The sequence below is a fragment of the Methylobacterium sp. WCS2018Hpa-22 genome, from assembly GCF_031843785.1.
In the GTDB taxonomy this organism is placed as follows: domain Bacteria; phylum Pseudomonadota; class Alphaproteobacteria; order Rhizobiales; family Beijerinckiaceae; genus Methylobacterium.
On sequence record NZ_JAVTJA010000001.1, the window covers coordinates 57511 to 114205 of the forward strand.

Annotated in this window: 50 protein-coding genes and 2 pseudogenes (2 of these 52 running past the window's edge); 12 read left to right on the forward strand and 40 right to left on the reverse strand. The window is 68.5% G+C overall.

The annotated features are described in order from the left end of the window. Window positions 1-848, forward strand: the 3' portion of a protein-coding gene (locus RQI43_RS00245) for a hypothetical protein (RefSeq protein ID WP_207411886.1). It extends 151 nt beyond the left edge of the window; 848 of the gene's 999 nt are visible here — the last part of the coding sequence; its start codon lies off the left edge, out of view; it ends in the stop codon at window positions 846-848. Window positions 849-877: 29 nt separating this feature from the next. Here the strand turns inward: RQI43_RS00245 and RQI43_RS00250 are convergent, their stop codons facing one another. Continuing rightward, complete coding sequence (locus RQI43_RS00250; protein ID WP_056425364.1) at window positions 878-1228, reverse strand: hypothetical protein; 351 nt, start codon at window positions 1226-1228, stop codon at window positions 878-880. A gap of 148 nt (window positions 1229-1376) precedes the next feature. Here RQI43_RS00250 and RQI43_RS00255 point away from each other — a divergent pair, with 148 nt between their 5' ends. Next, a complete protein-coding gene (locus RQI43_RS00255; protein ID WP_405030526.1) occupies window positions 1377-4250 on the forward strand; it encodes an EAL domain-containing protein in 2874 nt (957 codons plus the stop codon). Window positions 4251-4633: 383 nt separating this feature from the next. Here RQI43_RS00255 and pufC read toward each other — a convergent pair whose 3' ends face one another. From pufC to RQI43_RS00315, 12 genes are all read right to left on the reverse strand, one after another. Beyond that, on the reverse strand, window positions 4634-5728 hold the full coding sequence (pufC, locus tag RQI43_RS00260; RefSeq protein WP_311273827.1) for a photosynthetic reaction center cytochrome PufC: 1095 nt from the start codon (window positions 5726-5728) through the stop codon (window positions 4634-4636). Beyond that, window positions 5725-6702 carry a photosynthetic reaction center subunit M gene (gene pufM, locus RQI43_RS00265; RefSeq protein ID WP_056425355.1) on the reverse strand — a complete coding sequence of 326 codons (978 nt, stop codon included), beginning with the start codon at window positions 6700-6702 and terminating at the stop codon, window positions 5725-5727. The genes pufC and pufM overlap by 4 nt, the downstream gene beginning before the upstream one ends. A gap of 73 nt (window positions 6703-6775) precedes the next feature. Beyond that, window positions 6776-7600 carry a photosynthetic reaction center subunit L gene (pufL, locus tag RQI43_RS00270; RefSeq protein WP_311273828.1) on the reverse strand — a complete coding sequence of 275 codons (825 nt, stop codon included), beginning with the start codon at window positions 7598-7600 and terminating at the stop codon, window positions 6776-6778. 266 nt (window positions 7601-7866) lie between these two features. Next, a complete protein-coding gene (pufA, locus tag RQI43_RS00275) occupies window positions 7867-8055 on the reverse strand; it encodes a light-harvesting antenna LH1, alpha subunit (protein ID WP_018043293.1) in 189 nt (62 codons plus the stop codon). A 14-nt stretch (window positions 8056-8069) separates the two neighbouring features. After that, window positions 8070-8297, reverse strand: coding sequence for a light-harvesting antenna LH1, beta subunit (gene pufB, locus RQI43_RS00280; protein WP_018043292.1), 228 nt, complete (start codon window positions 8295-8297; stop codon window positions 8070-8072). 170 nt (window positions 8298-8467) lie between these two features. Continuing rightward, window positions 8468-8719 carry a hypothetical protein gene (locus tag RQI43_RS00285; protein ID WP_405030537.1) on the reverse strand — a complete coding sequence of 84 codons (252 nt, stop codon included), beginning with the start codon at window positions 8717-8719 and terminating at the stop codon, window positions 8468-8470. A 122-nt stretch (window positions 8720-8841) separates the two neighbouring features. Next, window positions 8842-10308: a chlorophyllide a reductase subunit Z gene (gene bchZ / locus RQI43_RS00290; protein ID WP_311273829.1), complete on the reverse strand. Its 1467-nt coding sequence runs from the start codon at window positions 10306-10308 to the stop codon at window positions 8842-8844. Then, entirely contained in the window at window positions 10308-11885 is a 1578-nt protein-coding gene (gene bchY, locus RQI43_RS00295) for a chlorophyllide a reductase subunit Y (protein ID WP_311273830.1), read from the reverse strand. Before bchY ends, bchZ begins: the two co-directional genes overlap by 1 nt. A 5-nt stretch (window positions 11886-11890) precedes the next feature. Next, window positions 11891-12877 (reverse strand): chlorophyllide a reductase iron protein subunit X, encoded by a 987-nt coding sequence (locus tag RQI43_RS00300; RefSeq protein ID WP_056425345.1) that lies wholly within the window; start codon window positions 12875-12877, stop codon window positions 11891-11893. Then, window positions 12874-13809 carry a chlorophyll synthesis pathway protein BchC gene (bchC, locus tag RQI43_RS00305; RefSeq protein ID WP_311273831.1) on the reverse strand — a complete coding sequence of 312 codons (936 nt, stop codon included), beginning with the start codon at window positions 13807-13809 and terminating at the stop codon, window positions 12874-12876. Before bchC ends, RQI43_RS00300 begins: the two co-directional genes overlap by 4 nt. Before the next feature lie 100 nt (window positions 13810-13909). Continuing rightward, the gene (locus RQI43_RS00310; protein ID WP_311273832.1) at window positions 13910-15064 is read right to left on the reverse strand and encodes a methyltransferase; all 1155 of its coding nucleotides are present in this window, start codon (window positions 15062-15064) and stop codon (window positions 13910-13912) included. Window positions 15065-15301: 237 nt separating this feature from the next. Then, a complete protein-coding gene (locus RQI43_RS00315; RefSeq protein ID WP_311273833.1) occupies window positions 15302-16171 on the reverse strand; it encodes a polyprenyl synthetase family protein in 870 nt (289 codons plus the stop codon). A gap of 86 nt (window positions 16172-16257) precedes the next feature. Between RQI43_RS00315 and crtD the strand changes: the two genes are divergently transcribed. Together crtD and RQI43_RS00325 are read left to right on the forward strand one after the other, a co-directional pair. After that, window positions 16258-17808, forward strand: coding sequence for a 1-hydroxycarotenoid 3,4-desaturase CrtD (gene crtD, locus RQI43_RS00320; RefSeq protein ID WP_311273834.1), 1551 nt, complete (start codon window positions 16258-16260; stop codon window positions 17806-17808). Further along, window positions 17766-18665 carry a carotenoid 1,2-hydratase gene (locus tag RQI43_RS00325; protein WP_311273835.1) on the forward strand — a complete coding sequence of 300 codons (900 nt, stop codon included), beginning with the start codon at window positions 17766-17768 and terminating at the stop codon, window positions 18663-18665. Before crtD ends, RQI43_RS00325 begins: the two co-directional genes overlap by 43 nt. Before the next feature lie 45 nt (window positions 18666-18710). Here the strand turns inward: RQI43_RS00325 and RQI43_RS00330 are convergent, their stop codons facing one another. Both RQI43_RS00330 and RQI43_RS00335 read right to left on the reverse strand, forming a co-directional pair. Then, window positions 18711-19112 carry a hypothetical protein gene (locus RQI43_RS00330; RefSeq protein ID WP_311273836.1) on the reverse strand — a complete coding sequence of 134 codons (402 nt, stop codon included), beginning with the start codon at window positions 19110-19112 and terminating at the stop codon, window positions 18711-18713. Window positions 19113-19500: 388 nt separating this feature from the next. Further along, a complete protein-coding gene (locus RQI43_RS00335) occupies window positions 19501-19929 on the reverse strand; it encodes a helix-turn-helix domain-containing protein (protein ID WP_311273837.1) in 429 nt (142 codons plus the stop codon). A 76-nt stretch (window positions 19930-20005) separates the two neighbouring features. Between RQI43_RS00335 and RQI43_RS00340 the strand changes: the two genes are divergently transcribed. Beyond that, entirely contained in the window at window positions 20006-20884 is an 879-nt protein-coding gene (locus tag RQI43_RS00340) for an SDR family oxidoreductase (protein WP_311273838.1), read from the forward strand. Between the two features lie 656 nt (window positions 20885-21540). Here the strand turns inward: RQI43_RS00340 and RQI43_RS00345 are convergent. The 5 genes and pseudogenes from RQI43_RS00345 to RQI43_RS00360 form a co-directional block, all read right to left on the reverse strand. Beyond that, window positions 21541-21693: a hypothetical protein gene (locus RQI43_RS00345; RefSeq protein ID WP_311273839.1), complete on the reverse strand. Its 153-nt coding sequence runs from the start codon at window positions 21691-21693 to the stop codon at window positions 21541-21543. Beyond that, window positions 21690-22793, reverse strand: a complete 1104-nt coding sequence (locus RQI43_RS00350; protein WP_311273840.1) for a phytoene/squalene synthase family protein — start codon at window positions 22791-22793, stop codon at window positions 21690-21692. Before RQI43_RS00350 ends, RQI43_RS00345 begins: the two co-directional genes overlap by 4 nt. Next, window positions 22774-24303, reverse strand: a complete 1530-nt coding sequence (locus RQI43_RS00355; RefSeq protein ID WP_311273841.1) for a phytoene desaturase — start codon at window positions 24301-24303, stop codon at window positions 22774-22776. Before RQI43_RS00355 ends, RQI43_RS00350 begins: the two co-directional genes overlap by 20 nt. A 157-nt stretch (window positions 24304-24460) precedes the next feature. Further along, window positions 24461-24535 (reverse strand): annotated as a pseudogene (locus RQI43_RS24515) (KGG domain-containing protein); the annotation flags it as partial. Beyond that, window positions 24536-24724, reverse strand: a pseudogene (locus RQI43_RS00360) (general stress protein); the annotation flags it as partial. Between the two features lie 276 nt (window positions 24725-25000). Between RQI43_RS00360 and RQI43_RS00365 the strand changes: the two are divergent. After that, window positions 25001-26266 (forward strand): cytochrome P450, encoded by a 1266-nt coding sequence (locus RQI43_RS00365; RefSeq protein WP_311273843.1) that lies wholly within the window; start codon window positions 25001-25003, stop codon window positions 26264-26266. A 96-nt stretch (window positions 26267-26362) separates the two neighbouring features. Here RQI43_RS00365 and RQI43_RS00370 read toward each other — a convergent pair whose 3' ends face one another. The 3 genes from RQI43_RS00370 to RQI43_RS00380 all read right to left on the reverse strand — a co-directional run bounded on the left by RQI43_RS00370 (window position 26363) and on the right by RQI43_RS00380 (window position 29149). Beyond that, window positions 26363-27334 (reverse strand): ornithine cyclodeaminase family protein, encoded by a 972-nt coding sequence (locus RQI43_RS00370; protein ID WP_311273844.1) that lies wholly within the window; start codon window positions 27332-27334, stop codon window positions 26363-26365. Further along, window positions 27334-27954, reverse strand: coding sequence for a transcriptional regulator (locus RQI43_RS00375; RefSeq protein ID WP_244477990.1), 621 nt, complete (start codon window positions 27952-27954; stop codon window positions 27334-27336). Before RQI43_RS00375 ends, RQI43_RS00370 begins: the two co-directional genes overlap by 1 nt. A gap of 67 nt (window positions 27955-28021) precedes the next feature. Beyond that, window positions 28022-29149 (reverse strand): threonine synthase, encoded by a 1128-nt coding sequence (locus RQI43_RS00380; RefSeq protein WP_056425302.1) that lies wholly within the window; start codon window positions 29147-29149, stop codon window positions 28022-28024. A gap of 377 nt (window positions 29150-29526) precedes the next feature. On the opposite strand from RQI43_RS00380, the gene RQI43_RS00385 reads away from it, so the two are divergent. After that, on the forward strand, window positions 29527-30396 hold the full coding sequence (locus RQI43_RS00385) for an amino acid ABC transporter substrate-binding protein (RefSeq protein WP_311274090.1): 870 nt from the start codon (window positions 29527-29529) through the stop codon (window positions 30394-30396). Window positions 30397-30556: 160 nt separating this feature from the next. Here RQI43_RS00385 and bchO read toward each other — a convergent pair whose 3' ends face one another. From bchO to bchF, 17 genes are all read right to left on the reverse strand, one after another. Then, window positions 30557-31474, reverse strand: coding sequence for an alpha/beta fold hydrolase BchO (bchO, locus tag RQI43_RS00390; protein WP_311273845.1), 918 nt, complete (start codon window positions 31472-31474; stop codon window positions 30557-30559). 11 nt (window positions 31475-31485) lie between these two features. After that, entirely contained in the window at window positions 31486-33240 is a 1755-nt protein-coding gene (locus RQI43_RS00395) for a magnesium chelatase subunit D (RefSeq protein WP_311273846.1), read from the reverse strand. Further along, window positions 33237-34211, reverse strand: coding sequence for a magnesium chelatase ATPase subunit I (bchI, locus tag RQI43_RS00400; RefSeq protein WP_405030538.1), 975 nt, complete (start codon window positions 34209-34211; stop codon window positions 33237-33239). The genes RQI43_RS00395 and bchI overlap by 4 nt, the downstream gene beginning before the upstream one ends. Window positions 34212-34626: 415 nt before the next feature. Then, window positions 34627-35844, reverse strand: a complete 1218-nt coding sequence (gene hemA / locus RQI43_RS00405) for a 5-aminolevulinate synthase (protein WP_311273847.1) — start codon at window positions 35842-35844, stop codon at window positions 34627-34629. A 222-nt stretch (window positions 35845-36066) separates the two neighbouring features. Beyond that, complete coding sequence (gene puhE / locus RQI43_RS00410) at window positions 36067-36879, reverse strand: putative photosynthetic complex assembly protein PuhE (protein WP_311273848.1); 813 nt, start codon at window positions 36877-36879, stop codon at window positions 36067-36069. A gap of 1 nt (window position 36880) precedes the next feature. Then, a complete protein-coding gene (acsF, locus tag RQI43_RS00415; RefSeq protein ID WP_311274092.1) occupies window positions 36881-37918 on the reverse strand; it encodes a magnesium-protoporphyrin IX monomethyl ester (oxidative) cyclase in 1038 nt (345 codons plus the stop codon). Between the two features lie 50 nt (window positions 37919-37968). Then, a complete protein-coding gene (locus tag RQI43_RS00420) occupies window positions 37969-38268 on the reverse strand; it encodes a hypothetical protein (RefSeq protein ID WP_056425285.1) in 300 nt (99 codons plus the stop codon). Continuing rightward, on the reverse strand, window positions 38265-38738 hold the full coding sequence (puhC, locus tag RQI43_RS00425) for a photosynthetic complex assembly protein PuhC (RefSeq protein ID WP_311273849.1): 474 nt from the start codon (window positions 38736-38738) through the stop codon (window positions 38265-38267). Before puhC ends, RQI43_RS00420 begins: the two co-directional genes overlap by 4 nt. Window positions 38739-38756: 18 nt before the next feature. Further along, complete coding sequence (puhB, locus tag RQI43_RS00430; protein ID WP_311273850.1) at window positions 38757-39443, reverse strand: photosynthetic complex putative assembly protein PuhB; 687 nt, start codon at window positions 39441-39443, stop codon at window positions 38757-38759. Beyond that, window positions 39440-40213, reverse strand: coding sequence for a photosynthetic reaction center subunit H (gene puhA / locus RQI43_RS00435; protein WP_056425276.1), 774 nt, complete (start codon window positions 40211-40213; stop codon window positions 39440-39442). Before puhA ends, puhB begins: the two co-directional genes overlap by 4 nt. Before the next feature lie 2 nt (window positions 40214-40215). Beyond that, complete coding sequence (locus RQI43_RS00440) at window positions 40216-41661, reverse strand: BCD family MFS transporter (RefSeq protein WP_056425273.1); 1446 nt, start codon at window positions 41659-41661, stop codon at window positions 40216-40218. Then, window positions 41658-42533, reverse strand: coding sequence for a magnesium protoporphyrin IX methyltransferase (bchM, locus tag RQI43_RS00445; RefSeq protein WP_311273851.1), 876 nt, complete (start codon window positions 42531-42533; stop codon window positions 41658-41660). Before bchM ends, RQI43_RS00440 begins: the two co-directional genes overlap by 4 nt. Window positions 42534-42546: 13 nt before the next feature. Then, window positions 42547-43440, reverse strand: a complete 894-nt coding sequence (bchL, locus tag RQI43_RS00450) for a ferredoxin:protochlorophyllide reductase (ATP-dependent) iron-sulfur ATP-binding protein (protein ID WP_311273852.1) — start codon at window positions 43438-43440, stop codon at window positions 42547-42549. Continuing rightward, window positions 43437-47147: a magnesium chelatase subunit H gene (locus RQI43_RS00455; protein ID WP_311274093.1), complete on the reverse strand. Its 3711-nt coding sequence runs from the start codon at window positions 47145-47147 to the stop codon at window positions 43437-43439. The genes bchL and RQI43_RS00455 overlap by 4 nt, the downstream gene beginning before the upstream one ends. Next, complete coding sequence (bchB, locus tag RQI43_RS00460) at window positions 47122-48768, reverse strand: ferredoxin:protochlorophyllide reductase (ATP-dependent) subunit B (RefSeq protein WP_056425267.1); 1647 nt, start codon at window positions 48766-48768, stop codon at window positions 47122-47124. The genes RQI43_RS00455 and bchB overlap by 26 nt, the downstream gene beginning before the upstream one ends. A gap of 4 nt (window positions 48769-48772) precedes the next feature. After that, window positions 48773-50056 carry a ferredoxin:protochlorophyllide reductase (ATP-dependent) subunit N gene (locus RQI43_RS00465; RefSeq protein ID WP_311273853.1) on the reverse strand — a complete coding sequence of 428 codons (1284 nt, stop codon included), beginning with the start codon at window positions 50054-50056 and terminating at the stop codon, window positions 48773-48775. Then, window positions 50053-50559: a 2-vinyl bacteriochlorophyllide hydratase gene (gene bchF / locus RQI43_RS00470; RefSeq protein ID WP_311273854.1), complete on the reverse strand. Its 507-nt coding sequence runs from the start codon at window positions 50557-50559 to the stop codon at window positions 50053-50055. Before bchF ends, RQI43_RS00465 begins: the two co-directional genes overlap by 4 nt. A gap of 292 nt (window positions 50560-50851) precedes the next feature. Between bchF and RQI43_RS00475 the strand changes: the two genes are divergently transcribed. From RQI43_RS00475 to RQI43_RS00495, 5 genes are all read left to right on the forward strand, one after another. Further along, window positions 50852-51736 (forward strand): B12-binding domain-containing protein, encoded by an 885-nt coding sequence (locus RQI43_RS00475; RefSeq protein WP_244477988.1) that lies wholly within the window; start codon window positions 50852-50854, stop codon window positions 51734-51736. Between the two features lie 35 nt (window positions 51737-51771). Further along, complete coding sequence (gene ppsR, locus RQI43_RS00480) at window positions 51772-53217, forward strand: transcriptional regulator PpsR (protein WP_311273855.1); 1446 nt, start codon at window positions 51772-51774, stop codon at window positions 53215-53217. A 100-nt stretch (window positions 53218-53317) separates the two neighbouring features. After that, complete coding sequence (chlG, locus tag RQI43_RS00485) at window positions 53318-54241, forward strand: chlorophyll synthase ChlG (protein WP_311273856.1); 924 nt, start codon at window positions 53318-53320, stop codon at window positions 54239-54241. Next, window positions 54241-55584, forward strand: coding sequence for a BCD family MFS transporter (locus RQI43_RS00490; protein ID WP_311273857.1), 1344 nt, complete (start codon window positions 54241-54243; stop codon window positions 55582-55584). The genes chlG and RQI43_RS00490 overlap by 1 nt, the downstream gene beginning before the upstream one ends. Before the next feature lie 5 nt (window positions 55585-55589). Next, window positions 55590-56695 carry the 5' portion of a geranylgeranyl diphosphate reductase gene (locus tag RQI43_RS00495; protein WP_311273858.1) on the forward strand. Its footprint extends 79 nt past the window's final position, so only the first 1106 of its 1185 coding nucleotides appear in the window; its start codon is at window positions 55590-55592; its stop codon lies off the right edge, out of view.

The following is a 56695-nucleotide window of genomic DNA, read 5'->3' on the forward strand; positions in this document are numbered from 1 at the left end:
TGGCCCTGTTCGTCGGCGCGTTGCTTGAGCGGACGATCCTCGGCGAGGCGATGATGCGGTCCCTCGACCGGGTCACGGCCTGGGCGCGGGAGAACACCGAACTGATGTTCCGGGCGGTCTGCGGTGGCTTCTTCGTGTCGCTCTGGTCGCTCGGCGGTATCATCCTCACGCCCGAGCTCACCACCACCAGCACCGCCCTGCCCTGGTTCCAGCTCGCCATCGCGGCGGGGTTCCTGTGGCGGCAGACGATGCCGCTGTCGGCGCTCGGCATCGTCGTCCTGTTCGGGATCGCGGTGGCGAATTACGGCGTCTTCCACCTCGCGGATTATCCCGTCTTCCTCGGCGTCGCCGCCTATCTCGCTTTGACCGGGCTCCGGCGGGAGCTGTTCGGGATCCGGCCCCTCGACATCGTCCGCTACTCGGCGGCGGTCACGCTGATGTGGGCCTCGGTGGAGAAATGGGCCTATCCGCAATGGTCTTACCCGCTCTTCATCGATCGCCCGGAACTGACCATGGGCTTCGACGGTGCCTTCTTCATGAAGGCCGCCGGTGCGGTGGAATTCGCCCTCGCCTTCGGGCTGCTCTGCACGCCCCTGGTGCGCCGCGTTGCGGCGATCGTGCTGGCGGCGGCCTTCGTCTCGGCGATCTTCGAATTCGGCAAGGTCGACGCGATCGGCCATTCCCCGATCATCGTGGCGATGGTGGCCATCGCCGCCGACGACGCCAGGGTTCCGCTGCGGGTCCGCCAGCTCGCGACGATGCCCTTCGGATACGGGGCCGCCCTCGCGAGTTTCATCGGGCTCTATTACGGCGCCCATGCCGCGCTGTCGGCGGCCGGGGCGCTGTAGCCCGGGCCGGCATCCGGGACGCGTCGCGGTCAGTTGCCGTCGACGCGGACCGCCAGCTTCATCTTGGGATGGATGCCGCACAGGACGGCGAAGGTCCCGCTCACGGGGAAGACGATCTCGGCCTTGCCGCCGGGCTCCTGATCGCCGGAATCGTAGCGGAATGTCGGGGAGTCGATATAGGCGTGATGCAGGAGGTCGCCGTCGTCGTTGACGATCTGAACGGTCTCGCCTTTCTTGATGACCAGCGCACTCGGCTGGAACGCCCGCCCCTTCTGCGAGATGCGGTAGACCTGTCCGGCCGCCGAGGCATGGAGGGCAAAGGCGGCGACGCCGGTCGCGACCAAGGCGAAGGCAGCGCTGAATGAAGTGATGCGTCTCATGCAACCTGTAGGTATGATTTTTTGCCCTTTCGCATTTTCACCGGGGCAAGTAAATATGCTGTTAATTGGCAAAGCTGTATGAAGGTTTCAAGCCCAGCTTAACTATTACAGGCGAACAATTTACGATGGGCCGGATGAGACACACTTAATGAATTCTATTCACGGTGGGAAATCCGCCAAGTCGGGCGAGAGGATCTGGCCGAGGCCGGTCGCCACGGCTGTCTCTTTTGCCGGCACTATCCGCGGTCGAATTCTGATCGCGTTTCTCATCATGACCGCCATTACGGGCATTCTCGGCCTCTCGGCGGCCTCGGGGATCCGCCGGGCCGACGAACTCGTGAGCCGGACCTTCGACCAGTCCCTCATGTCGATCAATTACGCGCGGGCCGCCGCCGCCGATTTCGCCAATATGCGCTCCCTGGAATCCCGTCGTCGGATGAGCGCCGATGCCGCCGTGAAGACGCAGCTCGAAGGCCGCCTCGAGACCCTCAGCCGCGTGTTCGCCGAGGATCTCGCCGTGGCGGTCGAGCGGGCCCAGTCGAGCCGCGCGACCCAGGCGGCGCAAGCCGTGGAGCGCTCGGTGAAGGATTGGGACGCCGCCCGCTCCGTCCTCGCCGGCCGCGAGACGAGGGAGGCCGATTGGGACGTCGTCGACCGGCATGCGGCCGCCGCCGAAGAGCATCTCGACCTCTTCATCAACCACACCGCCGGCGACGGTTTCATCTACCGGCAGCAGGCGCGCGCCATCGTCGCCCGCGAGACGCAGATCAACCTGTTCGGCACGCTGCTCGCCCTGTCCATGTCGGCCTTCGTCGCCTTCCTGCTGGCGCGGCGCATCATGCGGCCGGTGGCGGATGCGTCCATGGTCGCGTCGCGGATCGCGGCCGGCGACCTCAGCGTGACGATCCCGTCCGGCAGCGCGGACGAACTCGGCGCCCTCCTCGCCTCCATGGGCGTCATGCGCGACAACATCCGCCGGGCGATGGAGCAGGAGGTCGCGCAGCGTATTTCTGCGGAGGCGCATCTCGCCGACGCCCTCGAGACCTCCCTCGAAGGCATCGTGGTGGTCGATCAATCCGGGCGGATCGCGCTCATCAACGGGCAGGCGGAGGATTTCCTCGGATTCGGTCACGAGCCGCTGCCGCGGGACACCTCGCTCGCCGAGGTCGCCCGCGACGGCAACGCGCTCGCCCGCACGCTCCTCTCCGACGACGACGATTGGGCGGCGCCGCGCGAGACGCAGCTTCTCGACGGGCGCTGGCTCCGGATCAGCCGCAGCCGTACCCGCACCGGCGGCTTCATTGCGGTCTGCAGCGACATCACCCTGCTGAAGGTCCAGGAGGCGCATCTCCAATCGACCAACCTGCGCCTCGACACCGCCCTCGACAACATGTCCCAGGGCCTGTGCCTGTTCGACGCCGAGGGGCACCTCACCGTCGTCAACCGGCGCTATTGCGAGCTGTTCGACCTCGCGCCGGAAGACCTGCCGCTCGGCACGCCCTACGAGGACGTGGCCTCGCTCTACCTGGCCTCGGCCGAGGAGGGCACGGTCTTCGAGATCGAGGGACGGCAGATCTCGGCCGCCGGTTCGGGCTTCCGCCAGATGGGTAACGGACGTGTCCTCGCCGTCACGCACAAGCCCGTGGCCGGGGGCGGCATGGTCTCCACCTACGAGGACGTGACCGAGCGGCGCCAGGCCGATGCCCGCATCGCCTACATGGCCCGCCACGACGTCCTCACCGGCCTGCCCAACCGCGCCATGTTCGGCGAGCGGATCGAGGAGGCCCTCGCCCATCTCGGGCGCGGCGGCATGTTCGCCGTGCTCTGCCTCGACCTGGACCGGTTCAAGGAGGTCAACGACACCCTCGGGCACCCGGTCGGGGACGAACTCCTCAAGGCGGTGGGCAACCGGTTGAGCGCCTGCCTGCGCGAGGTCGATACCGTGGCCCGGCTCGGCGGCGACGAATTCGCCATCATCCTCGCGGGCGTGACCTACCCGGAGGAGGCCACCATCCTGGCGCGGCGGATCGTGGACGTGGTGAGCAATCCCTACGAGCTCGACGGCCAGCAGGTCGCGGTCGGGGTCAGCATCGGCATCTGCCTCGCGCCCGGCGACGGCACCAGCTGCGACAAGCTCCTCAAGAACGCCGACGTCGCCCTCTACCGCGCCAAGGCCGATGGGCGCGGCACCTGGCGCTTCTTCGAGGTGGAGATGGACATCCGGCTCCAGGCCCGCCGCGCCCTCGAACTCGACCTGCGCGAGGCGGTGGCCCAGGGCGCGTTCGAGATGTTCTACCAGCCGATCTACGATTTTCGCGGCCGCCGCGTCGGCGGGTTCGAAGCGCTAATGCGCTGGCATCATTCGGAGCGGGGCCTCGTTCCCCCGGGGGATTTCATCACGGTCGCCGAGGAGATCGGCCTCATCGTGCAACTCGGGGCCTGGGCCCTGCGCACCGCCTGCACCGAGGCCATGCGCTGGCCCGACGGCATCCGGGTCGCGGTCAACGTCTCCGTGGCCCAGTTCCGGGACGGCATCATCATCCATTCGGTCAAGGAGGCGCTGAGCGTCAGCCGCCTCCCCGCCGCGCGGCTGGAGCTCGAGATCACGGAATCGGTCCTGCTCAAGGACAATGCCGCGACCCTCGCCACCCTGCACGCCCTGCGACGCCTCGGCGTCCGGATCGCCATGGACGATTTCGGCACGGGCTACTCGTCGCTGAGCTACCTGCGCAGCTTCCCCTTCGACAAGATCAAGATCGACCAGTCCTTTGTCCGCGACATCACCGCGGCCGACGAATCCGCCTTCATCGTCCGCGCCGTCATCGGCCTCGGATTGAGCCTGCACATGCGCACCACCGGCGAGGGGATCGAGAACGAGATCCAGTTCGAGCGCCTGCGCCAGGAAGGCTGCGACGAGGGCCAGGGCTACTATATCGGCCGCCCCGAGGGTGCCGGCAGCATCCCCGAGGTGCTGGAACGCTGGTCGGGACGCCGCGGAGTCACACAGCACGCCGTGGCCTGAAGGGCTGGTCGGCGGTTCCCGCAACCATGGGGCACGCTCTTCTCCCCTCTCCCGGCCGGGCTACGGCATTCACACATTTCGCATGCTGCGCTGACGAGCCCTCCTCCCCCTTGTGGGGAGGAGTTGGAGGTGGGGGTGGTTGGGCGACCCTCAGGGTGCGGAGGCAAGCGGAGCCACCCCCACTCCTAACCTCTCCCCACAAGGGGGAGAGGGACGCGCTCTGCCTGAAAGAGCAGGTGTGAATCCAGGAGACGTGCGGAGTGAGGGGATGCTCGACCGTGCCCGCTGAGACGGGCTCGCTTGGGACTTGGTGTGGTGCCCGTCCGCGCAAGCAAAAGGGGCGGATCCCAAAGAACCCACCCCTTTTGTCTATCCCCGAAAATCTATTGCGGCGCTGGGGTCGGAGCCGGGTCTGCCGGCGCAGGGTCCGCCGCGCTCGCCGTCTCGGTGGATTTGGCCAGTTCGGGATAGGGCCCGATGACCTGAGCGCCGTTGAGCGGCTTGCTCTGGCCGTTGTGGCAGGTGGTGCAATTCACCTTCGGCACGTCGCCGAGCACGCCGAGGCGGGCCGTGGGGAAGGTCGAGGTCAGCGGCTCGAGGTAATTGCCGTTGATGTCCCGCACCATGCGGATGCCGTGCCAGGCGGTGGTGCGCTGGGGCGTACTCTGCGACCAGTTCGAGATCGCCCTTGTGTTGTGGCAGAAGGTGCAATTGACCCCGAGGCCCTCCGACATGTGGATCATCAGGCCGTAGGTCTTCTCGGCGTCCTGGATCGGCTTGCCCTTGGTGGTGGGAAGCGCCGTGGTGGCGTTCACCCGGATGGCGTTGTTGTCGATGGTCTTGTCGGCGAGGTACTCGGTCAGCGTGTCGTAGGGCAGCGAGGCGAGGCCCACCGAGGCCTTGGCCAGGTTCTGCCCGTTGTTGCGGGCGATGAAGCCGCCGGGCCGGTTCGGGCCGGGATCGGTGAACCAGACATGGGCCGGCACCGGCTGGCCGCGATGGCAGGTGAAGCAGGTGACGCCCGTGCCCCCCACATGGTTGTCCTTCCAGCTTTCGTTGATGTGCTGGGTCATCTGCAGCATCCGGCGGGCGACCTTCTTCTGGTAGAGGCTGTCGTCGGCCATGTTCTCGGTGTTGTGGCAGTAGGTGCAGCCCTGTTCGGGGCTGACCCATTCGGTCATCGAGACCATCAGGCGGTTGAACTCGTTGACGCTGACGTTCTTGAGGACCTGAACATTCTCGTAGGTGGCGCCGGCGAGTTCCTCGCCGGGCTCGGCCGGGTCGGCCGGCGCCGGCGCGACATTGGCCGCCTTCGTCTCGGCCGCCCCGGCGCGGGTATGGATCTGGTCCATCGCCGTGCCGCGAAAGCCGCTTTGCTGAACCGCCAGGGGCGGCCGGTCCCAGTCGGTCAGACCGAACATCGCGACGGTGAGGAAGAAGGCGATCGAGCCAGCGAGGACAGTGAAAAACGTCTTCATGGGACCGCCCCCGGCATGCTCAAGGGATCGACGACCGGCGCATAGACCTGCGGATAGGACGGGGCGACGCCGTGCTTGACCGCCCAGAGATACCAATTGTCGACCACCGTGCCGGTGAGCAGGATGCCGATGCCGCCGGTGAGGGTGGTCAGCACGGCGAACCACCAGGCCCAGCGGTGGACCGATTCCATGGTGGCGTTGAAGCCCATGGTCCAGCGCCAGAACAGGGCGGCGCGCTCGGTGGCGGTGCCGCGATCGACGATTTGGTCGATCTCGCGCTCGCCGCCGAAGCGGCTCACCGCCAGGATGGTGGCGCCATGCATCGCGAAGAGCAGCGTCGACCCGTAGAGGAAGACGATCGAGAGCATGTGGAACGGGTTGTAGAAGAGGTTGCCGTAGCGGAGCGAGAAGGCGGCGGTCCAGTCGAGATGCGGGAAGATGCCGAAGGGCACCGCCTCGCTCCACGACCCCATCAGGATGGGCCGGATGAAGCCGAGGACCAGGAACAGCCAGATCGCGGAGGCGAAGGCCCAGGGCACGTGGGTACCGAGGCCGAGCGCCCGGGCGCGGCGATAGAGCCGCACCCACCACAGCAGGATCGAGGCGGTGAGGAAGAAGCCGGCGATCAGCCACCATCCGCCCTCCTGCAGCGGCGGCAGGATCTTGAGCCCGTATTGCGGTCGCGGCGGCTCCAGGGCGAGCCAGGGCAATTGGCGCACGAACTGGACCGGGTCCCAGTTCACCGAGGCCCACATGTTGAGGCCGACGATCTCGAAGGCGATGAGGAAGCACACGCCCGAGAGGGCGCCGAGATAGCCGATATAGATCGGGCCGACCTGGGCGTTGCCGAACAGGCCGAACAGGTAGCTGTGGAACGGCGTGCCCCAGCGCCGGTCGACATCGACGGGAACGCCGAGTTCCGGAATGGTGGAGCGGACTTGGACCTCGGTGAAGATGTTCTGATAGTAGGCCATGGTCGTCGTGCCCCGCTCAGCAGGTTTCGCAGGATTGGTCACCGGTTTCGCGTCGTGAATTCTGCGGCGCGCGTCAGCGCCAGACCGGGAGATTGAGCCACCAGCCCCACCATTCCGGCCAGCCACGGGTCCAGAACGGGCCGCTGATGATGATGCAGACGGCGCTCCAGAAGCCCGCCGAGAGGGCGAGGAACAGGCCGAGCCGGTGGATGCCGAGCGTGCCGATCGAGTAGCCGATCGTGTCGCGGAAGAAGGTGTCCTCGTGCTCGGGGGTCTTCACCACCTGGCCCTTGCCCGGATTGGTGGCCGAGAGGATCAGGGCGCCGTGCAGGGACAGGGCGAAGGTCGTCGTGAAGAAGAACGACACCGCCAGCATGTGCGCCGGATTGTAGTGGAAGTGCAGGTACTGGTATCCGGTGTTCGAGACCCAATCGAGATGGGAGAGGATGCCGTAGGGGAAGCCGTGGCCCCAGGCGCCCATCAGGAACGGCCGGATCACCACCAGCGAGACATAGGCGAAGATCGCCACCGAGAAGGCGAAGGGCACGTGGTAGCCGATGCCGAGCTTGCGGCAGATCTCGACCTCGCGCAGGGCCCAGGAGACGAACGACCCGATGGCGCAGAAGGTGATGATCTGCCAGAGGCCGCCCTCCTTGAGGGGGGCGAGCGCCAGCCCGTATTTGAGGTCGGGCGGCGCGATGTTGATCTGCCAGATGTTCCAGGTCGGCCCGAGCGCCGCGCCGTAGACGATCAGCGCGGTGCCGAGCACCGAGAAGAACAACGTCGTGACGCCGAAGAACCCGACATAGAACGGCCCGACCCAGAAATCGAACAGGTCTCCACCGAGCAACGTGCCGCCGCGGACGCGGTATTTTCGTTCGAAACTCAGCATCGCCATCGCGAATACCTCCCGGCTTCACAGGTCACGATTCTTGATGGATGGGCGCATCCGTCAGGGTGCGCGTCGTCCCCCTCCCCCTTGTGGGGAGGGGCCAGGGGTGGGGGTGGCGCCGCCAGCCTCCGCAGTAGGAGGGTCGCTCAATCACCCCCACCTCCAACTCCTCCCCGCACCCATCTCGGACTTGCCCGATATGGGCACCTGACATGCGGGTCTCGGGCGAGCCCGAGACCGGAGGGGGAGGAGGGTGATCCCGGCCCGCCCCGTCAGGCGGGCATCGTCGGCAGGACCAGCGTCTGCGCATTGGCGGCGCGCGGGGCCTTGGGGCCTTCCAGCCAGTTGAACCGGTCGGTGCTGAGCAGGATGAAGTGGATCAGCAGCGCCAGGATGAACAGGAAGGTGAAGAGCGCCACCAGCGTGCGGCGCGGGTCGAAGAGAAGCCAGACCTTGTGCATGGGTGCGTTCCTCCTCAGGAGATCATCGAGACGAGGCCGTGCGCGGCGCTCGTGACGGTGTCGAGGGCGGCGTAGCCCTTGGGGCCGGGCAGCCACGGGCGCCACATCCAGACGAGGATATGCGCGACCACGGCGATGGCCGTGAAGATGATGAAGCTCGTCAGGAAGATCGCGTGGAACTCCTTGGCTTCGGGTTCGGTCAGCCCGGACAGGCTGCTCGCCTTCTCGATTCCACTGGACATGATGTGAGCCTCCGCTTTCGTCTGGCCGGGCGTGGTCCACGCGCGGCGGGTGAGGTCGCGGGGGCCGGCAGCGGCGCTCGCGACGGTCGTTCCCCCCTCGTCGGACGGGAGGTCGTTCGGGTTCCGGATCGGGCGGGCATCGGCCCGGGGCGATCCGGCCCCGGAAAGCGTCAGCCCATGAAGACGAAGGGGATCGCCGACTCGGCCATGGCCTTGGCCTCGCCGAAGACCGAGCGCCGGGCGATGAGCCCATGGCCCACCGGAGCCCGGGCCGGGACGAGGCGCTGGAGCGCGGCCGCCGCGAGGAAGAACGGATAGGTCGCCACCAGGAGGAGGCGGAACTGCAGCGCGTGCCGCTGCAGGCGCGTCATCGGACGCGACGGGGCGGGACGCGAAAGGGACTGGCGGGACGGCATGGTCATCGACTGCATGGCGGAAATCTCCTGTCCACGATCCGCGGCGGTCGGCCTCGCGAGAAGGCCGGTCCTCGACGGAAACGGCGCCGCGCCGCTCCAGCCGGAAAGAGGGTGTGGGGCGGGGGCGCTCATGCCGCCGCTCCGAGGGTAAGGTCCGCATGCGCGCGCTCGACCTCGGCCGGGCCGACGCGGTCCTGCCCGGCATTCCGGGTCGCCCGTTCGGCCGCGTCGCGCAGGCGCTTGGCCACCGAGATCCGCACCAGCACCGGATGGGTCTCGACGAGGTCGTCGAGGAGGGTGCGGGCGGCCTCGTCCCAGGGCAGTTCGCGGTGGATTCGCGCCGGCGTCGCCTCGACCCGGTCCATGTCGCGGGCGAGCGGCAGGATGTGGAAGAGCATGTCGAACAGGGCGTTGCAGACCTCCTGGATGAGGTAGGTCGCGCCCGAGAACCCCATGAAGGGCGTGCCGGTATGGCGGCGGATGATGGCGCCGGGGAAGGAGGCCGGCACGAACACCGCCCGCGATCCGCATTCGGCCGCGTACATGCGCTCGTTGAACGAACCGAACAGGACGAGGGGCGGGTTGGCCTTGATCGCGTCCCGCACCGCCGCGTTGTCGGTCTTGGCGCCGGGCCGGCGCGAGATCGCGAAGGTGCAGGGCAGGCCCATCTCGTCTTCGAGGAAACGCCGCACGCCCCGCGCATAGGTGTCGGAGGCGACGATGCCGAAGCTCGCCGTGCCGAAGAAGTCCTGGGTCACCGAGCGCCACAGGTCCCAGACCGGCTTGATCGTGGTGTGGCGCTCGCGCTCGATGAAGGGCTCCGGATCGAGGCCGAGGATCTCACCGAGCTTGCGCAGGAACCGGGTAGTGGCGTGCAGCCCGATCGGCGCCTGCAGGTAGGGCCGCTCCAGGGCTTCGCAGAGCAGGCGGCCGAACTCGCGGTAGAGGCAGATATTGGCATCCGCATTCACGAGTTTGGGCACGTCGGCGAGATGCGAGCCGAGCGGAAAGGCGAGGTTCACCTCGGCCCCGATCCCCTCCACGAGGCGGCGGATCTCGGCGAGATCCGAGGGCATGTTGAAGGTGCCGTAGGCCGGGCCGATGATGTTGACGCGGGGGCGCTCGCCCTCCTTGCGGGGAGGCCTTGCCGGGATGCCCTTCTTGGCGAATTTCCGCGCCCCGTATTCCTGCCAGAGCCAGGACATCGCCCGGTCGGCGGTCTGCCACTGGTCCTCGTCGATGGTGCGCGGCAGGAAGCGCTGGAGGTTGGTGCCCTCCGGGGTCACTCCTCCGCCGATCATCTCGGCGATGGAACCGGTGACGACCACGCTCGGCATGCCCGGATCGAGGGTGGCATGGGCCCGCTTCATCGCGGCCTCGGTGCCGTGGCGGCCGAGTTCCTCCTCGGCCAGCCCGGTGACCACGATGGGCAATTCGTGCGGCGGCAGCGCGTCGGTGTAGTGGAGCACCGAGGTGACCGGCAGGTTCTCGCAGCCGACGGGACCGTCGATGACGACCTGCAACCCCTTGATGGCGGTGAAGACGTAGACGGCGCCCCAATAGCCGCCGGCCCGGTCGTGATCGAGAACGAGCATCAGGCCATCTCCCCGATCGGGTTGTGGGAGGGTTTTCCGCGCGTCGCCGAGGCGACGTTCTGGCGGACTTTCGGCACCTCTTCCCAGATCCCGGCGGCATGGCCCTCGCCGACCCCGTCGAAGAAGTCCCGCATGGCGTCGAACCGGTGCCGGTTGCCGAGCGCCGTGTTGATGACCTTGGCGAGCGACCCGGCGCCGGCGACGCCCATGAGCGGGCGGGCCGAGATCAGGTTGGTGAAGTAGAGAGCGGGGATCGCCCGCTCCTTGGCGGCCTGCACCACCGGCGTGGTGCCGATGGCGAGGTCCGGGCGGAACTCGCGCATGGCGGAGAGGTCGTCCTCCAGCGAGGCGCGGAAGCGCACCATGACGCCGCGTGATTCCAGCCAGTCGCGGTCGGCCTCCGAATAGGGCGTGCGCGGGCAGGCGGTGCCGACGTAGCGCAGGTCCGCGCCGCTCTCGACGAGGAGCCGGCCGACCAGCAGTTCAGACCCCTCGTAGCCCGACAGCGTGATCCGGCCCTTGATAGGCGCGGCGGCCAGCGCCCCCTGGATCAGCGGCAGGAGCCGGTTCTTGGCGGCCTCCACAATGGCGCGCGGCACGGCGCAGGCCTCGCCGATCCGGTCGAGCCAATCGGCGGTGCCGTCATGGCCGACGGGGGCGGAGCCGACGATGGGACGGCCGGCGAGTTCGAATTCGCGGATCGAGGCGGTGTAGAACGGGTGGATCGCCGCCACCGCCGCGCAGTCGAGGGCCGCGTAGAGTTCGCGCCATTCGCGGGTCGGCACCACCGGGCCGGCGCTGAGGCCCAGCGGCTCGAGCAGGCCGCCGATCACCACCGGGTCGGCCGGGAACATCTCGCCGAGCAGCGTCACGCTGGGGCGCTCGGAGCGGCCGAGGCGCGGCGCCTGGACCGGGCCCTGCTCGGCCTCGGAGCGGGCGAATTTCAGCATCGCCCCGGCGAGCACGTCCTTGGCTTCCGCATGGGTCGGCACGCCGAAGCCCGGCACGTCGATGCCGATGATGCGGACACCGTCGATCTCCTTCGGCAGGAGCCGGAGCGGTACGCCGGAGGCGGTGGGGACGCAGAGGTTGATGACGACGACCGCGTCGTAATCGGCGGGCTTGGCCACGTCGAACACCGCCTCGCGGATGTCCTCGAACAGCTTGCCGGTGACGAGGGTTTCGGAATTGAAGGGCACGTAGCCGACGCTGCGCTTCGCCCCGTAGAAATGCGACGTGAAGGTGAGCCCGTAGACGCAGCAGGCCGAGCCCGACAGGATCGTCGCCGTGCGGCGCATGCGCAGGCCGACGCGCAAGGAGCCGAAGGCCGGGCACATGCTCTGGGGCTGGTCGTGCGGCCCCTGCGGGTAGTCTTTTTTAAGTTGCTCCAGCGTCTCCGACATCCCGGCGGCTTCGGCGGCCGCCCGCATCGCGTCCTTGCCGGAATGGCAGCCGAGCCCGTCGGACTGGGTGGCGGCGAGATTGACCGCCTCCGCAGGCAATGCGGCGGGAGCCAGGGTCGAGGCGGGGCGCTCCTTGCGGGCGCGCAGATCGGCGATGTCGAGGGAGACGGCCATGCGCGTCAGACCTCGTCGTAGACGACTTCGAGGGACGGCTTCACGACCTGAACCGTGCCGCACATATCCTCGAAGGTGGCGGGGACCAGGGTGACGCCCCGGCCCACGGCCTCGCCCTTGAACAGGCCGAGGAGCCCGTCCTGGGAGAGCGGCGTCGGGTGGTTGGCCGCGGCGTCGTGGACGTTCTGGGCCAGATCCGCGAAGAGCGAGCCCCATGGGCTCTCGGGCCGGCCGATGATCTCGTAATTCGCGCTCTTCTTGCGGATGTCGTCATCGGCCGGGATGGACGCGAGGACCGGGATGCCCACGGCGGCGGCGAAGGCCTGGGCCTCGCCGGTGCCGTCGTCCTTGTTGATGACGAGGCCGCCCACACCCACGTTGCCGCCGAGCTTGCGGAAGTATTCCACCGCCGAGCAGACGTTGTTGGCGACATACAACGATTGAAGATCGTTCGAGCCGACGACGATGACCTTCTGGCACATGTCGCGGGCGATCGGCAGGCCGAAGCCGCCGCAGACCACGTCGCCGAGGAAGTCGAGCAGGACGTAATCGAAGCCCCATTCGTGGAAGCCGAGCTTCTCCAGCAGTTCGAAACCGTGGATGATGCCGCGCCCGCCGCAGCCGCGCCCGACTTCCGGGCCGCCGAGCTCCATGGCGTAGACGCCGTCGCGCTTGAAGCAGACATCGCCGATGGCGACCTGCTCGCCGGCGAGTTTCTTCTTGGTGGAGGTTTCGATGATGGTCGGGCAGGCGCGGCCGCCGAAGAGCAGGGACGTCGTGTCGCTCTTCGGGTCGCAGCCGATGAGCAGGACCTTCTTGCCCTGCTGGGCCATCATGTAGCTGAGATTGGCCAGCGTGAACGACTTGCCGATGCCGCCCTTGCCGTAGATCGCGATGATCTGCGTCTCCTTGGTCGCGGAGACGGGGGCCGCATCCGGCTCGATGGCGGCTTCGGCGCGCAGGAGTGCGGCTCCGTTCAGCTGCATGTTCATGAAGCGGCTCTCCAATCGAGGATCATCTTCAGGCATTCGGGCTCACCGAACGCCGTGCGATAGGCAGACGGCGCGTGCGCCGCCGTTTCGCGATGGGTGATCAGCCCGTCGAGGGAGAGACGCCCCCCTTCGATCAGGGTCAGAACCGCGGCGAGATCGTCCGGCCGCCACTGGGCGGCGACGCGGATGCGGGCCTCGCGCAGGAAGGCGGGCGGGAAGGCGAAGGAGAGCGGCGCCTCGTAGAAACCGGCGAGCACGATCTCGCCGCCGGGCCTGAGCCGCCCGATCAGCGTGTCGAGGATCGCGGCGTCGCCGCTGACATCGGTGATGGAACCGTAATCGCGGGTTTCGTCCGCATCCGGATGCACGACCTCGTAGCCCTGCGCGCCCGTGGCCCGGATCGCGTTCGTTTCCCACACCACCGGCTCGCCGCCGGCGATCCGTGTCAGGCGGGCGAGTAGCCGCCCGAGCACCCCGTGGCCGACGATGAGCGAGCGGCCTTCCGGACGCGCGTGGAGTGCATGGTAGGCGGTGGCCGCGAGGGCGATCAGGATGCCGTGTTCGCGCAAATCCGCATCGATGGGAACGAGGCGCGCGCCGTCGCTCACCAGGCGCGAGGCCGCGCCGCCGAACAGGCCGCGCACCGGGCCGAAGCAGCGGGTGCCGGGCACGAAGACCCGCTGCCCGACGGCGAGGCCGGAGGCGGGGCCGGCTTCCACCACCTCGCCCACCGATTCGTAGCCGGGGACCAGCGGATAGCCCATACCCGGGAAGGGTGGCATCCGGCCCGTCCAGAGCAGGCGCTCGGTGCCGGTGCTGATGCCGCTCCACAGGGTCTCGACCACCGCGTCGGCCGGGCCCGGAGCATCGAGGGCGAGTTCGGCGAGCGACAGCTGTTCGGGGCGTTCGAAGAGGACGGCCAGCGCGTGCATTGTGGTCGACCCTCCCCTGTCTCGTGCCTCAACCCGATGGCGACGGGTGCGGCGCTCGTTCGATGTGTCATCCTAGATTGACACTTTTATTCGTCAAGCCTTACTTACGCTGCAGCGTGTCAATTCGTCTGGACACCAGCAGGCGGGTGAGGAGCGGGCGCCGCGTCGGGATCTCGCGGCACTCGCGAAATCCGGCCTCCTGGAGGAGCGCGGTCAGCTCGGCGGGGCGGCGGCAGCGGCCGCTTCCCATCGCCAGCAGGTAGAAGCCGAAATAGGCGTCGGTGACCGGCTCGGCCCCCGCCGTCCCGGCCATCGGCTCGGCGATCAGGAGCGTGCCGCCATCGCCCAGCGCCTCGTAGGCGGCGCGCAGGAGCAGGCGGACGGTGTCGTCGTCATGGTCGTGGACGACCCGGACGAGGGAGATGGCGTCGGCGCCCTTCGGCAGGGGCGCGGTGCGGAAACTGCCGCCCTGGGCTTCGGCGCGGTGGGACAGGCCCTCGGCCGCGAAACGCTCCGTGGCTCGGGCGGCCACCGCCGGCAGGTCGAACAGCCGGACGGCGAGGCCGGGCGTCGCCCGCATGACCGTGCGGAGGAAAGCCCCCTCGCCGCCGCCCACATCCATCAGCAGGCGGTGCCGGTGCATCGGATAGGCATCGAGGATGTCCTCGGCGATGAGGGATTGGGAGGCGGCCATGAGGGCCGAGTAGTCCGCCACCGCCTCGGCCGGGATCGCCGTGTCGCCGGCCGCGCCCGCATAGGGCCAGTAGGCGGCGAGCCGGCTCGTGCCCCCCTCCCCGCGCAGGAGCGCCACCGGGTCACGCAGATCCTCGTAGAGGAGCGCGTGGTGCTCGATCATCGCGGCGATGGACGGGTTGCCGATCAGCGCCGCGCCGAGATCGGCCAGGGCGAAGCGCCCGTCGGGCAGGCGCCGCAGCAGGTCGAGCGAGACGGCGGCGTCCAGCAGGCGCAAAGCCCGCTCCGGCCTCAGGCAGGTCCGCTCGGCCAGGGCCTCGAGCCCGAGCGGGCCGGGGGCGAGGATGGCAAACAGGTCGAGCCTGATGCAGGCGAACAGGGTCTGCGAATAGACGAAGCCGGCGCAGAGATCGAACAGCGCGCGGGTGTTCCGCTGGGCGATTCCCCGCGTGAGGGGGAAGGCGGCGGCCCAGCGCTGGAAGGCCGGGTTGGCGATGGTGCGGTTGCGGAAGGCGAGCCAGCGCTCGCGCAAAGGCAGGGCGCGCTGTCGCCCTCCCCCCACGGATCTCGGGCTTGCCCGAGATCCGTCTCTGACTGACCAAGTCGGGCAGGCCCGACTTGGTGTGGGGGAGGGTGGCCCTCGCGTGAGCGACGGTCGGGAGAGGGGAGCGCCATCTCCGGAGAGGTCGCCCCCTCTCCCGCCTGCTCCGCAGGCACCCTCCCCCGCAGAGGGGGGAGGGTTCATGATCGGCGTCGCGTCAGGCGCGGAATCGGCCCGCAACATCGGGGCAAGCCCCGCTCACGCCAATTCCCGCGCCAGGCTCGCCGGCAGGAACAGGCGCGTCTGCGCCTCGATCTCGGCGCGGAGTTGATCGGCGCCGGGGCAGGCCGGGATCACCTCCACGGCTTCCCGCACGAGGCGCTTGAGCCGCGAGAGCGCCCCGGCCATGCCGAGCAGGGCGGCGGCGTTGGGCCGGCCCAGCGTGGCGTCGCGGCCCACCGGCTTGCCGACCTCTTCCTGGCGGCAGGCGACGTCGCGCAGGTCGTCGGCGACCTGATAGGCCTCGCCGAGGCATTCCCCCAAGAGCCGCCACGGCAGCGCCTGGGCGCCCGCCGCCGCCGCGCCGGTGACCGTGGCCGCCGCGAACAGCGCGCCGGTCTTGGCCTGCTGGTACTCGGTGAGCCCCACATGGCGCTCCGATTCCCAGGCCTGTCCGGCGGCGATGCCGTTGGGTGATCCCGCCGCGCGGGCGACGAGGCCGACGAGGGCGGCGAGCCGGGCCGGCGAGCGCGCCGCGCCCCGCGCCAGGGTCTCGAAGGCCGAGACGATGAGCGCGTCCCCGGTCAGCACCGCCAGGGGCTCGCCGAAGGCGGCATGGACCGAGGGCTTCTGCCGCCGCATCGGCGCATCGTCGAAACAGGGCAGGTCGTCATGGACCAGGGAGGCGCAGTGGAGGAGTTCGATCGCCGCCGCCGCCGCGTCGGAGGCCGCCGGATCGTCGTCGCCGCAGGCCCTCGCCACCGAAAGGCAGAGGCGCGGGCGGATGCGGTGGCCGCCGGGAAAGACCGCGTAGCGGATGGCTTCCGCCAGGAGCGGCGGCGCGCCGGGCGCCTCCGCATGGGCGACGGCAGCGTCGAGAGCCTGCTCGATCCGACGGTTGGCATCCATGGCGCCACTCCCTGGTGTCTTTTCGTATTGCCATTGCAAAGTGTCAGATATTATTGACACTCGTCAAGGCAGAAACAGGTGACACAGTGGCGGCGCAGCGGGTTGCGGTGATCGGAGCGGGGATCGGCGGGCTGGTGGCGGCCCTGCGCCTCGCCCATGCGGGGCTCGACGTCACCGTGCTGGAACGTGCGGCCGCGCCCGGCGGCAAGATGCGCAGCGTCGCGGCGGACGGGGCGCGCGTCGAGGCCGGCCCCACCGTCTTCACCATGCGCTGGGTCTTCGAGGAGATCTTTTCGGAATGCGGCGCCGACCTGTCGGATCGCGTGAGGCTGAGCCCGGCCTCCATCCTCGCCCGTCATGCCTGGGGGGCGGACCAGCGCCTCGATCTGTTCGCCGATCCCGAGGAATCGGCGGCGGCGATCCGGGCCTTCGCCGGGCCGCGCGAGGAGGACGGCTACCGCCGCTTTCGCGCCCGCGCGGCGGAGGTCTACGGCACGCTGGAACGGCCGTTCATCCGGGGCGAGCGGCCGAGCCCGGTCGATCTCGGCCGCCGCGTCGGCCTGTCGGGGCTCGGCGGCTTGCTGCGCATCCAGCCCTTCACCACCCTGTGGGGGGCGCTGGGCGAGTACTTCCGCGATCCCCGCCTGCGCCAATTGTTCGGGCGCTACGCCACCTATTGCGGCTCCTCGCCCTTCGAGGCCCCGGCGACGCTGATGCTGGTGGCGCATGTGGAAAGCCAGGGCGTCTGGCACGTGGAGGGCGGTCTCAGCCGCCTCGCCGCCATCATCGCCGAACTGGCGCAGGAGAACGGCGCCCGCATCCGGTACGGGGCGCAGGTGGCCGCCATCGCGGTGGAGAACGGGCGCGGCATCGTCGGTGTCGACCTCGCCGATGGCGAGCGGATCGCGGCCGATCTCGTGGTGGCCAATGCCGATGCGGCGGCCCTCGGCGCGGGCCTGTTCGGCACGCGCGCGGCGCGGGCGGTGGAAGCGGTGCCGCCGAATGCCCGCTCCCTCTCGGCGGTGACGCTCTGCGCGAAGGCCCAAACTTCCGGCTTCCCGCTGGTGCGGCACAACGTGTTCTTCTCGGGCGACTACGCGAACGAATTCGCGGAGCTCCGCGCCGGCCGGCTGCCCGACGATCCTACCGTCTATGTCTGCGCGCAGGACCGCGCCGACGACGATTCCGCCCTCGACCGACCCGAGCGCCTGCTCTGCCTCGTCAACGCTTCGGCCCTCGGCCGGGAGCGCCCCCTCGCCCCCACGGAGATCGCCACATGCGAGACCAATCTGCGTCGCAAGCTGACGGAATGCGGGCTGACGATCGAGGCGACGCCCGGGACGGTGACCACCGATCCGGCGGGGTTCGAGCGGCTGTTTCCGGCGACGGGGGGCGCCCTCTACGGCCGGGCCTCGCACGGCTGGATGGCCTCGTTCAAGCGTCCGGGGGCCAGGACGGCGCTGCCGGGGCTGTATCTCGCGGGGGGCAGCGTCCATCCGGGGCCGGGGGTGCCGATGGCGGCGCAATCGGGGCGGATCGCGGCGGACAGCCTGCTGGCCGATCTCGCCGCGACGGGCCGCGCTTCGACACGCCGGTGGCCCAAGGCGGTTACGTCTGGTGGTATGTCGACGCCCTGAGCGAGGACGGGCGCCAGGGGCTCACGATCATCGCCTTCATCGGCAGCGTGTTCTCGCCCTATTACGCCCTGGACCTCAGCCGCGACCCGTTCAACCACTGCACCATGAACGTCGTGCTCTACGGGGAGCGCGCCAACCGCTTCTGCATGACCGAGCGCGGCCGGGATGCCCTGAGCCGGGACGCGTCGCAGATCCGGATCGGCCCGAGCGGTCTCGCCTGGGACGGCACCACGCTCACCCTCACCCTCGACGAGGTGACGGCGCCGATCCCCTCGCGGGTGCGCGGCACGATCCGCCTGCGCCCCAACGGCTTCACGCGCGAGACCTTCACCCTCGACGCGGAGGGCCGGCACCGCTGGTGGCCGATGGCGCCCTCCTCCCCCGTGGAGGTGACCCTCGACGCCCCGAGCCTGTCCTGGCGTGGCACCGCCTATTTCGACACCAACCACGGCGACACCGCTTTGGGCCGGTCTTTCAGCGACTGGACCTGGTGCCGGGCCGACCTCAAGGCCGGATCGGCGATCCTCTACGACGCGCGCCGCCGCGACGGCAGCCTCCAGAACCTCTCCCTGCGCTTTGCCGCCGACGGTACCCGCCGCGACATCCGCCCGCCGCTCCCCGCCGCTTTGCCGCAGACGCGGTTCTGGCGCATGCCCCGCGCCACCCGCAGCGACGACGGGGCCGCGACGGTGATCCGCACCTTCGAGGACACCCCGTTCTACGCCCGCTCGCTCCTCGCCTCGACCCTCGACGGTGAGCCCGTGCGCCCGGTCCACGAAAGCCTGTCCCTCACCCGCTTCGCCAACCCGCTGGTGCAGTTCATGCTGCCGTTCCGGATGCCGCGGCGGGCGGGGTGATGGGGGGCCTCATTGGGGCCGTCTCAAACGAAGATGCCCGATTCATTAGCGCGATCGATATCCATAACTACGGAATGCGAATGTTAATTTCGAAGCCGCAAGGGCAACTGCGATTGCAGCAATTAATCTAAAAGATGTAAGTTGACTAATATCTACGTAAGTTGCCGGATCAAACAGCTTATCAATTATCTTGTTTGCCTTTGAGGCAATGTATCCGCTAGCAAATAATCCAATCGCCTTGCTGTAGTTTCCAAATTTTTCCTCTTCCCTTTTGTCGAACGGAGCGAGGGCTGTTCCAACTATTGCCCCTGAAGCGATAGCTGCACAGAGAATGCCAATATTTATAAAACGCTCCGTCACGTCATTTGATATGGCACAGGCCCCTACTATCATCGTGGCAACAATTAGGCCAAATACGAGTGCCGTTATAATCATCTTGGCGCTCATTGCTGCAATCCAATCGCTTGATGTCTGTCGATTCAATTCGGTAGCTTGCCATGCGATAGTATGCGGATAGCTATCATGCGGGATTATTTAAACACTTAAAGGCATTGTATTGCTATAAACAATTTTGGATGAGTTGCTCAATAAGATTGTAAATTCTGATACCCTTGGCGGAATGCTGTTCGGCCAGGGTAACGCTCTTAGCTGCGAGCGAAATGGGTGCGGCCCGCGCTCTGGCGTAAGACAATGACAGCTTGGCGTTCCTAACTTTTTTCGGCTTCGAGGATGTTCTCTTTGCAGTCCTCAGGGTGAACCGAGCCGCCGAAGTACTCGCCGTCGAGCTCAGCCTCGCTTTCGAGGCCAAGACCATCCGGTTCACCCCTCCCCCAACCTAACCCCCATCGAACCGCACCCGCGCCGCCTCGATCTCCGCATGGCTCCGCTCCGCCCAGCGGACGAGGGCCGCTAGGGGCTCCATGAGCGTGCAGCCGAGATCGGTCAGGCGGTAATCCACGCTGGGCGGCTTGGTCGGGTAGACCGTGCGGGTGATGTAGCCGTCGCGTTCGAGGTCGCGCAGGGTCTGGGTCAGCATGCGTTTCGAGAGGTCGGGGATCAGCCGGAGGATCGCGCTGAACCGGTGCGGGCCGCCGGCCAGCGCGGTGAGGATCAGGATCGACCATTTGTCGCCGGTCCGGTCCAGCACGTTGCGGACGGGACAGCGGGAGGCCTCGAATGCCCTCGTCCGCCAGCCCGCGAAGGTCCGCGCCAATTCGGCCTGAGCCGGTGCGGGGGCGGTTCCCTCGGCGTCACCTTGTCCCAAAATCCTGCCTCCTTCACAGCCGATGCGGTCTCACTTAGTTCCCTTGTACCGAAAGTGAACCCTGGGTAAGACCGCCATGTCCGACACCCCTCATCCGACGCTCTTCGTCACCGGCGCCTCCGGTCAATTGGGGCGCCTCGTCATCGCGGCTTTGCTGGAGCGGGTGCCGGCCGGCGCCGTCGTCGCCGGTGTGCGATCCCTGGAGAGCGAGGCCGCCCAGGCCCTGCGAGACCGGGGCGTCGGAGTGCGGGTGGCCGATTATGCGCGGCCCGAGACCCTGGCCGAGGCCTTCCGGGGCATCGAGCGCCTGCTGCTGATCTCATCGAGCGAAATCGGCCGGCGCGTCGCCCAGCACGAGACCGTCGTCGCGGCGGCGAAAGCGGCCGGGATCGGCCGGCTCGTCTATACCAGCCTCCTGCATGCCGACACCTCGCCGCTCAGCCTCGCCGGGGAGCACCGCGCCACGGAGGCCGCCATCGCCGCATCCGGCCTGCCGGCGACGATCCTGCGGAACGGCTGGTACACGGAGAACTACACCGCCTCGATCCCCGGCGCGCTCGCCGGCGGCGCCTTCGTCGGCAGCGCCGGTGACGGCCGGATCGCCTCGGCCGCTCGGGCCGACTTCGCCGAGGTCGCCGCCCTCGTGCTGGCCGGCGACGGCCATGAGGGGCGGACCTACGAGCTTGCAGGGGACGAGGCCTATACCCTGACCGATCTCGCCGCCGAACTCTCGCGCCAGACGGGCCGCGACATCCCCTACCGGGACCTGCCGCAGTCGGACTATGCGGCGCTGCTCAAGGGCTTCGGCCTTCCGGACGTCCTGGCCGATTCCCTCGCCGCGTGGGATGTGGATGCCGCGCACGGCGCCCTGTTCGACGAGGGCCGCCAACTCTCGACGCTCATCGGCCGCCCGACGACGCCATTGTCCAGCAGCATCGCCGCCGCGCTGGGGTGAGGCTGGCGCATCGGATCAGACCATCTCCGGACGATCCACGCGGTCTCGGGCGGGCGCGGGTCCCCTCTCCTGGAAGGAGAGGGACAGGGTGAGGTGTGTGAGCTTTCCGGAGGGGGACCACACCTCACCCCAGCCCTCTCCTTCCAGGAGAGGGAGCCCGTCGCGCCTGATCTCGACGCTCATCGGCCGCCCGACGACGCCGTTGTCCAGCAGCATAGCCGCCGCGCTCGGGTGAGGCTCAAGCCTCGGATCATGCCATCTCCGGACGATCCACGCGGTCGATTGATTTGGTCTCTCGCAAGCGCGGGTGCCCTCTCCTGGAAGGCAAGGCGATCGCATATGACACCACGCCGTCATTCCGGGTCGCCACAGGCGAGCCCGGACCCGGAGGGCCGCGCCAGAGGCGTGCAATCTAGAGCCGCTGACAGTGTAAAGTCCTGCACCACTCGTGTTTCTGGATCCCGGGCTCCGCTACGCGGACCCGGGATGACGGGGTGGTGCCAGCGGGTTTCCGACAAGCAAATTGGCATATGCGATAGCCCTCTCCTTCCAAGAGAGGGAGCCCGTCGCGCCTCGAGTCGAAACCTCTTGGAGAGAGCGAACGGCCGTCGAGCGGATGTGTGAATCCGGTAGCCCCAAAGGGGAGAGGAACGCGGTCAGCCGGCGGGATCGTCCGGCGGGCGGCGGGCGGCGTCGTCCCGGTCTTTGCGGATGCTGCGCCGGACGACGATGAGCTGCCACAGGGCCAGCCCCAGCGCGAGGGCGAAGACGAGGCCGATGTCGAAGGCGGCGAAGAGCCGGTCGCTCACGAGGGGGCGGGCGCGCGGCCGAGCGCCTCACGCTCGCGCAGGGTCTCCACGAGGTCGAGCACCTGCGCCACCTGCGCCGGGACGTTCCACCAGGGCGGAATCCGGGGGGCCATCGACGGAAGCGCCGCCACCGCCTCGATCAGGAACAGGATTTCCGGCAGCGGTGTTTCGCGCAAGGCCGCCCTGTCGTCCGTCGAGACCAGGGCGCGGGCGAGGAGCGCGAGCTTCCGGCGTCCGTCCACGCGGGCGCGGCGGGAGACCGAATCGTAGCCGGCCCGCTCCACCTCGCGGCCGATCTCGGCATAGATCAGCCGCGCCGCGCGGATCGCCGGGCGGCAGGCGGGAGGCAGGCCGGCGATGCCGGATTCCGAGCGCGCGTAGAGGCGCTCCGCCGCCGCCAGCAGGCGCGCCACGACGCCGCCGAGGGCGGGGGTGAAACTGGGCGCGCGCAGGAACGCGTCCGGGTCGATCCCCGCCTCCCTCAGCCAGGATCGCGGCAGGTAGAGCCGGCCGGCCCGCGCGTCCTCGCCGACATCGCGGGCGATATTGGTGAATTGCATGGCGATGCCGAGGTCGCAGGCGCGGGCCAGCACGTCGGGGTCGCGCACGCCCATGACCAGGGTCATCATCGCGCCCACCGAGGCGGCGACCCGCGCCGCATAGGCGGTGAGGTCGCCAAGCGTCTCGTAGCGGCGGCCGTCCGCGTCCCAGGCGAGGCCCTCGATCAAAGCGGCGGGCAGCGCCTGGGGAATGGCGTGGTCGGAGACGATGTCGGCCAGCGCCCGGTCCGCCGGGGCGTCGCAGGGGCGGCCCTCGCAGGCCCGGTCGAGGCGCATCCGCAGCCGCGCCACGGCGGGGCGGCGCCCGCTCGCGGCCACGTCGTCCACCGCGTCGTCGGAGAGGCGGCAGAAGGCGTAGAGCCCGTAGGCCGGCCGGCGGATAGAGGGCGGCAGCAGGGCGGAGGCGGCAAAGAAGCTGCGCGACCCGGTGCGGATCGCCGCCCGGCACGCGGCATGGTCGGCCGCATCCGCATGGGGGATCGCCCAGAGGGGCGGCCGGGAATAGTCAAGCCGGGAAAGGTCAGGCGAAGACGCGCGCATCCGGCACCACGGTATCGAGAATTCGGGCGGAGGAGAGGACGCCGGGCAGGCCGGCGCCGGGATGGGTGCCGGCTCCCACGAGGTAGAGCCGCGCCACGTCCTCGGAGGCGTTGTGGGGCCGGAACCAGGCCGATTGCGTCAGTACCGGTTCGAGGCCGAAGCCCGAGCCGCGAAAGCTCAGGAAATCGGCCGCGAAATCCCCCGGATGCGTCACCTTAGAGGTGACGATGCTCTCCGACAGGCCCGGCATCACGGTGGCGTCGAGATGCTGCTCGATGGCGCGGCGATAGGGCTCCGCCTCCACCGCCCAATCCTGGCCGCCGGCGAGGTTGGGCACCGGGGAGAGCACGTAGAACGCATCGCAGCCGGGCGGCGCCAGCAGCGGATCGGTGGCGGTGGGGCGGTGCAGGTAGAGGCTGAAATCCTTCGATAGGACCTTCCGCCGGAAGATGTCGTCGATGAGCCCGCGATAGCGCGGCCCCATCAGGATGGTGTGGTGGGCGATGTCCGGGAAGGTCCGGTTCGTGCCGAAATACCAGACGAACAGGCCCATGGAGGAGTGCGACCGGTCGAGCCGGCGGTCGGTCCAGCGCCGCCTCACGCCCTCGGGCAGGAGGGTGCGGTGGGTGAAGGCGGAATCGGCGTTGGAGACGACGATGTCGGCGGCGATGCGCTCGCCCGAGGTGAGGGCGACGCCGGTGGCGGCCCCGTTCTCCACGAGGATGCGCGAGACCTCCGCGCCGAAGCGGAGCGCCCCGCCCTGCCCCCGGATCAGCCCGGCCAGCCCGTCCACCAGGCGGCCGGTGCCGCCGAGCGCGAAATGCACGCCCCAGCGCCGTTCGAGATGGGCGATGAGGCAGTAGATCGCGCTCGCCCGGAACGGGCTGCCGCCGATGAGGAGCGGGTGGAAGCTGAAGATCGTCCGCAGGCGCTCGTCGCGGATATGGCTCGCCACCACGTCGTAGACGCTGCGGTGTCCGCCCAGACGCACCAGATCGGGCATGATCCGCAGCATGTCGGCCACCGAGCCGAACGGCACGTGGCCGAGCCGCTCGAACCCGACCTCGCAGATCGCCCGCGAGCGCTCCATGAAGCGCTCGTAGCCGGCCACATCCCCGGGCGAGAACCGCGCGACCTCGGCGCGCATGGCGTCGAGATCGCCGCTGTAATCGAAGGTCGCGCCGTCCTCGAAGCGGATGCGGTAGAACGGCAGCATCGGCGCCAGGACGACATCGTCCTCCATGCGCCGCCCGCACAGGGTCCAGAGTTCCTCGAACAGGAAAGGCGCGGTGACGATGGTCGGCCCGGCATCGAAGGTGAAGCCGTCCTGGCGATGCACCCGCGCCCGCCCGCCGGGCTGGTCCAGCCGCTCCAGCACCGTGACGCGGTAGCCCCGCGCCCCGAGGCGGATGGCGGCGGCGAGCCCTCCGAAGCCGCTGCCGATCACCACCGCGTGGGGGCGTTTGGCCGGCCGGGTCGAGGACATCGGCACATCGCTGAGTGTCAACATAAGGTGACACTATCAGCCGAAAAATCACCGACGCAAGCGCTGATTCACCGGCGCAGCGTGATCGCCCGCGACGGAAAGGTGCCGGCGACTGTCGGATGACACGCGCGCGGGGACCGAGGGGCATCGCCCCCCGGTCCCACGACGCGTCGCGTGCGTCCTAGCCGCGACCGCCGTGGCTCGCTTCGCCGCCCTTCTTGCCCGCTTCCGAAGCGCGCTGAGGGTCGTTGGCGAAGTTGCCGCCGCTCTGCTGGCCGCCCTTCGAGCCTGCTTCCGAGGCGCGCTGGGGGTCGTTGGCGAAGTTGCCGCCGCTGGCCTGACCGCCCTTCGAGCCGGCTTCCGAGGCGCGCTCACGATCCTCGGCGAAGTTGCCCGAACCGCCGCGATGCTCCGACTTGCCCTGCGTGTCGTTGGATTGAGACATGCTGTCCTCCGTTACGTTGGGGAGTGGACCCGATCAACCAGCAACCGAAAGCATGGTTCCGAGAAAGGCAGGATTAAAAAGCCATTATACAAGGATAGGATGCGGTTTAACCCAGGTTTTTAACCTGGCTTATGCCTGTGTTTGTTTCGAGAAAGGGTCGCTATAGCCTGAATGGGCTCTACGTTTGGTTGAAGGCGGAGGGTGAACCGCGCGGCCTCGCGGAGGTTGACCCGGCTCGGACGAGGCATTCCGCGAGGTTTTCGAGAAAGGTCGGCCATGAACGGACACAGGCGAAACCGCTCGGCGATTCCCCGGGAGCGTGCGCCGGACAGCACCCTGTCGCTGCTCTCGGAAGGCTATGCCTTCATCCCGAACCGCTGCCGACGCCACGGATCGGAGCTTTTCGCGGCGCGGCTGATGCTCAGTCCGGTGGTGTGCCTGTCCGGCCGGGAGGCGGCGTCACGCTTCTACGACCATTACCGCTTCACCCGCCGCCACGCGCTGCCGCCCACCACCTTCGCGCTGATCCAGGACCATGGCAGCGTGATGGTGATGGACGGCGAGGCCCATCGCCACCGCAAGGCGATGTTCCTGTCGCTGGTGGGGGAGGACGCCCTCCGGCGCTTCGCCGACCTGTTCGCCGAACATTGGCGCCGGGCCGTGCCGCGCTGGGCGGCGAGGGAGAGCGTGGTGCTCCTCGACGAGGCGCACCGCGTCATCACGCAGGCGGTGTGCGACTGGGTCGGTCTTCCGCTGGCCCCGGACGAGGTCGATGCGCGGACGGCCGAGTTCGCCGCCATGGTCGACGGCACCGGCGCCATCGGCCCGCGCAATTGGCGGGGGCATCTCCTCCGCGCCCGCACCGAACGCTGGGCGAGGGCACGGATCGAGGAGATCCGCAGCGGCCGAAGCGACGCGCCGCCCGGCCCCGCCCGGACCGTCGCCACCCATCGCGACGCCGAGGGCCGCCTCCTCGATGGAAAGACGGCCGGCGTGGAGCTCATCAACCTGCTGCGCCCCACGGTGGCAAATGCGCGCTACGTCGTGTTCGCCGCCATGGTGCTCCACGAGAACCCGCATTGGGCCGAGGCCCTCCGCGCGGCGGACGAGGACACGCGCCAGCGTTTCGCCTGGGAGGTGCGCCGCGCCTATCCCTTCATCCCCTTCATCGGCGGGCGGGTCCGCGAGCCGTTCGAGTGGCGGGGCCATGCGTTCGAGACCGGCGATTGGGCGCTCATGGACCTCTATGGCACCAACCACGATCCGGGCCGCTGGCACGCACCGGAGCGCTTCGACCCGGACCGGTTTCGCACCGAGACCATCGATCCGTTCGACCTGATCTCCCATGGCGGCGGCTCGGCCACGGACGGACACCGCTGCCCCGGCGAGGGCCTGACGCAGACCCTGCTGGTCACCGCCGCCCACCTCCTGGCGACGTCGATGCTCTACGAGCTCCCCCCTCAGGACCTCACCCTCGACCTCGCCTACATCCCCGCCCGCCCCCGGAGCGGATGTGTTTTGCGTGGGGTGCGGGCTGTTTGAGGATACGGCTCGGCGGCCGGTATTCCTCAAGCAGGAGGGGATCGGTGGCGAGGGGGGCGGTATCGTTAGCGGTCCCGCGTCGAGCGGATCAGCGCCTCACCACGGCCAGGGCATGCGCGTGCCATATCCGCCCTTCCATGCGCTTTGCTGCAGCATGCGGGCAACCGTCAGATCCTGCAGCGCTATACCGGTCATGTCGAACACGGTGATGTCCTCGGTCCTTCGGGCAAACTGTACCCGACCGGTCAGAAGGTCGCCGATCTCCGTGACATCGAGGCCGTCATACCATTGACCTTCGCCGATGGTCCGGCATTGCTCGCGATCGTCCGTGAACACCCGTGCACGATCCAGCAGTTCTTCCGGCAACTCGCGTTTGCCAACGGTGTCCGTTCCAACCGCATTGATATGCGTGCCTGGCCGCACAGCATCGGCAGCGAACAGGACAGATCGCCCCGGTGTCGCGGTAATAATGATATCGCTGTCCGCAACGGCAGCATTGGCGTCGATCACATGCTGTATCGCGCACCGCTTGGAGAATACCGCTTCAAAACCTGCGTCGGGCATGCCGCGCGAGGTCAAATATCGAACTTTGCGGGTCGCCGGCAGAAGGTCCAGGGCAAGCGTCAGCTGAATACGTGCCTGAACGCCGGTCCCGAAGATGCAAAGGCTCGCGCTGCCGGGGCGAGCGAGTTCCTGTAAGCCTAGGAGACCGGCCGCACCCGTTCGGGTCGTGGTAATGGCGTTGCCGTCGATAAGGCAGGTCGGCCGGCCTGTGGCCGGATCGAACAGCATCACCGTCGCCTGATGCGGCTCACCGCCTAGCGAGCGGTTCGTCGGCCAGAATCCGGCGGCTTTGAAGCCGAGTAAGGCCTGCGCCTGCACATCGCCCGATTTGATGCCGAATACGCCGCCCGTGTCGAGGCGCTCACGGACCAGCGGAAAGACACGGCCCTTTCGCTCGCTGTGCAGGATGAAGGCTTCGCGAACTGCGGCAAGAACATCGGCGGGCCGCAGCAGTGGCTCGACCTGCGGGCCGGACAGGATGAGGAGTTCGGCGTCGCTGGGCATCACTTAGCTGCGTCCGTGAGTGGCTTGGTGTCGGCGTAGACGGTGGCGCGGGAGACACCGAGATGCGCCGCGATGACCTCCGAGGAGCGGCGCACCTGCATGCAGCCGGTATCTTTCAGTTCTCGCAGCAGCATGCGGCGCTGCTCCGTTTTGAGGGCCCGAGGGGTCGTCGCGTGCTGGGCCGCAAACAGGTCGATGCGTGCCCGGATGGCGTCCGCATTGGCGGGGTTGAGGGTTTCCCCGGGGCCGTTCAGCGCATCGACATGAGTGAACTGGCCGATGGCACTTTGCAGGCTCTGGAACAACGTCAGGTCGACGTTCAGGCAGAGCGCTGCCACATAGGCCCCGCTCGCGTCCTTGATTCCCACCGATGTGCTCTTGGCCTGCCGTCCGTCCGCAAAGGCATTGGCGTAGTTCGCGATGATCTGCGGATAGTCCGGGTCGGCGATGCGGGCGAGCCCGAGTTCCGTCGCCGGCTGTCCGACCTCACGGCCGGAGAGGTTGTTGTGAATGGCGACGATCGCATTCTTCGGATCGGTCAGGTCATGCACGACGACCTCACAGAACGGCGCAAAGGTCTCGCCGAGGCCCTGTGCGATCTGCTGTAGCTGAGCGAACAAGACCTCTTTGTTCGCGGATGCTAACCGTGCCGAATCCGCCTGTTTCCTATTCACAATACGTCCTGCTCTATTGCACGAGATCGGCGACGGTCGCGGCGGCTTTCAGGCCGGTGCCGGTGACGATCACCACCGTGGTTTCACGCGACGTGATGGTGCCCGCGTTGGACAGTTTGTCCAGAGCGGCTGCCGCACTGGCGCAGGTCGGCTCGACGAACAAGCCTTGGCGGGCAAGCCCGCGTAGCGCCGCGACGATCTCGTCCTCGGTCAGCGCGATGGTGCCGCCACCGCTCTCGCTGAGGGCTTCGATGATTTGACGCATGCGCAGCGGATTTTTGATCGCTGTGCCTTCCGCGATGGTCTTGTGCACCTCGCGCGGCACAAATGTATCGACGCCGGCCTGGAAACGAGCGTCGATCGGCGAGCAGTTCAGCGGCTGGGCTACGAATAGGCGCGGCAGCTTGGCGATCTGCCCGGCCTTCAGCAGCTCGCGGAAGCCGAAGGCGCAGCCGAGAAGGCTGCTGCCCGCGCCGACGGGGATGATGACGTTGTCGGGGGCCTTGAAGCCAAGGTCTTCCCACAGTTCATAGGCCAGCGACTTGGTCCCTTCGAGGAAGAAGGCCTGCCAGTTGTGGCTGGCGTAGAAGGTCTGATCCGATTGCCGGATGGCTTCCGCTTCGGATTCCTCGCGCGGTCCCTCGACCAGCTGCACCTCGGCGCCGTAGGCACGCACCTGGGCGATCTTGGCCGGTGAGGTGGAGGCGGGTGCCAGGATTTTCACGCCCATGCCCCCGGCGGCACCGAAGCCGGCAATGGAGGAGCCGCCGTTGCCCGAACTGTCCTCCAGAACGGCACGGACGCCAATCTGCCGGAGGAAGGACAGCATCACCGACGAGCCACGGTCCTTGAAGCTTCCGGTCGGATTGAACCATTCCAGCTTGAACAGTGGACGCAGGTCGCCCCATGGCCGCTCAATCAGCGGTGTGCATCCCTCACCCATCGTGATGGGATCGGCGATGGCGATCGGAAGGGATGCCCGATAGCGCCATAGCGAGCGCGTCCGGCTTTCCACGTCGTCCCGGGATATGCCGCGACCTGGGGTGACCAGCAGCGGCGTACGATCGTCCGAGCACCACCGGGGCACGTCGAGCGGATAGAGTGTCCCGTTGCGGGGATCGATGTAGCTGGCGGGCGACATTCCGGGTCCTTGCTGGCGCTATAGTCTGGATATTATGTCCAGTAATGGATTTTATGTCCATCTAATTTCGCCGCCCATCCATGCTGACAATCCGGCGCAACGCCTGACCGAATGGCCCCACGTCGACGTCGTGCACTGCGCCTGGAAAAGCGGCAGGGACGCCTGCTTTTTCGACTTGTTGAAATGTCTGTTGTTGGACTAAGTGTCTAGATATCAGCATGACGCGGTTTGGATCATCGCGACGGAAAGTCACTGACCGCACGTCACTTATCCGGTTCGCTCCAGCGCTTATTGCCTGCCAGGTGAAGCTGACACCTGTCTAACATTGGATGATCATGATGCGCAGGTGTTACTCAGCAGTGTTTGCAGCCTTCACGATGCTTGTTGCGGGTGGAGCCAGTGCCGCCGAACTGACGGGGACACTCAAGAAGATCCATGAGACTGGCGTGATTGCGCTTGGATTCCGAGACTCCTCAGTCCCGTTTTCCTATCTGGACGGTAACCAGAAGCCGGTCGGTTATACGATGGACATCTGCTACAAGATTGTCGATGCGGTGAAGGTCGCCCTCAAACTCGATAAACTCGACGTGCGCCTGATCCCGGAAACACCGTCGACGCGTATTCCCCTCATCGCCAACGGCACCCTCGATCTGGAATGCGGTTCGACCACGAATAATATCGACCGCCAGAAGCAGGTCGCGTTCACCAATTCTCACTTCCTGACCGCGACCCGCTTCGTCTCGAAGAAGTCGGCAAACCTGCACATCGTTGAAGACTTGAAGGGCAAGACCGTCGTCTCGACCTCCGGTAGCTCGAATATCCTGCAGATCATCGACGCCAACAATCAGCGTAATCTCGGCCTGACGATCCTGCCGGCAAAGGACCACGCCGAAGCGTTCCTCATGGTCGAAACCGGCCGCGCCGCCGCCTTCGTCATGGATGACGTGCTGCTTGCCTCGTTCGTCGCCAACTCGAAGGCGCCCGAGGCCTACGAGATTTCCTCGGAGACACTGTCGAAGCCCGAGCCCTATGGCATCATCCTTCGTAAAGATGACCCGGACTTCAAGCGAGTTGTCGATGACGCCACGCGCACACTCTACATGAGCGCCGAAGGCAAAGCGCTTTACAACACGTGGTTCATGCAGCCGATCCCGCCGCGCGGCATTAATATGAAGCTGCCGATGAGTGAAGCGATGCTAAAGCAGTTTGCCAAACCGATCGATAGTAGCGATCCGGCAGCCTACTGATCTCTCCTAGAGTCAACCAAGAAAAATTACGCCTTGACGGGCGTCATTTCGGATCCACGTCGTGTGTTTTATGATCGATAAACCATAACCGGAATGGCAAAAGTTCACCCCATGCAGACCTCATGGCTAAGTTTCGCGATGAGACACCACCAACCCATCGTCACGGCGATGCGGTAACCCCGGCCCCCTCCCCCACCGCCAAATCCATCGCCCCAAAAATCACCTCCGCCACCTTCCCCGGCGCTTCCTCATGCGCGAGGTGGCCGAGGCCGCGCAGCAGCTCCACGCGGGCGTGGGGCAGGCGCTTCTTCAGGGCGAAGGCGGTGTCGGGGGAGATGGCCTTGTCCTCGCTGCCGACCACGAGGAGCGTCGGGGTGGCGAGGCGGGGGATGGCGCGGTCGAGGGTGGCGAGGTCCCAGTTCGCCATCATGCCGAGCGCCCCGGCCACGTGGCCGGGTTTGCGGAACAGGCGGCGGTAGAGATCGAGCCCCTTTGCGTCGAGGCGCGAGCCGGTGCCGCGAATCAGGCGCTCCACCGCCGGGCGGTCGGCGGTCCAGGCGAAGAGTTTGGGCGTGACCGGGTTGAGGAAGAGCAGCCGCGCCATGCTGGGGAACAGCACCGAGGCGAGGCCGGGAAACGGCGTGAGCGCGCCGTTGAGCGCCACCAGGAGATCGGGTTTGATCCGCCCGTCGAGGCAGAGCCGGACCAGGAGCGCCGCTCCCGCCGAATGGCCGACGACCAGATTCGGGCGGAGGTCGAGGCTGTCGAGGAGGTCGCCCAGGGCGCTCGCCATCCCCGGCAGGGAGAGCCTCGCGGCGGGGAGCGGGTCGGTGAAGCCGTGGCCCGGCAGGTCCGGGGCGAGAACCCGAAACCGCGTCGCCAGGAGGGGCATCAGCCCACGCCAGGAATGGGTGGCGGCCCCCGTGCCGTGGAGCAGCAGCACGGTCGGGGCTCCTTCCTCCCCCATATCCTGGATGTGCCAGTTGAGGCCGGAGGCTGTGACGAAGCGGCTCGCCTCGCGGTGCGGCCAGTCGGCGCCCTCGCTCTCCCAGCGGGGTCGTTCGGCGGGCGCGCGCATGCTGGAACCCTTTATTCCCTCGCCGACCGGATCGCGGCGCTCATCGCCCCCGCATCGGCATGGGGCAGGGGCAGATAGCGCGCCCCCATGGCGGCGGCGAGGCGGCGCGCCGAATCCTGCGGCCTTTGGGCCGTGTCGATCAGGATGGCGCGGACATCCGCCTCGCGGAAGAGGCGGGCGGCCGTGAGCGAATCCTCGCCCGCGCGCTCCCGCCCGGCGATCCCCGACCGGGCGACGTTGGCCCGTCCATCGGTGAGCATCACCACGACCGGCGTCCCGCCGCCGCGCCTGACCCCGAGGGCCACCTTTCCGGCGGCGTCGATGCCGGCGGCGAGCGGCGTCCCGCCGCCTCCGGGCAGGGCGGCGAGCCCGCGCCGCGCCCGCACCAGGGAGCGCGTCGGCGCGAGGACTAGCTCCGCGCCGGCCCCCCGGAACGCCACCAGGGCGACCTTGTCCCGCCGCGTATAGGCCTCGGCGAGGAGGAGCTCGACGGCGCCCTTCGCTTCGGCCAGCCGCTCCAGGGCGGAGGAGCCGGAGGCGTCCACGGTGAAGATCGTGGTGGTCTCGGTCCGCTGCCGGAACCGGGTGATTCGGATGTCGTCGGGGCGGATCATGAGACAGGTGCCGCCCCCCTCCGCCCGACGGCGGAGGCCCTGCCAGGGGGAAGCGGCGCGCAGGGTCGCGATGAGATCGAGCCGGGCCCTTCGCGGATCGCCCGGCCGCGCGCCCATGGGGCGGCCCGAGCGGGCGGAGACGGCCTTCGCCCCGGCCTTGCCGGCCCTCGGCATCCGCAGGCGCGGGCCGTCCCGCAGCAGCATCGCCAGGAGCCCGGCGGGAATCGCCGCGCGGGCGGCCTCGACGATGCGGTCGTCGGGGGTGGACGCGGTGCCCTCCTCCGGGTCGGGGCCGGGCTCCCGCTGTTCGGAGGGCGACGGCTCGCCCTCCTCCCGCTCCTCTTCCTCGGGGGCCGACTCCTGTTCCGGGAGGCGGGTGGCGCGGTGGCCGAGGACGAGGCGCGCGGCCTCCCGCGCATCCGCCTCGGCGGTCTCGGCCCGCCCGTCGAGCCGGGCGAGGAGGCGGGCGACCCGGAGGGCGAGGAGCGGCGCGCGCAACGAGGCGATGCCGAGCCGGGCCGCGACCTCGCTCAGCTCCGCGACGGGATCGTGGCCGCTCCGCGCACCGCCATGCGGCGGCATTTCGGATTCCGGCGAAAGGCCGTCGCATGGCGGTCGAAGCACCGGTCGCATGGCGCTCGGCGGCACGGTCGTGAGGTCGATATGGAAGGCCAGCCGATCGGTCAGGGAGGCCGGGGCGGCCTCGTCCTCGCCGATCCCCTCGTCGAGGAGGACGAGCCCGAACCGCGCCGGCCGGGTCTCCGCCAGCCCGTCCCGCTCCACCCTCAGACGCCCGGTATCGAGGGCGGCGGCGAGATGCGCGGCGGTGCCCTGCCCCATCCGCTCCGCCATCGCGGCGACGAGAAGTCCCCCATCGGCCTCGGCCAGCAGCCCGGCCTGGCCCACCGGCCGCCCAACAGAGAGCGTCGCCGCGAGGTCGAGGCCGCCGATCAGCCGATCCTCGGCGATCCCCGCCGGCATCCGCCGTAACGGCTTGACGGGATTGAGGTTTTCGCGAACGATGTCGAGCCAGCGGTCGCGCACCGGGCCGGCCCCGGCGCGCAAAACCACGCCGCCGCAGCCATGCGGGTCGGCGGCCACTAGCCGGGCGACACGCAGGGCGTCGGCCCAGATCGCCGAGCTCTCGCTCACGAGCCCAGCACCTCCTCCACCGCCCTCGCGACGCGGGCGGTGGAGCCGGATTCGTCGAGCGGGTTGCGGCGCAGGCGGTGGCGTAGGGCCGATGGGGCGACCTGCCGGAGATGGTCGATTCCCACGGTCTCGGCCCCCTCATAGGCGGCCAGCGCCCGGGCGGTGCGCATCAAAGTCAGCTCGCCGCGCAGGCCGTCGGTGCCCAGGGCGAGGCAGAGCCGGGCCGCGGCCTCCAGGGTCGCGTCGGGAACGTCGAGCCCGGGAAGGCGCGCCCTGGCGGCGGTGAGGCGCTTCTGCAGCGCCCGGTCGGCCTTGGCATAGCTGGCGCAGAACCCCGCAGGGTCGCGCTCATAGGCGTCGCGCCGGCGCACCACGTCGATGCGGGTGGGCAGGTCCGTCGGCGTCGTCACCTCCACGGCGAGGCCGAACCGGTCGAGGAGCTGGGGCCGCAACTCGCCCTCCTCCGGGTTGCCGCTGCCCACCAGAACGAATTTCGCCGGATGCCGGATGCTCAACCCCTCGCGCTCCACGGTGTTGATCCCGGAGGCCGCCACGTCGAGGAGGAGATCGACGAGGTGATCGTCGAGGAGGTTGACCTCGTCGATGTAGAGGAAGCCGCGATTGGCGCGGGCCAGCAGCCCCGGCTCGAACGCCTTCTCGCCCCGCGTCAGGGCGCGTTCGAGGTCGAGGGCGCCCACCACCCGGTCCTCGGTGGCACCCAGCGGCAGGTCCACCACCGGCACCGGTGCGAGGTGGCTTCGCCTCGCGTCGGCGCGGCCGGAACAATGCGGGCACTCGCCGGCGGGTTTGGCGGGGTCGCAGGAATAGGGGCAGCCGATCACGGCCTTCATCGGCGGCAGCAGGGCGGCGAGGCCCCGGATCGCGGTGGACTTGCCGGTGCCCCGGTCGCCGAAGACGAGGACACCGCCCACGGAAGGGTCCACCGCCGCGATCATCAGGGCTCGCCGCATCTCGTCCTGGCCGACGATGGCGGAGAAGGGGAAGGTGACGGGCGGGGCCGTGAAGGAGGGCGCCGGGTCGTTTCGGGGCTTCCGGAGGATACCCTGGCTCGCGTCGCGCTCCAGTTTCTCGGGGCGAGGGTGGGCGTTTGACGGGAGGGATGCGGTTCGGGCCGTTCCGTTGACGATCATCGACAGTCTCCCGGTGACCCGATTCAAGCTCTGGATGGTCCCCTCTCCCCGCCTGCGGGGAGAGGGTTTCGGACCCCTTGTCGGGTCCGAAACGAGGCGGCAGCCAAGGGTGAGGGGGCGCTGTCGAAGGAGCCCCGTCCGGAGGGACCCCCTCACCTTCGCCCTGCCGGGCTCACCTCGCCTCCCGACGGGGGAGGACGAGGTCCTCTCCCCGCCCGGCGGGGAGAGGGGAATGCTACTCCGCCGCCGCCTGCTCCACGCCCATCCGCGTCCAGATCGCCGCCAGCGCTCCCACCAGATGGTCGATATCGGCGTCCGAATGCAGTGGCGACGGGGTGATGCGCAGGCGCTCGGTCCCGCGCGGTACGGTGGGGTAGTTGATTGGCTGGACGTAGATGCCGAACTCGTCGAGCAGCGTGTCGCTGATCGCCTTGCACAGGACGGGGTCGCCGACCATCACCGGCACGATGTGGCTGTCGTTGGGGAGGTAGGGGATGCCGGCGGCGTCGAGCCGGGCCCGGACCCTGGCGACGCGTTCCTGGTGGCGCTCGCGCTCGCTGCCGCTGGCCTTGAGATGGCGGATGCTCGCCGCCGCGCCAGCGGCCACCGCCGGGGGCAGTGAGGTGGTGAAGATGAAGCCCGAGGCGAAGCTGCGGACGAAGTCGCAGAGCTTGGCCGAGCCGGTGATGTAGCCGCCATGCACCGCGAAGGCCTTGCCGAGCGTCCCCTCGATGACGTCGAGGCGGTGGGCGAGGCCCTCCCGCTCGGAGATGCCGCCGCCGCGCGGGCCGTAGAGGCCGACCGCGTGGACCTCGTCCAGATAGGTGAGCGCGCCGTGGGCTTCGGCGACGTCGCAGATCTCGGCGATGGGCGCGATGTCGCCGTCCATGGAATAGACCGACTCGAAGGCCACGAGCTTGGGCCGCGCCGGGTCGATCATCCGCAGCTTGCGGTCGAGATCCTCCGGGTCGTTGTGGCGGAAGATGTGCCGCTCGGCGCGGGAGGCCTTGATGCCTTCGATCATCGAGGCATGGTTCTCGGCATCCGACAGCACGACGCAGCCCGGCAGCTTGCCGGCCAGCGTGCCCAGCGCCGCCCAGTTCGAGACGTAGCCGGAGGTGAAGAGCAGGGCCGCCTCCTTGCGGTGGAGGTCGGCGAGCTCCTGCTCCAGAAGCACGTGGTAATGGTTGGTGCCGGAAATGTTGCGGGTGCCGCCGGCCCCGGCGCCGCAGCGGTCGAGGGCCTCGTGCATGGCGTCGAGCACGACAGGGTTCTGGCCCATCCCAAGATAGTCGTTGGAGCACCAGACCGTCACCGGGCGCTCGCCGCCGGGGCTGTGATGAGTGGCGTGGGGGAAGCGGCCGTTCTGGCGCTCGAGATCGGTGAAGACGCGGTAGCGGCCCTCGCGGTGGAGACCGGCCAACTCGTTCCCGAAGAATGTCTCGTAGTTCATGGCGTCCCTTTCCCCAACGAGCGGCGACCTGTCTGAACGAGCGACGCCTTGCCTTGTCCCGGCAGCTTTTTTGACCACCGAGTGCATGAGTGTGTCAACTAAACTTGACGCTTTTGGACGACAATAAATTACCCAGTAGATCGGCGCGGCGTGTTTCCGCCGACCCGTCCGATATGGAAGCGCGCGGTCACAGCTTGGATCAGGGAAGGCGGATCGCAGGGATCAGGCACGGTCGCGGGGATGCACCGGCGCTGGTTCGGCGCGCAGGGACGGCGTCTTGCCCGAGGGCAGGCTCCAGCTCCAAAGGGCGGCGGAGGGCAGCGGCAGCATCAGGAACCCGTGTTCCAGGGTGGCGAGCGCCAGCATGGTGGTCAGAATCGTCAGGCCCACGACATCGTGTGGCAGTGCCGGCTCGTCGATGGCGGCCAGCCCGATCGTCACCGTCAGCGCTATCCCGACGGCGACCGAGACCGGGAACAGCATGTTCATCGGCTTCCTGGTGAGGAAGCACGAGAGGTAGCTGAGATGCTCGGGGAGAAACTCGGCATTGAGGTTGCGCACGCCCAGGAACATGTTGAGCCTGGCCGAGAGGTTCATCCCCCAGAGGGTGAGATAGGTCCACAGGGCGAAACGGTTTGGCTCGCCCCAGGTGAGGGCGAGGATGGCCGCTCCCCCGGCGACGATCGCCGCCTCGTGCCATAGGCTGGTGGCCACCGCTGCCCGGAAACGGGCCAGGCCTCGCGTGCCCGGTGCGCATCCGACGGCACGCGGGCCGGACACGAAGCCCATGTAATAGCTCATCTCCTGCCAGCCCCAGACCAGCAGCGCTCCGGTGAAAGCGATATAGGCTCCCGCCTCGCTCGTGTCGCCGGCGCTTCGGGCGATGGCCCAGACGGCGCCGGCCAGCACCAGGGTCGCTCCCGCCATGCTCCAGGCATGGGTGTGCCGGGGTTTGAGGTCGAGAAGCAGGATCAGTCCGGTGGAGAACCACCAGACCACGATCGCGTAGAGCGCGGGGACCGCATAGGCACCCACGCTACCAGACCGGCTCGAGTCGGATCTCGGCCGGCATCGGGTTGTCGATGGTCGGCAGGGCATAGAGCCGGACGAAGTTGACCGCCGAGGCCGCGATCCAGGCACCCTGTTTGAGCCTCCCCACGATCCCGCCCTGCGCCTTGGCGTCGGCGAGCCTGGTCGAACAGACGAGGAGCCGGTCGAGGGCCGCCTTGAACTTCGGATTGTCGAGGTCGAGTGTGAGCGGGAAGGTCTGTTTCGAGATGTCGGAGGTGATCCGGAACACCTTGAAGTCGTAATCGGTCGGATCGACCCCGAGCGCCTTGTGGAAATGCGGCCGGCAATGGTCGCGCACATACATGGTGGCGAAGACGGCGAGCAGGAAGAACTTGATCCAGTAGCGATTGATGCCGGTAGTCAGCTTCGGGTTGGCGCGCATGAGCAGGGCGAAGGCCTCGCCGTGACGGAACTCGTCGTTGCACCACTTCTCGAACCATTTGAAGATCGGGTGGAAACGTCTTTCCGGGTTGCGTTCCAGTTCGCGGAAGATGGTGATGTAGCGAGCGTAGCCGATCTTCTCGGAGAGATAGGTGGCGTAGAAGATGAACTTCGGCCGGAAGAACGTGTATTTCTTCGATTTGGTCAGAAATCCCAGATCGACGCCGATGCCGAAATCCTTGAGCACGTCGTTGATGAAGCCGGCGTGGCGGGCCTCGTCCCGGCTCATGAAGCCGAACAGTTCGCGGATGTCTGGGTTCTTGGCGCGCTTCCTCATCTCCGCATAGAGCACGCAGCCGGAGAACTCGGCGGTGATCGAGGAGACGAGGAAATCCATGAATTCCTTGCGCAGGTCCGAGTCAAGGCCGGACATGTCGAGGTCGAACTCCTCGTTGCGGGTGAAATGGCGCTTGTTCGGGTCGGCGCGGAGCTCCGCGATCAGGATGTCCCATTGCTTGCGCACGGGCTCGACATCGGTGCGGTCGAGTTCCTCGAAATCGGTGGTGTAGAAGCGGGGTGAAAGGAAGGTCGTCTCCTGGGCGGCCTTGGTGCCCTCGTTCATGGGCAGCTTGGGCGTGACGCCCTTCGGGCCTTGGTGCTGGATCGAGACGTTCACAGGCGCCTCCTCTCTGAGAAGCTGACTTCGTAGAGTTCGGTGAGCTCGAAATGGCCGGCGAATTTGGTCCAGAGCCGCTCCAGGATGCCGGCGCGGGTGATCGTGGCGGTGCGGCGGACAACGAGGCGCTCGCCATAGGGAACGGAGGTGGGTGCGTCGTGGACCTGAACCTCGTCTCCCGGTTCGATCTCGAACGTGGCGTCCAGGGTCACGTGGGCGTGGAGGGTCTCGGGGGTCTGCTCGATCTCGACGGTGCAGGGCACCTCGACGATCCGCTGTCCGAACCACGCACTCATCGCACCGCTCCGCTGTCGGCGAGTCTCGTATCTGCGAGGAGCCTGATGAAGGCCGCGAAGTTCGACGGGCCGAAGGCGCCGAGATTGACCACGCGTCCGGTGGACGGGTCGGAGAGTTCGAGACCGCCATCGGCGAAGCGCGTCAGGCGGAAGGGCTGGTCTCGGGTGAGGCCGGCGCGGAGCCTCGCCTGACCGAAGCCCCGAAGGGTGGCACGGACGAAATTGTCCTCTCCGGGTTCGACGGTGGCGATGACGGCCCGGTTCTCTGCATCCCTAATGACGATGGCACCGTCGGAGCGGTCTTCCGGCCTCAGATCGACGGTTCGGACAGCTCTGGTCGGCGGCATGTGCGAGAGGCCGATCCCCTCGCTCCGGCCAATGCCCGTCACGACGATGACGAACCCCATCAGCCCGAGCGATCCAATGACCAGCGGTCGCGGAATCCGGGCGGCATCAGCCTTCGCCGTCATCGCGTCTCCTCCCTGCATTCAACTCGCGTTGGCGAGGCGCGGAGGACGTACCTGCCGTTTCCGCGCGACCACGATAGGAGCCGCAGTTTCCTCTGTTGTGTCAAGTGCAGTTGACAGGGCCTGGGCGAGGATTTCAGCTGCCTGCTTTGCCTCCGGCACCGATCGCATCATCGGTTCAGGTCGTGAAAGGGCCCATGGCCGGGCATGAGGCCAGAGATGAAGGTAGGCGACGCGGTTGCCGGCCCGGAGCCGTAAAGGCAGATCACCACTACCATCTGTAAAAACTTTGCAGCCGGCGCCCTCGATCAGGGTAAAAGGCAGGTTGAGGGTCATCGGCAGGGCGATACCGAGCCGCATCACCACCCGGCGATTGGTGATCGTGTAGGTGGTCGAGCGGGCGGAGAGCCAGCCGAGCAGGGCGAGCAGGGCCAGCGCGCCGCTGCCGACGGCGAGGGTCGGCCCGGCCACCAGCGCGGCCTGGGTGAGGTTGCCCTCGGCGAGGGGCGGGATCGCCGCCCAGAGGGCCAGTCCGACGAACCAGAGGCCGACGAGGCGGATATGCAGGGCCCGGGCGGCGATGCCGAAGCCGCAGGGGCGGCCCTGCCAGAGGATATGCTCACCGGGCGGCAGCGGTGCTGGCAAGCCGGGCGGAGCGTCGAAGGCGTTGGCGGGAACGCCGGGGCGGTGTCTCGCGGCGCGGCTCACAGGAACGGCTCCTGGCGGTCCGCCGTAGCGTAGAGGGTGCCGGCACCGAAATAGGCCATGATCCGCTCCTCTTCGTAGAGGGTCACCGAATCCGGGTCCTTCTGGCCGGGGATGTCCGCGAACTGATGGGCCAGTAGCGCCTCGGTCTTCACGGTGCGAGTGAACCGGCCCGTCCGGCAGAAGGTGTTGGGCATCAGCACCCGGCGCCCGCCCCCGGCGAGCTCGACCTCGACATAGCGGACCATCGACTCTCCGCGATCGATCCAGAGGTCGCTGACGATACCCGCCACCTTCCGGTCGGCCCCGAACACGGTCATGCCGATCGGGTTGGGACCATCCTCGTGCACCACGAAATGCTCGGCGACGCGTAAGGGGACGATGCGCTTCTCGTCGTCCCAGGTCCGGTCGTGATGGTCGTCGCGGTCGACATAGGAGCCGGGGCCGATCTGGTCGTGAAGCCCGTCGCCATCCGGTTCCATCGGGGCTCCGGGCCAGATCTCGCGCTTGTGGCCGCTGTAGTTCCGGGCGGGCTGCATGTCGGTCTGCGGCGCGGTCTTCACCAGGCCGTTCGAGAGCAGGAACTGCTTCGGGCTCGGGATCAGGATCGGGTCGGGCCGCTTCAGGCGTCCGGCCACTTCGTTCTCCAGCGGATAGCCTTCGCGCCGGTCTTCCCGCCGAAGATAGAAGACGAGGCCGGCGAAGAAGATCCAGAATGCGTAGAGCACGACCTGGGCGACGTCGATGTAACCCGTGATTTCACCTCGTTGCATGGTCAGGCTCCTTGACGGGAAACGGGGGTCGGCAGGAGGGCGCGCCCCTGCCTGAGGCGGGCGGTCGGATCGCGGACGAGGGGCCCGATGGCCAGCAGCGTCGCGAAGAGCAGTGCGATCTCGATGTGGTAGACGATGAGGTAGCCCACCGACGGGTCGCTCATCGCCTCGCCCAGCGCCCCTGAGGCCGAAAGGCTGGAGCCGACATCGCGCAGGATGCCGCTCGCCGCGATGGCGATTCCGGCCGCACTGGCCTGGACGGCGCCCCAGGCGCCCAGCGCGAGCCCGGTCTCCTCCGGCCCCGCCTTAGCCATGGAGGCGGTGAGGGTTCCGTGCGCGAACAGACCGCCGCCGAGGCCGATGAGCGTGACGCCGGTGGTGAAGAGCTGGGCCGAGGCGAGGGGCGCGGCGAAGATCACCGCCGAGAAGGCGACGATGCCGACGACGCTGCCGGCCGCCGCGACCCGGAACGGATCGCCGCCCCGGCCGAGCCAACGCGCCGCGAGCAATAGGCCGACCCCGCCTCCGGCCGCGAGCATCGCGGTGAGCGCCGTGGTGGCGGCCACCGGCAGATGCAGGATCTGCCCGCCATAGGGTTCGAGCAGGATGTCCTGCATCGAGAAGGCCGCCGTGCCGAGCCCGGTGGCGACGAGACGCCGTCGCGCCAAGCCGCTGCCGGCATAGGCCGACCAGGATTGCGAGAAGCTCGGGCGCGGCAGGTCCGTCGCCGTGCGTCCGGGCTGTCGCGCCTCCTGCTTCCACAGGGCGATGCCGTTGAGGAGGATCGTCACCAGGGCCGCGCCCTGGATCACCTGGATCAGGCGGATCGCGGAAAAGTTCGCCAGCAGCAGCCCGAAGGCGACCGCGCTCACCACCATGCCGGCCAGCAGCATCGCGCAGAGCAGGGCCACGACCCTCGGCCGCGCATGGGCGGGGGCGAGATCGGTGGCGAGCGCGAGGCCGACGGTCTGGGTGGTGTGGAGGCCGGCCCCCACCATGACGAAGGCGAGCGCCGCCGCCACATGGCCCGGCCAGGCCGGGCCGGTGGTGTCGCCGGACAGGATCAGCAGCGCGAACGGCATGATGGCGAGACCGCCGAACTGCAGCAGGGTGCCGAACCAGATGTAGGGGACGCGGCGCCAGCCGAGGACCGAGCGGTGGGTGTCCGAGCGGAACCCCACCAGGGCCCGCAAGGGGGCGAAGACCAGCGGCAGCGACAGCATCACCGCCACGATCCAGGCCGGGACTTCGAGTTCGACGATCATCACCCGGTTCAGCGTGCCGATGAGGAGCACGGCGGCCATCCCCACCGTCACCTGGAACAGCGACAGCCGCAGCAGCCGCCCCAGCGGCAGTTCCGGCGTCGCCGCGTCGGCGAAGGGCAGGAACGGCATCAGGCCGGGGCCGAGGCGCGTGAGCAGGCGGGCGGTGAGGTCGGCGGGTTTCATGGGCGCGTCTCCGCATCCATCCGACCCGGCCCCCTCATCCTGAGGTGCCGCGCAGCGGCCTCGAAGGAAGCATCCAGATTGCTCGGCGGGTTCTGGAGGGCTCCTTCGAGGCCTCCACTCCACTGCGGGACCTCAGGATCAGGTCGTGGCTTGGAGGACGGAAAACTCGCCGAGACCCGCGCCAACTCCACGGCGTTCGACAGGTAGAACCCGCTATTGACCCGCTGTGTCCGCCCCACAGCGAACCCGGCGAGTGCGGCCTCCCCGCCGATCCGGCGGCGCAGGCCGCCTTCGGTGATCGGCACGATGGCGGGCGCCCGGTCGCCGCGCGGGAAGAGCCGGCCGGCGGCGTGCATCAGGGCGAGGAGCGCCGTGCGCGGGGCCACGGTGAAGAGCAGCGATCCGTCGGTCCTCAGGCCGAATTCGGCGAGCGCCCGGACGATGTCGCCGGCGCTGTAATGGATGAGCGAATCCATGGCGACCACGTGGTCGAAGCGCCCGAGCCAGGGATCGAGCATGTCGCCGACGCGGAAGTCGATATGGTGGCCGCCGAGCAGCTCGGCGCTGCGCTCGCGGGCGAGGCCCACCAGCGTCGGCGAGACGTCGATGGCGACCACCTCCGCCCCGCGGCGGGCGGCCTCGACACTGAGGGCTCCCGTCCCGCAGCCGGCATCGAGAATGCGCCGGCCGGTGAGATCTTCGGGCAGCCAGGAGAGGACGTTCGCCCGCATGGCGTCGCGGCCGGCCCGCACCGTGGCGCGGATCTTCGAGACCGGGGCGTCGGTGGTGAGGCGCGCCCAGGCCTCCACCGCCGTGCGGTCGAAATAGGTGGTCAGCTGCGAGCGGCGCTCGGCGTAGGTCCCGTTATGCATCGGCCTGCCCCCCTCAATCGAACCCGAGGAACTCGAACAGGTCGCGGTCCTTCATCGGCATCGCCGAGAGCGGCTTGCCGCCGGCCCAGAGATGGGCTGCGAGCCGCATGTACTCGTCCGTCACCGCGATGAGTTCGGGCGTCGGCTCCATCTCGAACAAGGTCGATTTCTTGAGGCGCGAGCGCCGGACCACGTCGAGGTCGGGGAAATGCGCGATGCGCTCGAGGCCGACGGCGGTGTTGAAACGGTCGATCTCGTCGGTCTTGGCCGAGCGGTTGGCGATGACGCCGCCGAGCCGCACGGGATAGTTCTTCGACTTCGAATGGATCGCGGCCACGATCCGGTTCATGGCGAAGATCGAATCGAAGTCGTTGGCGGTGACGATGAGGGCCTGGTCGGCATGCTGGAGCGGAGAGGCGAAGCCGCCGCAGACCACGTCGCCGAGGACGTCGAAGATGACCACGTCGGTGTCTTCGAGGAGATGATGCTCCTTCAGAAGCTTCACCGTCTGCCCGACCACGTAGCCGCCGCAGCCGGTGCCCGCGGGGGGGCCGCCGGCCTCCACGCACATGACGCCGTTATAGCCCTCGGCCACGAAATCCTCGATCCGCAATTCTTCGGAATGGAACTGCACCGCCTCCAGGGCGTCGATCACCGTGGGGGCGAGGCGCTTCGTCAGGGTGAAGGTTGAATCGTGCTTCGGGTCGCAGCCGATCTGCAGCACGCGTTTCCCAAGCTTCGAGAAGGCCACCGATAGGTTCGACGAGGTGGTGGACTTGCCGATGCCGCCCTTTCCGTAGACGGCGAAGACCTTCGCCGTGCCGATCTTCAGCGCCGGATCGAGTTCGACCTGGAGGCTGCCTTCCTCGCGGCGCGAGGCCACGGGATTACGGATGGCGATGTTCATGCGGCGACCCCTGCGGTGATGCCTTCGAGACGGTCTTCGAGCTCCTCCTCGGCACGGTCGAGCGCGTCGCGCGTGGCCGCGTCGGGAGTCCAGAAGCCGCGCTGATGCGCTTCGATCAGCCGATGCGCGACCTTGGCGGACGCGGTCGGGTTGAGGGCGGCGAGGCGTTCGCGCATCGCCGGATCGAGGAGGTAGGTTTCGGTGATGCGCTGGTAGATCCAGGGCGCGACGGCGTTGGAGGTGGCCGACCAGCCCATGGTGTTGGTGAGATGCGCCTCGATCTGGCGCACGCCCTCGTAGCCGTGGCCGAGCATGCCCTCGGTCCATTTCGGGTTGAGCATGCGGGTCCGGGTCTCCAGGGAGACCTGCTCGGAGAGGGAGCGCACGACGCCCTCCCCCCGTGTCTGGTCGCTGATGAAGATCGGCACGGCCTCGCCCTTGGCGCGGGCCACCGCCCGGCCCATCCCGCCGAGGCCATCAAAGTAATGGTCGACCGAGGTCACGCCGACTTCGACGGAATCGAGGTTCTGGTAGGCGAGATCGACCTTGGCCAGCACGCTGCCCATCAGGGCCCGCTGGGCGGTGGGCCGGCCGTTGCGGCCATAGGCGAAGGATTTGCGGCGCGAGAAGGTCTCGCTGATCTCGTCCTCGTCCTCCCAGCGGCCGGATTCGACGAGGTTGTTGACGTTGGCGCCGTAGGTGCCCTCGGCGTTGGAGAACACCCGCAGGGCTGCCGTCTCCATGTCGATCCCGTGCTCGTCCATGTGGGCGAGGGCATGCTTGCGCACGAAGTTCCGCTCCGAGGGTTCGTCGGCGGTGGCTGCGAGATAGGAGGCTTCCGCCAGCAGCTTGGTCTGAAGAGGGAGCAGGTCGCGAAAAATGCCCGACAGGGTCACCACCACGTCGATGCGTGGGCGGCCGAGCTCTTCGAGGGGGATCAGCGTCGCGCCGCACAGGCGGCCATAGCCGTCGAAGCGTGGGCTCGCGCCGATCAGGGCCAGGGCCTGCGCGATGGGGCCGCCCTCGCTCTTGAGGTTGTCGGTGCCCCACAGGACGAGGGCGATGCTCTCGGGCAAGGGCGCACCCTCGTCGCGGTAGCGGGCGAGGATGCGGACGACCTGCCGGGTGCCGTCGGCTACCGCGAAGGCCGAGGGCAGGCGGTAGGGGTCGAAGCCGTGGATGTTGCGCCCCGTCGGCAGCACGGACGGGTTGCGCAGGAGGTCGCCACCGGCAACGGGCGGGATGAAGCGGCCATCGAGCGCCCGCAGCAAGGCCGGAAGCTCGTGGTCTTGCGCCAGCAGCGTGTCGGTCTCGCGCAGGGCGATGAAGGCGGCGCGATGGGCGTCGTCGAGGGGCAGGCCGGAGGCCGTCAGGGCCTTGTCGATCGTGTCGCCGGCCACCAGGGCGGCAATGCCGGCGCGGTCGGGCCGGAGCCCGTTCGAGGCTTCGGCCAGGGCGGTCAGCAGGTCGATCCTCTCTTCAGGGGGCGTGCCCTCCCCGACCACATGCATCCCGTGCGGGATCAGGCTGTGTTCGAGTTCGCTGAGCGCGAGGCCGAGGGTCAGGATCCTGCCGGACATGTCCCCGGACCAGGCCGGCTCGGCCGATGTCAGGTCGAGGGCTGAGCCCTGCGCCTGGATCAGCTGGCCGAGTTCGCGCCGCTCGGCTTCCGCCTCTGGCTCCAGCCCGCGCCAGCGCTCGACCGAGGCCTTCAGGTCGATGAGCCCGCGATAGAGCCCCGCCTGAGTGAGGCTCGGCGTCAGGTAGCTCACCATGGTGGCGGCCGAGCGGCGCTTGGCGATCATCCCCTCGGACGGGTTGTTGGCGGCGTAGAGGTAGACGTTGGGCTGCGGCCCGATCAGGCGCTCGGGCCAGCAGGAAGCCGACAGGCCGGTCTGCTTGCCGGGCATGAATTCGAGCGCCCCGTGAGTGCCGAAATGCAGCACGGCATCGGCGCGGAAATCCTCGCGCAGGTAGCGGTAGAAGGCGGAGAAGGCGTGGGTCGGGGCAAAGCCGCGCTCGAACAGCAGCCGCATCGGGTCGCCCTCGTAGCCGAAGCCCGGCTGCACGCCGACGAAAACATTGCCGAATTGCGCGCCCAGCACGAATATCTGCGAGCCGTTGCTGTTCTGGCGCCCCGGCGCCGGACCCCATTGCGCTTCGATCTCGGAGAGGTGGCGCTCGCGCCGGATATGGTCGTCGGCCGGGATGCGGTGATGGACGTTGGCACTGGTGCCGTAGCGGGCTGCGTTGCCGGCGAGCACGGCGTTGCGCAGGTCGTCGACGCTGTCCGGCACGGCGACGTCGTAACCGTCGGCCTTCAGGCCTTTCAGCGTGTTGTGGAGCGAGTGGTAGACCGAAAGGAACGCCGCCGTGCCGATGCTCCCGGCATTGGGCGGGAAGCCGAACAGGACGATAGCGACCTTCCGCGAGGCCTTTTCCGTCCTGCGCAGCGAGACGAGGCGTTCGACGCGCGCTGCCAGCATGTCCGCCCGTTCCGCATGGACGCTCATGTCGCGGGCATTGGCGCCGGGCGACGCGCTGGAGCGACCGCCGAACACCATCGGCGCGGTGGCGCCGTCGAGTTCGGGAATCGCCACCATCATGGTGGCCTCCACGGGGGAGAGACCGCGATCGGAGGCCTCCCATTGCTCCACGGTCTGGAATTCGAGGGCGTGGGCGGCGAGGTAGGGCACGTCGAGGCCGCGCAGGGTCTCCTCGGCGGCCGAGGCGTCGTTATAGGCGGGGCCGCCCACCAGGGAGAACCCGGTGAGCGAGACGAGGGCGTCGATGGTGGGCCGCCCGTTGCTCCTGAAGAACGCTTCCACCGCCGGGCGGTTGTCGAGGCCGCTGGCGAAGGCCGGCACGACACTGAGCCCGCGCGCCTCGAGGGCGGCGATGACGCCATCGTAATGGGCGGTGTTTCCGGCCAGCACGTAGGAGCGCATCACCAGCAGGCCGACGCGGCCCTTCACGGTGCCGGCGGGAGCCGGAACCCGTGTCACGTCCTCGCCGATCCGGCCCTTCATGCGTGGGTGGTAGAGACCGGTCTCGGGATAGCTCATGGGGGCCGGAGCGGCGGCGATCTCGCGCCAGGCCGCGCGCGGCCCGGCGGCGTAGCGGCCGACGAGGAAGCGCACCAGGGCGGCGATGTTCTCGTCCGAGCCCGAGAGCCAGTATTGCAGGGTGAGGAAATAGGCCCTGACATCCTGGGCCGAGCCGGGGATGAAGCGCAGGATCTTCGGCAGGCGGCGGATCATCGCCATCTGGCGGGCGCCGTTGCCCTGGCCGCCGGGCTTGCCGCGCAGCTTCTTCAGGAAATCGAGGGCGCCACGCTTGGTGCCGTCCATGTCGAAGCGGTTGAGGCGCGTCGTCTTCACGATCTCGCTCGCCGACAGGCAGCCGATCATGGCGTCGCAATGCGGGCGGCGGGCGAGCAGCGCCGGATGGATGGCGCGGACATGCTCGTCCATGAACAGCATGGTGGAGACCACGATATCGGCGACCGCGATGTCCTCCTTACAGGACGCGAGCGCTCCCGGATCGGTGTCCCACTCGGCGGCGGCGTGGAAGCCGAGGACGAGCCCCGGCATCTCGTCATGGAGCCGGCGGCGGGCGCGTTCGAGCGCGCTCGCCATGTGATTGTCCATCGTCACGACGACGATGCGGAGGGCCGGACGCTCAGCGCCCGAAATGCGCTTTGGCATCATAGAGCGTCTCGACTGTGATGAGGGGGAGTTCGCGCTCGCGGGCGAACCGTTCGGTATTGGCGCGGGCTTTGCCCCGCACGAAGAACGGGATCTTCCTGAGTTCCTTCTCGGCGTCGGGGGCCCAGATGCTTTGTGCGGAACTGGAACTCCCTCCCCCCTCTGCGGGGGAGGGTGCCTGCGGAGCAGGCGGGAGAGGGGGCGACCTCTCCGGAGATGGCGCTCCCCTCTCCCGACCCTCGCTGACGCGAGGGCCACCCTCCCCCGCAAAGGGGGGAGGGACAGGCTGGTGACCGGGTCCGAGATGGGAGGGCGCGGCGTCGGCGTGGAACTCGTTGTCCTCGCGGAACATGCCGAGCAGATGTTCTTCCAGCCCCATCATCAACGGATGGACCCAGGTATCGAACAGGACGTTGGCGCCCTCGAACCCCATCTGCGGCGAATGCCGGGCGGGGAAATCCTGGACGTGGATCGGGGCCGAGATCACCGCGCAGGGAAGGCCCAGACGCTTGGCGATGTGCCGCTCCATCTGCGTGCCCAGCACCAGTTCGGCGGCGCTGGCCTGGATCGCCGCTTCCACGTCGAGGTAATCGTCGGTGACGAGGGCCTCGATGCCGTGGAGCGCCGCCTCCGCCCGGATCTCGCGGGCGAATTCGCGGGTATAGGTGCCGAGGCCGACGATCTTGAAGCCGAGTTCGGTGGACGCGACGCGGGCCGCGGCGAGGGCATGGGTGGCGTCGCCGAAGACGAAGACGCGCTTGCCCGTAAGGTAGGTCGAATCGACGGAGCGCGAGTACCAGGGCAGCCGCGACGGTGCGCCGTCGAGAACCGGGGCCGGATCGATCCCGGCGAGCGCCGCCACCTCCTCGACGAACCGGATGGTGGCCTGGACGCCGATCGGCACGGTCTCGACCATCGGCTGGCCGAAGGTCTTGTGCAGGTGCTGCCCGGCGGCCCGCGCGATCTCGGGATAGAGCACCACGTTGAAATCGGCCTCGCCGAGGCGGCCGAGATCGGCGGGGGTCGCCCCGAGCGGCGCCACCACGTTCATGTCGATCCCGAGCCGGCCGAGCAGGCTCCTGATCTCGACGAGGTCGTCGCGGTGGCGGAAGCCGAGGGCGGTGGGGCCGAGAATGTTGCAGAGCGGACGCCGCGTCTCGCGCGGCGCGGTGGGTTTCACCGGGACGGCCAGAGTGCGCACCAGCCGGTAGAAGGTCTCCGAGGCGCCCCAATTCTCCTTCTTCTGGTAGGAAGGGAGATCGAGCGGGATGACCGGGATCGGCAGGGCGAGGGCCTTGGCGAGACCGCCCGGATCGTCCTGGATCAGTTCGGCGGTGCAGGACGCGCCAACGATCATCGCCTCCGGCCGGAACCGCTCGTAGGCGGCCTCCACCGCATTCTTGAAGATCGCGGCGGTGTCCGCGCCGAGGTCGCGGGCCTGGAAGGTGGTGTAGGTCACCGGCGGGCGCGCATCGCGCCTCTCGATCATAGTGAAGAGCAGGTCGGCATAGGTGTCGCCCTGGGGCGCATGCAGGACGTAGTGCAGTCCCCGCATGGCGGTGGCGACGCGCATGGCGCCGATATGGGGCGGCCCTTCATAGGTCCAGATCGTGAGCTGCATCGCGTCAGACCTCCAGCCGGGTGCGACGGACGAGGGGTCTGGCGAACAGTTCGGCGAGGTCGCCGGCCTGGTCGTAGCCCTGGATCGGGGTGAACAGCAGCTCGATCGACCATTTCGTCGCCAGCCCCTCCGCCTCCAGCGGGTTGGCGAGGCCGAGGCCGCACACCGTCAGGTCCGGCCGGGCCGCCCGGCATCGGTCCATCTGGGCATCGAGGTCCTGGCCCTCGACGATCGTCGTTCCGCGCGGGAGCAGCGCCAGTTCGTCGGCGAGATGGCCGCGATGCAGGTAGGGCGTGCCGATTTCGACGAGTTCGGCGCCGAGTTCCCGTGACAGGAAGCGCGCAAGCGGGATTTCCAGCTGCGAATCGGGGAAGAAGAACACGCGGCGGCGGGCGAGCATGGCCCTGTAGGGCGCCAGCGCCTGTTCTGCGCGGCGCGATCCCGCGGCGGTGGCCGCGGCGAACCGGGCGGGGGCCACGTCGAACGCGTCCGCCGCAGCCTTGAGCCATCCCGTGGTGCCTTCGGCGCCCAGGGGAAACGGGGCGGTGAGCCGTGTTGCGCCCCGCTCCTCCAGCGCCCGTGCCGTGTCGGCGAGGAAGGGCTGGGCCAGCAGCGCCAGAGTGTTCGGGCCCACCGGCGGCATTTCGCCGGCCCGGCGCGCGGGCAGGAACCGCACGGGGGCGATGCCGAGTTCTGCGAAAATACGGGCGAACTGGTCTTCGACCACGTCGGCCAGCGCCCCGACCACGAGGAGCGAGGGGGCGGCATCTTTCGCCTCGGCCGGCATGGAGGGGACGAGGGAGGCGAGGCAGGCATCCTCGCCCTGCGTGAAGGTGGTCTCGATGCCGCTGCCCGAATAGCTCAACACCCGGACTTGGGGAGACAGCTCGCGGGACAGGCGCTGCGCCGCGCGGCCGAGATCGAGCTTGATCACCTCCGACGGGCATGAGCCGACGAGGAACAGCAGCTTGATCTCGGGGCGGCGCTCGATCAGCCGACCCACCACGCGGTCGAGCTCGTCGTTCATGTCGGCGATGCCGGCGAGGTCGCGCTCGTCGATGATGGCGGTGGCGAATCGCGGCTCGGCGAAGATCATTACCCCGGCGGCCGATTGGATGAGATGGGCGCAGGTGCGCGAGCCGACGACGAGGAAGAAGGCGTCCTGGATCTTGCGATGCAGCCAGACGATCCCGGTGAGGCCGCAGAACACCGCCCGCTGGCCGCGCTCCTGCCGGATCTCGACGCCGCAGGCGGGGTCGAAGTTGCCGAGCTTGGCATGGGCATTCATCGCGCGCCCTCCGGTGAGAGGACGAGGCGGGACGGGGCCTGGAGCCGGGCCGCGCGCAGCTTCAGCAGGAATTGCGCGGCGTTGACGGCGTAGGACGCGTAGGCGGCGAGCGCCAGGAGCATCAGCTCCGCCGTCGTGAGGGCGCCCGTGACGAGCGCCACGAGATAGGCGCTGTGCAGGGCCAGCACGAGCATGCTGACCATGTCTTCCCAGTAGAAGGCCGGGGCGAACAGGTAACGCCCGAAGACGTCCTTCTCCCAGATCGAGCCCGTGACCATGATCGCGTAGAGCAGCAAAGTCTTGGCGACGATGGAGACGTTGGCCATCTGCGCGCCCTCCCCCGTCGCCAGGGTGCGCAGGACGAGGCCGAGGCTGATCAGGAAGACCAGGAACTGGAGGGGGGCGAGGATGCCCTGGACCAGGGTCCAGCGGGAGGCGTCGCGCCGGGCGCGCTCGGCCGGCGAGTAGAGAGGTCGAGTCGGCTGGCCCCCTCTTGCAGGCATCGGTTCCACCCTGTCCCGGCTTGGCCCCGCATGGTCGGGGTCCGTTGCCGAGGAGGGTATGAACCGGCGGAATAAGTGTCAAGCTGGCTTTACGTCATTTTAAATTTACAGCATTGATGCATAATAATGTGAGTTGCTGGATTGCCAAATGGGTTGTGAAGCGTATCGTTATCGACAAGGCCCGCTTGTCGCACTGCAAGCAGCGTCGGACGCTTTTTAAGTCGAAGACGTCAAGTTCGACAATCAAGATCGAGCTGGATCAAGAAGCCGTCATAAAACATTGGAGGACCCAATGGATGATGTCTGGCGGTTTCGCACGGCTTCCGGGATCGAGCCGGTTGCATTGGACGAGTGCGCCTCGTCGGAATTCGCATTATATCCTGGCGGGGCCAGGCAGGAGCGGAACTCCGCGTGGGACGTCGATCTCGCCAGCGTCATCGAGGCGGAGATCATCCCTCGCCTGATGCTCGCCCACCGGGCGGATTCCCGTGCCAACCGCCCGGGAATCCTGCCAAGCACGGAGCAGATCACGGATTTCGCCACGCTGGTCCTGTCACCGGACGGCGAGGATGTCGAAGACCGGATCGCGCGCCTCGTTGATGACGGGCTCGCCCTCGACAGCCTGCTCCTCGATCTCCTCGCCCCCACGGCCCGCCATCTCGGCCTGTTGTGGGAGGAAGACCTCTGCGACTTCGCCGAGCTCACCATCGCCATGGGCCGGCTCCAGCGCATCATGCACGAGCTCACCGCCCGGTTTCGCGACGAGCCGGCGCCGGACCCGCACGGCCGCAGCGTCTTCCTGATGGCCTGTCCCGGCGAGACGCACAGCTTCGGTCTCTCCCTCGTCGAACGCTTCTTCCGCGACGCCGGATGGGATGTGACCAGTGCGGCCCATTCCGCGCATTCCCAGGCGATCCGCGCCGCCAGCACGGGCTGGTTCGATGTGATCGGCGTATCGCTCGGCTGCGAAACCCTGCTCCCAACCCTCACCCGGCTGGTGACCGAGCTTCGTCGCACCTCGCGCAATCCATCGGTCCGTGTCATGGTCGGCGGGCCGATCTTCATGAACCATCCCGAATATTCGGCACTCGTCGGCGCGGACGCGACGGCGGGTGATGCACGCCTTGCCATAACCATCGCCGAGAGCTTGCTTGATCCGCGGGCCAGACCCTGCTGAAAGACCGGCTCGACGTCGTCACATCGTGGTGATCCTTGACCAGTCTGGCACTTCCCGCCGCGGCGGAAACCTTCGCAGCGCTTCGTAAGGCACTCGGTCCCCTGGACGCGGAGTCGGCCGGGCTTCTCGTCGCGGCCGCGACGGATCTCGCTCTGGTGGTCGATGCGGACGGGATCATCCGCGATGCGGCCTTCGGCAACGCGGATTTCGCCGATGAAGGCTGTGAGACCTGGCTCGGCCAGCCCTGGATGGATACCGTCACGGTCGAGAGCCGGCCGAAGATCGCCGCCCTCCTGCGCGATGCCGCCCCGGGCGCCGTCACGCGCTGGCGGCAGGTGAACCATCCCTCCGCCACCGGCATCGACCTGCCAGTCCGCTATTCCGCCCTGCGCCTGGAGAATGGCGGTCCGATCATCGCCATCGGCCGCAATCTCCGCGCCATGGCCGTGCTCCAGCGAAAGCTCGCAGAGACCCAGCAGGCCCTGGAACGCGACTACCTGCGCCTGCGCGGCGCCGAGACCCGCTACCGCCTGCTGTTCCAGCTTGCCGGCGAGCCTGTCCTGGTGGTGGATGCCGCCACCCGCCGGGTTACCGAGGTGAACCCGGCCGCCGCCCGCCTCCTCGGCCGGGCGGAGAAGCGCATCATCGGACAGGACGTGGTCGACCTGTTCGATTCCGCCAGCACCCGCGAACTAGAATCGCTGTTCGCTGGCCTGCGCATCACCGGCCAGGCCGGCGATCTCGTCGCGCAGCTCGGCAACGGTCGCGGCGAGACCCGCGTCGCCGCTTCCCTGTTCCGCCAGGAGAACGCCACGAGCGCGCTCCTGCGCCTCTCCTCCGGTCCCGCCGAGGTGGCCGGACCGAGCCGTGCCGGCACCTCCGCCCTCGACGTGATCCAGAGCCTGCCCGAAGGTTTCGTCGTCACCGATCCGGCCCGCCGTATCCTCGCCGCCAACGCCGCCTTCCTCGATCTCGTGCAGCTCGCCACCGAGGAACAGGTGCGCGGCGAACCCCTCGATCGCTGGCTCGGACGAGAGGAGACCGAGGCCGCCGCGCTGTTCTCCACCCTCGGCCAGCATGGCTCGGTGCGCCATTTCGCGACGAGTCTCCGGGGCGAGTACGGTTCGGTGGAGGAGGTGGAGGTCGCCGCCGTCGCGGTACCCGGCGCCGGGCAACCCTGCCTCGGCTTCACCATCCGTTCGACGCCGCGCCGCACGGCGGCGGCTTTGGGCGGTCGGGAATTGCCACGCTCCGTCGAGCAGATGACCGAACTCGTGGGCCGGGTCTCGATGAAGAACCTCGTGCGCGAATCGACGGACCTGATCGAGCGCCTCTGCATCGAGGCGGCCCTGCGCATCACCCGCGACAACCGGGCCTCTGCCGCCGAGATGCTGGGGCTCAGCCGGCAGGGCCTCTACGCCAAGCTGCGCCGTTATGGCATCGGCGATCTCGATGCGCCGGAGCCTGCCGACGAACAATAGTTCAGGCTTGTCTTCCGGCAGGCCAAATGTCGCACAAAATTGACATTTTATGTGTCAATCTTTCTTGACACTTCCGGCGGTCGGCCCCTAGCTTCGGGGCATGGCAACGTCGGCGTCCACCCCTCCCGCCGCTTCCGTCGGCATCCCCGCTCCCGCCACCCTGGTCGAGCTTCTGAAGCCGATCACCTGGTTCGCACCGATGTGGGCCTTCGCCTGCGGCGTGGTCTCGTCGGGTATGGCGGCCGAGGGGCGCTGGCCGCTGATCCTCGCCGGGATGGTGCTCGCCGGCCCCCTGGTCTGCGCGACCTCGCAGGCGGTCAACGATTGGTACGACCGCCATGTGGATGCGATCAACGAGCCGCTGCGCCCGATCCCGTCCGGCCGGATGCCTGGCCGCTGGGGCCTCTACGTCGCGCTGGCCTGGACCGCCCTCTCCCTCGCCGTCGCGGCCTCGCTCGGGGTCTGGATCCTCAGCGCCGCGCTGTTCGGTCTCGTCCTCGCCTGGATCTACAGCGCGCCGCCCCTGAGGCTGAAGCAGAACGGCTGGTGGGGTAACGCGGCAGTGGGGCTCTGCTACGAGGGCCTGCCCTGGTTCACAGGTGCCGCCGTGATGGCCGGCGCCCTGCCCGACCACCGCGTTCTCACGGTGGCCCTCCTCTATTCGGTGGGTGCCCACGGCATCATGACCCTCAACGACTTCAAGTCGGTAGAGGGGGATGCGCGCATGAATCTCCGCTCGCTGCCGGTCCAGCTCGGGACCGACCGGGCCGCGCGCCTCGCCTGCCTCGTCATGGCCCTGCCACAGCTGGCGGTGATCCTCCTCTCGGCCTGGTGGAACTGCGCGGGGCACGCGGCCCTCGTCACGGGGCTGCTCGTGGCGCAACTCGCGCTGATGTCCCGCCTGCTCCGGAGCCCGCGCGAGCGGGCAGCCTGGTACAACGGCACCGGCACCACCCTCTACGTGCTCGGCATGCTGGTGGCGGCTTTCGCCCTCAGGGCCCTCGCGCAGCAGGGAGCCGCGTGATGGCGCCGAAGATGGGCTGGCTCGCCATCGTCCGCCTCGGCCTCGTCCAGACCGCTTTGGGTGCCGTGGTCGTTCTCATGACCTCGACCCTCAACCGGGTCATGGTCGTAGAGCTCGCTTTGCCGGCGATGATCCCCGGCGCCCTCGTCACCCTCCACTACGCCGTGCAGGTTCTGCGCCCGCGCTGGGGCTACGGCTCGGATGTGGGCGGGCGGCGCACGCCCTGGATCGTCGGCGGCATGGCCGCGCTCTGCCTCGGCGGATTCGGTGCGGCGGCGGCGACCGCCCTCATGGAAACGCAGCTTTCCACCGGCATCGCCCTCGCCATCCTGTCCTTCCTCTTGGTGGGGATGGGCGGGGGCGCGGCGGGGACCTCTCTCCTCGTTCTCCTGGCGGGCGGCGTCGATGCGCGCCGCAGGGGGGCTGCCGCCACCATCGTCTGGGTGATGATGATCGCCGGCTTCGCCATCACCACGCCGATCGCCGGACATTTCCTCGATCCGTTCTCCGGTGTCCGCCTGGTGATGGTCTCCGGCACGGTGTCGCTTGCCGCCTTCGCCCTCGCCTGTCTCGCAATCCGTGGAATCGAGCCGCGCCGCGCGGCGGCCGCACCGTCCGATGCCGGCGGGAAGCGGCCGTTCCGCGAGGTCTTGGCCCGGGTCTGGTCGGAGCCGGCCTCGCGCCGCTTCACCATTTTCATCTTCGTGGCGATGCTCGCCTACAGCGCGCAGGAGCTCATCCTCGAACCCTTCGCCGGCCTCGTCTTCGCGATGACGCCGGGGGCCACCACCAAGCTGTCCGGTCTCCAGCATGGCGGCGTGCTCGCCGGCATGCTCACCGTCGCCGGCCTCACCATGGGAATCGGCGGTCCCTATCTCGGCTCGCTGAAAGTATGGACCGCCACCGGCTGCGCCGGCTCGGCGCTGGCTCTGGCCGGAATCGCCGTCGGTGGCCTCGTCGGCCCGGATTTCCCCCTGCGCGCCGCCGTCTTCGCTCTTGGCCTGTTCAACGGGATGTTCGCCGTGGCCGCCATCGGCTCGATGATGGGTCTGGCGGGTGCCGGTGGCGAGGCCGAGCGCGGCACCCGAATGGGCGTCTGGGGCGCGGCCCAGGGCGTCGCCTTCGGGGCCGGAGGCTTCCTCGGGACCATGGCGGTGGATCTCGCCCGCCTCGTCAGCCCCGAACCGGTCCTTGCCTATGCTGCCGTCTTCCTGGCCGAGGCCGCCCTGTTTCTGGTCGGCGCCGCCCTGGCCATGCGGATCGAGCATGCCGCTGCGACGCAATTGCGCCGCCCTGCCCGCCCCGCCGAGCCCGTGCTGCAGCCCCGATTGTCGTTGAGGTGAGACCCATGCCGGAATTGGAGACCTTCGACGTCGTGGTGGTGGGAGGCGGCCCGGCCGGGGCCACCGCCGCCACCGATCTCGCCCGGATGGGGCGGCGGGTGCTGCTCCTCGACAAGCCGGGGCGGATCAAGCCCTGCGGCGGCGCGATCCCGCCGCGCCTGATCCGTGATTTCGCCATTCCCGACGCGCTGCTCGTCGCCCGCGTCCGCTCGGCCCGCATGATCTCACCGGCCGACAAGCGGGTGGACATGCCCATCGGCGACGGCTTCGTCGGCATGGTCGACCGGGAGCATTTCGACCCCTGGCTGCGCGAGCGCGCGGCCCTGGCCGGGGCCGACCACCGCCCGGGCAGCTTCACCCGCATCATCCGCGACGCGGAAGGCGGGGCGGTGGTGCATTACCGCTCGGGCGATGCGGAGTACCGGGTTCGCACCCGCCTCGTCATCGGCGCGGACGGCGCGAGTTCGGTGGTCGGGCGGGCCGAGATTCCCGGCCACGCGGCGATGAAACAGGTCTTCGCCTATCACGAGATCGTCCGGCCGCCGGCGGATGGGAGCGGCGATGTCGAGGGGACGCGCTGCGACGTCTACTACCAGGGCAAGCTCTCGCCGGATTTCTACGCCTGGGTCTTCCCCCATGGCGACACGATCAGCATCGGCACCGGCAGCGCCCGCAAGGGGTTCTCCCTGCGCGGGGCGATCCGGTCCCTGCGCGCCTCCACGGGCCTCGATGCCGGCGAGACCCTGCGCCGCGAGGGCGCGCCGCTGCCGCTGAAGCCGCTCAGGCGCTGGGACAATGGCCGGGACGTGCTGCTCACCGGGGATGCCGCCGGCATCGTCGCCCCGGCTTCGGGCGAGGGCATCTACTACGCCATGCTCGGCGGCCGGCTCGCGGCGGAGGCGGCCGACACCTTCCTCGCCACCGGCAAGGCCGCATCCCTGGCCCTTGCCCGGCGTCGCTTCATGCGCCTGCACGGCCGCGTCTTCCTGATCCTGCGCATGATGCAATGGGTCTGGTACCGCAACGATTCCCTGCGGGAGCGCTTCGTCTCGATCTGCAAGGACAAGGACGTCCAGCAGCTGACCTGGGATTCCTACATGAACAAGGAGCT

Coding starts and splice junctions, on each gene's coding strand:
- RQI43_RS00250 (WP_056425364.1), bottom strand. CDS start 1,228: ATGAGACGCATCACTTCATTCAGCGCTGCCTTCGCCTTGGTCGCGACC.
- RQI43_RS00255 (WP_405030526.1), top strand. CDS start 1,377: ATGAATTCTATTCACGGTGGGAAATCCGCCAAGTCGGGCGAGAGGATC.
- pufC (WP_311273827.1), bottom strand. CDS start 5,728: ATGAAGACGTTTTTCACTGTCCTCGCTGGCTCGATCGCCTTCTTCCTC.
- pufM (WP_056425355.1), bottom strand. CDS start 6,702: ATGGCCTACTATCAGAACATCTTCACCGAGGTCCAAGTCCGCTCCACC.
- pufL (WP_311273828.1), bottom strand. CDS start 7,600: ATGGCGATGCTGAGTTTCGAACGAAAATACCGCGTCCGCGGCGGCACG.
- pufA (WP_018043293.1), bottom strand. CDS start 8,055: ATGCACAAGGTCTGGCTTCTCTTCGACCCGCGCCGCACGCTGGTGGCG.
- pufB (WP_018043292.1), bottom strand. CDS start 8,297: ATGTCCAGTGGAATCGAGAAGGCGAGCAGCCTGTCCGGGCTGACCGAA.
- RQI43_RS00285 (WP_405030537.1), bottom strand. CDS start 8,719: ATGACCATGCCGTCCCGCCAGTCCCTTTCGCGTCCCGCCCCGTCGCGT.
- bchZ (WP_311273829.1), bottom strand. CDS start 10,308: ATGCTCGTTCTCGATCACGACCGGGCCGGCGGCTATTGGGGCGCCGTC.
- bchY (WP_311273830.1), bottom strand. CDS start 11,885: ATGGCCGTCTCCCTCGACATCGCCGATCTGCGCGCCCGCAAGGAGCGC.
- RQI43_RS00300 (WP_056425345.1), bottom strand. CDS start 12,877: ATGAACATGCAGCTGAACGGAGCCGCACTCCTGCGCGCCGAAGCCGCC.
- bchC (WP_311273831.1), bottom strand. CDS start 13,809: ATGCACGCGCTGGCCGTCCTCTTCGAACGCCCCGAACAGCTGTCGCTC.
- RQI43_RS00315 (WP_311273833.1), bottom strand. CDS start 16,171: ATGGATGCCAACCGTCGGATCGAGCAGGCTCTCGACGCTGCCGTCGCC.
- RQI43_RS00330 (WP_311273836.1), bottom strand. CDS start 19,112: ATGAGCGCCAAGATGATTATAACGGCACTCGTATTTGGCCTAATTGTT.
- RQI43_RS00340 (WP_311273838.1), top strand. CDS start 20,006: ATGTCCGACACCCCTCATCCGACGCTCTTCGTCACCGGCGCCTCCGGT.
- RQI43_RS00350 (WP_311273840.1), bottom strand. CDS start 22,793: ATGCGCGCGTCTTCGCCTGACCTTTCCCGGCTTGACTATTCCCGGCCG.
- RQI43_RS00355 (WP_311273841.1), bottom strand. CDS start 24,303: ATGTTGACACTCAGCGATGTGCCGATGTCCTCGACCCGGCCGGCCAAA.
- RQI43_RS00365 (WP_311273843.1), top strand. CDS start 25,001: ATGAACGGACACAGGCGAAACCGCTCGGCGATTCCCCGGGAGCGTGCG.
- RQI43_RS00370 (WP_311273844.1), bottom strand. CDS start 27,334: ATGCCCAGCGACGCCGAACTCCTCATCCTGTCCGGCCCGCAGGTCGAG.
- RQI43_RS00380 (WP_056425302.1), bottom strand. CDS start 29,149: ATGTCGCCCGCCAGCTACATCGATCCCCGCAACGGGACACTCTATCCG.
- RQI43_RS00385 (WP_311274090.1), top strand. CDS start 29,527: ATGCTTGTTGCGGGTGGAGCCAGTGCCGCCGAACTGACGGGGACACTC.
- bchO (WP_311273845.1), bottom strand. CDS start 31,474: ATGCGCGCGCCCGCCGAACGACCCCGCTGGGAGAGCGAGGGCGCCGAC.
- bchI (WP_405030538.1), bottom strand. CDS start 34,211: ATGCGGCGAGCCCTGATGATCGCGGCGGTGGACCCTTCCGTGGGCGGT.
- hemA (WP_311273847.1), bottom strand. CDS start 35,844: ATGAACTACGAGACATTCTTCGGGAACGAGTTGGCCGGTCTCCACCGC.
- acsF (WP_311274092.1), bottom strand. CDS start 37,918: ATGAACGAGGGCACCAAGGCCGCCCAGGAGACGACCTTCCTTTCACCC.
- RQI43_RS00420 (WP_056425285.1), bottom strand. CDS start 38,268: ATGAGTGCGTGGTTCGGACAGCGGATCGTCGAGGTGCCCTGCACCGTC.
- puhC (WP_311273849.1), bottom strand. CDS start 38,738: ATGACGGCGAAGGCTGATGCCGCCCGGATTCCGCGACCGCTGGTCATT.
- puhA (WP_056425276.1), bottom strand. CDS start 40,213: ATGCAACGAGGTGAAATCACGGGTTACATCGACGTCGCCCAGGTCGTG.
- RQI43_RS00440 (WP_056425273.1), bottom strand. CDS start 41,661: ATGAAACCCGCCGACCTCACCGCCCGCCTGCTCACGCGCCTCGGCCCC.
- bchM (WP_311273851.1), bottom strand. CDS start 42,533: ATGCATAACGGGACCTACGCCGAGCGCCGCTCGCAGCTGACCACCTAT.
- bchL (WP_311273852.1), bottom strand. CDS start 43,440: ATGAACATCGCCATCCGTAATCCCGTGGCCTCGCGCCGCGAGGAAGGC.
- RQI43_RS00455 (WP_311274093.1), bottom strand. CDS start 47,147: ATGCCAAAGCGCATTTCGGGCGCTGAGCGTCCGGCCCTCCGCATCGTC.
- bchB (WP_056425267.1), bottom strand. CDS start 48,768: ATGCAGCTCACGATCTGGACCTATGAAGGGCCGCCCCATATCGGCGCC.
- RQI43_RS00465 (WP_311273853.1), bottom strand. CDS start 50,056: ATGAATGCCCATGCCAAGCTCGGCAACTTCGACCCCGCCTGCGGCGTC.
- bchF (WP_311273854.1), bottom strand. CDS start 50,559: ATGCCTGCAAGAGGGGGCCAGCCGACTCGACCTCTCTACTCGCCGGCC.
- RQI43_RS00475 (WP_244477988.1), top strand. CDS start 50,852: ATGGATGATGTCTGGCGGTTTCGCACGGCTTCCGGGATCGAGCCGGTT.
- chlG (WP_311273856.1), top strand. CDS start 53,318: ATGGCAACGTCGGCGTCCACCCCTCCCGCCGCTTCCGTCGGCATCCCC.
- RQI43_RS00490 (WP_311273857.1), top strand. CDS start 54,241: ATGGCGCCGAAGATGGGCTGGCTCGCCATCGTCCGCCTCGGCCTCGTC.